This is a genomic window from Acidovorax sp. M2(2025) (assembly GCF_049330835.1).
In the GTDB taxonomy this organism is placed as follows: domain Bacteria; phylum Pseudomonadota; class Gammaproteobacteria; order Burkholderiales; family Burkholderiaceae_C; genus Acidovorax.
This window is the reverse complement of record NZ_CP186262.1, coordinates 782,798-835,185: the sequence shown is the minus strand read 5'-3', so window position 1 is coordinate 835,185 and position 52,388 is coordinate 782,798. Positions and strand designations below refer to the sequence as shown.

Below are 52,388 nucleotides of genomic sequence, written 5' to 3'. Positions count from 1 at the left end.
GTCGAAATGCGGAATGGGGGGCGTGTTGAAAGCACGCTCCATCAAGCAGCCATGATTGAGAAACGCCGAGGCATCCAGCCACTGCGGGCTGCGCGGCAGGGGGGCGCTGCAGGCCGCGGGGTCGAACGCGAAGATACCGGTTGCCGTGCCTGCCTCCAGCGCTGCAGCGCGCTCGCGCAGGGCGGGCTCTGCAGCCTCCCAGTTCTGCAAGGCTGCCAGCAAGCTGGTGGCTATCGGGGCGGCATCGACGGCACGCTGGCCATCGGACGCAACGAGAACCAGACGCCCATCGAGCGTGCCATTCTCATTCTTTAAGGTCGCAAATCGCATCAGAGAGTCCGTTCAGAAATTCAAGGCTGTGTCGAAGCCGCGGTAGGCAGGGCAGCATCGAACCGCCCGTCCACCAGCACAAACAACATGCGGCACGGCGCGCCTGAGCGGTTGGCCCAGGCGTGGTTGGTACCGCGTTGCACCACCACACTGCCGGGTCGCAGCTGCACATCACCCTCGTCCAGCACCAGCGTCAGCTCGCCCTCGATCACCACGCCGTAATCCACCGATTCGGTGCGGTGCATGAGCGGGTGCGGCGAGTTGGCCTTTACGGTGGAGGCCGCAGCGTCACCGATCTGGCTGAACGCGTCGTGCATGCGCTCCGCACCCCGTGCGAGGAACTCGGGCGTATCCGGCGGAATGTCCACGAACCGAATGCGCGTGCCCCCCTGCGGGGGCGGCAGCACCAGCGGGCCAAGCGTCGGGTCCGGGCCGTTGTCCACGACAGCGGGCGACTGTGCGGTGCTCCAGACCTCGTGGAACACCGTACCGGGGATGGCGGCGATCTCGACCACGGTGGGCAACGGCCCCTGGCTGGTGACCACGGCCCGGCCTTGGGCGTTGTGGCCGGTGACCACACGGTGGATGGATGAAAAACCCATGAACGAACTCCTCAGTCTTCAAAAATGGCGACCGCCCGCGTCCAGCCCGCCGAGGCGCCGCGGATCTTGTGGGGAAAGCAGCTGATGGTGAAACCCGTGGGCGGCAGCGCCTCCAGGTTGTGCAGCTTTTCCAGGTGGCAGTAGCCGATGTCGCGGCCCGCCTTGTGGCCCTCCCAGATCAGGGCCTTGTTGCCCGTTTCGGCCACGCGCTGGGCGGTGTACGAGAACGGTGCATCCCAGCTCCAGGCGTCGGTGCCGGTCAGCCGCACACCGCGCTCCAGCAGGTACATGGTGGCCTCGTGGCCCATGCCGCACCCTGCGCCCAGGTAGTCCTTGTGCCCGTAGCGCGAACCTGCGCGGGTGTTGACCACCACGATGTCGAGCGGCTGCAGCGTGTGGCCGATGCGGGCCAGTTCGGCCTCGACGTCGGCAGCGGTGGCGACGTAGCCATCGGCGAAATGCCGAAAGTCCAGCTTCACGCCCGGCTGAAAGCACCAGTCCAGCGGCACCTCGTCAATGGTGATGGAGGGACGGGCGCCGCCGTTCTTCGCATCCTGCGTGGAGTGAAAGTGCCAGGGCGCGTCCAGGTGCGTGCCGTTGTGCGTGGTCAGCGTGACCCACTCGGCGGCGGCGGCTTCGCCGTCGGGGTAGTCCTCGGCACGGGTGCCGGGGATCATGGCCATGAACTCCGGCAGCGTGTCGGCGTGCTTCTGGTAGGTGATCTTGGGCGCCAGCGGCGGTGGGTCGGAGAGCACATCGTTCTCCAGGTAGATCGACAGGTCTACAAAGCGGCGTTGGGGTTTGGTCATACAGGCATAAAGGGGTGGTTCGGCGCCCAGCCGCAGCAGGGCGCGCCGAAGAATGCAAGGCAGATAAAAAGGCGGGGCCAGACCCGTTCAGGCCACGCCCGCCAACGGCCCGGCCCTGCCGGGCGCGCGGTGGACGCGTGCAAACGCATACATCGCCAGCCCGTCGATCACCAGGGCTGCCACGCCCAGGCTGCCGTAGCCCCAGGCCTTCACCAGCGTGCCACCCAGGATGGGACCAATGGCCGCGCCAAACATCAGCATGGCCGGGGTGGCGGCCAGCGCGCGGCCGCTGGGGTCCAGGCGGGCCAGCACGCCGAAGGCAAAGGTGTGCGTGAAGATCATCACGGCCGCAAACACGGCGGCGGCTGCGGCGTAGGGCGCGAACACGGGCGAGTTCATGATCACCACCACCAGCAAGGCCTGCAGCGCAGGCCCCGCCAGCAGCACTTTGCGGGCCTGCCAGCGCCGCTCCAGCACCGCAGCCAGGGCTGCGGGGAAGAGATTGACCACCCCCAGGGCAATGAGCACGCCCGTAACCGCCTGCAGCCCGTAGCCCCGGTCGCTGCCCACGCGCTCCAGAAAGCTGAAGGTCATGGATTGCACCAGCCCGAGGGCCGCGATGCCCGCCACGCCCCACCAGACGGCGGCGGGCAGCGGCGCTGCATGCGCCCGCGAGAGCTCCGCGCCCGCGCTGTCAGGCACGGGAAACGCCACTGCCGCCGCCAAAGCCCCCACCGCCATGACACCGGCAAATACCTGGAACAGCACCGGCCCGCCCTGCTGCGCCACCAGCACCGGCGTGCCGCCGAGGAACACGATGGCAAACACCCCCAGCGCCATGCCCACCAGCGCGAACATGCGGTGAGGGTTCTGGCTGCGGGCGATGGTGCCGTGCGTCACGCTCAGGGCCGCACCCGCTGCCACCCCGGCAACGCCGTGCAACAGGGCCAGCAAGGCGAACTGGTGCGTGGTGGATGCCACCGCAAACGCCAAGGCGGCGCCTGAAAAGCCCCATGCAGCCACGGTGCGCCCCCGCAGCACCTGAAAGAACGGCGCCAACACCAGGCTGGCCGCGACCGCCCCGGCCAGAAACAATGTGGCCAGCAGGCCCGCCTGCTGCGGATCGAAGCGGTACACCGAGATCAGCGTGCCCACCCACACCGGCAACGCAACCAGGTCGACCATGCCCGCGCAATGGCCCACCATCAGGGCCACGCGGCCCCGCAGCGAATTGGTTGTGATCATGGCGGCCTCGCTTCAGATGGGCTGGGCCAACGCCATGAGGGACTCCCGCATGATGCGCGAGTGCTCGTCCTTGTCGCCGCCGTCGATCTCGATTTCGCCCAGGCGTGCCGAGTTCTCCACCACCATGCGGCAGCGCTCCCAGCGGCGACTTTCAAAGGCCGCCAACGCGGCCGGCACGTTGCCCGCAGCCTGCGCCAGCTCGTCGGCCAGCACCAGCGCGTCCTCGATGCCGATGCAGGCGCCCGATGCCAGGTGGGGCGTGGTGGCGTGCACCGTGTCGCCAATCAGCACCACGCGGCCGCGTGACCAGGGGCGGGGCATGAGCAAGCCTTCCAGGGGCCGGTACACGATCTGCGAGTCTGGGCCGATCTGGCTGCGGATGGCCTGCAGCGCGGGCGCGGTGAATCCATCGAGCAGACCTCGCAAGGTGTCGACAAAGGTGGCCGGATCGACATGGTCGTTGGTGGGGCGCGGCTCGGTGACGAAGAGGTACATCTCGGTCTTGGAGACTGGGTTCACGCCGGGCTTGATCTTCGGACCGAGCCACATCGTGGCCGTCTCGATCTCTGGCGGCCGGGGCAGCACGGCGCGCCACACCGCCTGGCCGCTGTAGCGCGGCCGGGGGGCGTTTTCAAACACGGTGTCGCGCACCTTGGAGTACAGCCCGTCCGCGCCGATCACCAGGTCATAGCGCTGACGCTGGCCGTCGGTGAGGGTCACCTGCACCCCATCGGCCTCTTGGTCGATGGCAGAGAAGGTGCAGCCCAGGCGCACGTTGGCACCCGCCGCGCGGGTGGCCTCGGCCAGGATGCGGGCCAGTACGGGGCGCAGGATGGCGCCGCCGCCCGGCACGTCGTCCCCCGCGATGCGGGGCGTGGGCAGCGTGGCCACCAGGGGGCCATGGGGCAGGTGCAGGTTGACGCCGTCCGAGGCGTTGCCCTGGGCCAGAAAGGCCTCCAGAACGCCCAGGCGCCGCAGCGCCCGCAACGTGGCGCCGCCCAGGCTGATGCCGGCGCCATAGCTGCGCCAGCCGGGGTCGATCTCGACCACGTCCACCTGCGCGCCCTGCTTGCGCAGCTCAATGGCCGCAGCCATGCCGGAAAAGCCGCCGCCGATGACCAGGATGCGTTGGGAAGAAAGGCTCATGGGTTTGTCTCCTTATTCATTTTTTGGGTTCGCCAGATGGACGTCGCCATTGGCTTGCAGGACCAGGGGTACAGGGGTGAGCGCTTCGCCCAGGCACGGCCCCAAGGTGCACTCCCCGGTGGCGATGTCAAACAGTGCGCCATGGGCCGCGCAGACGATGCGGTCACCGGCTGCGTTCAGATACCGGTCCTTGCGCCATGCCATCGGGACGCCATCGTGGGGGCAGACGTTGGCATAGGCATGCAAAAACGCCCCCCGCCGCACGACGATGACCGTGTCCTGGCCGTGGCCTGCGGGGTCAAAGCCCCGCGATGCGCCGTCGGGCAGGTCGCTCCAGTGGCACAGCTTCATGGTGCCGGCTCAATGGTGCGCCTGCGCTGGCGGCGGGCCCGAAGGCGCCCACTTCTCGCGGTGCTGGAACAGGAACAGCTGCGAGGCATCGGCGCTCATCGGCACCTCGCGCGGCGCCCAGGTGTCGTCATGCTTGTCCATGTCGGCGTCGTATTCCACATGGCAGCCCAGGGGCGAGTTGAAGTACCAGAACCAGTTGCTTCCGAACCGGTGGCGCCCGGGGCCCCAGAAGCTCTGGTAGCCCTTCTCCACAAAGCGTGTGCCGGCCAGCAACAACTCGGTGGGGCCGCCCATGTGGAAGGTGAAGTGCTCGCAGCCCTTCATGAACGGAGGCGTCTGGATCATGAACAGCGTGTGGTGGTCTTGCGTGCCCGCAGGGCGCAGGAAGGGGCCGACGCCCGTGAACCGGTCTGTGCAGACAAAACCCAGGCGGGCATAAAACGCCTCGGCCTTTGCCGCGTCCGGCACGAAGTACACGACATGCGACAGCGAGCGGGGGCGCGGCACCAGGTCTGGCGGCAGCCCCAATGCGTTGGGGGCCCGCTGCGGCGCGGCCCCGGGGGCGTTGACGGACTCGGCGGGCAACGACAGCGGCTTGCGCACGGTGACCTGGAACGCAAGGGCAAAGCCCAGGTCGTCCGTGGTGCGCAGCACGCCGCCCTGGCGCACCACCACGCGGTCGCGGGCAAGTTCGACCTCGATGGCGTCGAGCGTGGCCGTGTCGGCCACGCCGTAGACGGTTTCGCGCAGCAGGCTGGCTGTACCCAGCGAAGGCGGCAACGCCGGGTCGTCCTGAGCGCGTATCTCCACGGCCGTCCCGTCCAGGGCCTCGAAGCGCCCGCCCTGTGCCGTCACCCCGACCGGGGTGAGGCCGTAGTCCGTCAGGTACTGCGCGCAGGCGGCGATGTCGTCCACGCCAAATACCAGCGCGTCGGGTCCAATGATCTTCATCTCTTGATCCTTTGTGGTGTCGGTGGTGCGGTCCTTCAGGCGGTGTGTCCGCCCAGGACTTCTGCCACCCAGTCCGCGATGTAGTGGCCCGCATTGATGCTGTTGTCGAAGCTCGCGTGCTGCGAGCCGCCTTCGCGGTCGGTGAAGACCTTGAGTTCTCTCCGGGGGCTGTTGACCAGCTGCTCGTAGGTGCGGTGCGCCCACTTCAGCGGAATCTGCGAATCACGCTCGCCGTGCGTGACCAGGAAGGGCACACGGATCTTCTCGACCACGCCATCCAGGTGCACGTTCTGCGCGATCCGCATGAAGTCGTCGATGTCCTTGGCACCCCACACCCAGCACACGTGGGCCCAGTAGTGCGGCACCGGGAAGTCGCCTTCTTTCTGCAAGCGGCGTTCTTGCACGTCGCGCCAGTCGTGGTTCGCGCCCCAGGCCACGCCGCAGGCAAAGCGCGGCTCCATCGCCACGCTGCGCGGGCAGTAGTAGCCGCCCAGGGATACGCCCTCGCAGCCGATGCGTTTTGGGTCCACGGCGGGGTGTTGCTCCAGCCAGTCCACCACGCGGCTGGCCCAGTGCTCGGTGTCGTACCGCGCCGTGAGCCCGTGCAGGCGCAACGCCTCGCCGGTCCCTGGCTGGTCCACCACCAGGGAGGACACGCCACGCTGGGCCAGCCATGCGGGCAAGCCGACCAGGTGCTTCATTTCCTTGGTCGAGTCCAGCCCGTTGAGCTGCACCAGAATCGGCGCCCGCTGGCCCGGCTGAAGCCCCTTGGCCGGGTAATAGAGGGCAGAGAGGTGGGTTCCCTCGTACGGGATTTCCACGCGCTCCACCGGATCGCCCAGCAGGGCAGAACCCTTGAGGAACAGTTCCAGTTCGCGGCGGTAGATGGCCAGACGTCCCGGCGCGTTGTGCACCTGCAGCCGCTCGGCGGTGATCAGGTAGCCCGAGGCGCGCCGGTATTTCTCACCGGCCGAGAGCATGCGACCCCGGGCTTCGTCTTCTTCGGCCAGCCCGCAGAGCTTGTCGGCCATGCGCACCCAGGTCTCGCGAAAGGCCTGCGTGCCCGCAGCATCCGGGGCCTTGGCGGCCTCTTGCAGCGGGGCGCACATCTCCTCGATTTCGCCGATGCGAGCGCCCATTTCAATGGCGAGATCGACGGACAGGTTCCAGACGTAGTTGGTGGGGAAATACTTGAACATCTATTTCAAACTCAGGGTTGGGAACTGCGGGGGCGCGGCGTGATGCCGATGCTGGCGAAGAAGCGGGCCGTGGCGGGGTCTGCGAAGTCCGGCACAAAGCGGAAGGCCCGGATCTGGCCGCCCTCGCTGCGCAGCACATCGCTGCCGACGATGCGCTCCACGCCCGCCTTCTCGTACAGCGGGCTGCGCACCTCCAGCCGCGCGGTCAACTCGCTGGCATGCACCTCGACCGCAAGCACCGTGAGCCGGGCGCGCGGCTGCACCACGGTCTGGTCGATGTAGAACGCCAGGCAGGTCGCGTTGTCCATTGGCGCAGTGCAAGCCGGGTAGTCCGATCGCTCGACATCCGGGGCGATCAACGCACGCACTGCATCCATGTCGGCCGCGTGCACGGCCTGCACGTAGCGGTCGAAAACCGCCTGCGGCTCAGCGGGCGCGGCGGCATGGGCCAGCGCGCAGGCAGCAAGCAGGGGCAACGCCATCAGAGATTTCTTGGTCATGGTGTGCAATGGGAATGCGCGAGGTCAGTGCTTGATCCACAGCGGAATGGTGATCCCGATGCCCAAGATGTTGTTCTTGGTGGTATTGGCGGCGTAGAGGCCCCGCTGGTAGCTCACGCTCACGCTGAAGGGGCCGGCGTTGTAGTTGAGCGAGGGCCCCAGCGCAAAGCTGCGTGCGCGGTTGTCCTGGATGGTGGTGCCGCCTTGCTTGTCGTCCGTGAACTGGTGAAGGTACGAACCCACCATGCCGAACTTCCAGGGGCCGGTATTCCAGCCGGCGGTGAACTCGCCCACATAGCCGCTGCCCGAGCGGTAATGGGTGGTGCTGTTTTCACGGTTCACCATCAGGCGGTTGATGAGGCCAATATCCAGGCCGCTCGGATCGGTGTGGCGAATCCCGAGCACCGGCTGGACCGAGGTGTAGCCGGTGGACACGCTGGGCCGGTGCGGGTCGTAGGAGCCATTGGGCAGCGCGATGTCCAGCCCCGCCACGGCATAGGTCTTGTCTGTCAGGCTCCAGCGCAGCACGGCAGGCGAGACGGTGATGTTGGCCACCCCGCTGTGCCGCTCGCTGTGGCCCGCAACTTCGGTGCGCAGCGACACCACCGGAAGCACCAACTGCGAGTACAGCCGAGCGCCCAGCACCGTCGTGTCGTAAGCCGCCAGCAGCCGGGTAGTGGCCGAGGTCGCGCTCATCTTGAAAGGGATGGGGCGCTTGTCGCCGTGGTTGTCATAGAGGCCGCTGGAGGTGGTGTAGTGCACCTGCTCCAGCAAGAACAACCCGGGAATGGGCGGCAAACCGGCCACGTATTCCCCGGTGGAACCGACCGGAAAGGGCGACACGCCCCCTTCAAAAGCCTGGGCGCCGGGGGCGCCCAGCAGGCTCAGCAACATGCAGCCCGCTGCCTGCCCGGCGCGGGAACGTACCGTCTTCATCGTTGTCTCCTTTTTCCACGCATCCAGTCCAAGCTGGGCGTTTTTTCGTGTTGCTCGACAGGGCCTCGGGCATCTCCGTCGGGGCCCCATCGGGTCTGCCAAGTGGCAGGACGGGATCAAGATTAAGATCGGCCTTAACTTAGATCAAATGGATTGATTCCATTTGCAATATTGATTTCATGAATGGATGAACAGGCTTCGCTGCTGTCCACTTGCGCTTGGCAAGGGTTCGCCGAACGAGCTACAAGCCTCCAATACGCCGACCGCCCATGCGCTTTAACAAACTGGACCTGAACCTCCTGGTGGCCCTGGACGCCCTGCTCACCGAGCGCAGCATCAGCCGCGCAGGGGAGCGCCTGCATTTGAGCCAGCCGGCCACCAGCAACGCGCTAGCGCGTTTGCGTGCCTATTTCGGCGATGAACTGCTGGTGCAGCAAGGCCGCAGCATGGTGATGACGCCGCGCGCCGAAGGGCTGCTGGACCCCGTGCGCGAGGTCCTGATGCGCATCGACAGCACCATCGCCGAGAAGCCCAGGTTCGACCCCTCCACGTCCACCCGCAGCTTCACCCTGCTGGTGTCCGATTTCACGACCACGGTGCTCATGCAACCGCTGATCGAGCAGCTGTTCCAGGAAGCGCCCGGCGTGCAGCTGCACCTGCGCGCGCAGAACAATCGCCCGGTGGAGCAACTGGAGGAATACGGAGCCGACATCCTCATCATTCCGGAGCAGTACGCCTCGCCCAAGCACCCGAGCGTCACGCTGTTCGAGGAAACCTACCTGTGCGTCACCTGGGAGGGGAACCCCCATGTCACCGAAGCCCTGAGCTTTGACGACTACCTGGCCGCCGGCCATGTGGTGGCCGACTATTCGGGCGCACGGCACATCCCGGCGTTCGACGGCTGGTTTCTGGAACGCTTTGGCGTGAAGCGCCGCATCGAGATCTCGGCGCCCACCATGGCCGCGCTGCCCAGCCTGGTCATTGGCACCCACCGCGTGGCCACAGTGCACAAACGCATTGCCTTGCGCGCCGTTCAACTGGGCTTGCCTGTGCGCATCTGGGAGCCTCCCCTGGAGATTCCGTCCATGCGCCAGAAGCTGCAATGGCACCGGCACCGCGACAAGGACCCTGGGCTGGAGTGGCTGCGCGAACGGGCGATGCTCGTGGCAGCGCGCATCTAGCCCGCGCATGCCGCGCAGCCGCAGTGCGCAAAATGTCCCTTTTTGATCGGAAACCTGGCCCAAAGCCACCGGTACGGCCGGGATGCGCAAGCCACAATCGGAACCCGTCCACGGCCCCTTCTGCAACACCATGCCCTCTGCCTTGCGCCCCCGCGACCTCGCCCTGGCCCTGCTCGTCATCCTCGTCTGGGGCGTGAATTTCGCCGTCATCAAGGTGGGCGTGGCCGACGTCCCGCCCATGCTGCTGGGGGCCCTGCGCTACCTGCTGGCGGCCTTTCCGGCGCTGCTGTTCGTGCGGCCCCCCAAGGTGCCGCTGCGCCTGTACCTGCTCTACGGCATGACCATGGCCGTGGGCCAGTTCGCGCTGCTGTTCACCGCCATCCACATTGGCATGCCCTCGGGCCTGGCCTCGCTGGTGCTGCAGGCGCAATCGTTCTTCACGCTGCTGCTGGCGGCCTGGTGGCTGCGCGAGCCCTGGCACGGCAACCAGGTGGCCGGCCTGGTGCTGGCAGCCGCTGGACTGGTGCTGATCGGCAGCGCACACGGGGCCTCCATGCCGCTGGCGGGCTTTGCGCTCACGGTGGCAGCGGCGGCGATGTGGGGCTGCGGCAATATCGTGACGCGCGCCGTGGGCCGGCACGGGCCCATGAACCAGTTTGCGTTCATCGTGTGGTCGAGCCTCGTCGCACCCCTGCCCTTCGTGGCACTTTCGCTGTGGATCGACGGGCCGGGTGCCGTGCTCTCCGCCGTGCAGCACCTGTCGCTGAAGTCCATGGCCGCGGTGGCGTACATCGCATGGATCTCCACGCTGCTGGGCTTTGGCCTGTGGACCTATCTCATGTCGCGCTACCCCGTAAACCGCGTGGCGCCCTTCACGCTGCTGGTGCCGGTGGTCGGGCTGACGACGGGGTGGCTGGTGTTTGGCGAAGCGCTGCAGCCAGTGCACTTTGCCGGCGCCGGGCTGCTGATGGCAGGGCTGGGGGTGAATGTATTCGGCGGGCCGGTGTGGTCGCGGCTCAAGGGGCGGGTGCGCCCTGCCGCTTGAAGGTCACACTGCCAGCGGCAGCTCCGTCGTGGACAGCACGTTGCGCAGCACCATGAACGAGCGCACCTGGCGCACGCCGGGCAGGTACAGCAGTTGCTCGGCGTGCAGGCGGTTGAAGCTGTCGTTGTCGCGCGTGCGCACCAGCATGAAGTAGTCGAACTCGCCGGTGACCACGTGGCATTCCATGCAGCCGGACACCTTGGCCGCGGCCTTCTCGAAGGCCGCGAAGGACTCCGGCGTGGACCGGTCCAGCACCACGCCAATCATCACCAGCATGCCGGCGCCCACCGCGCGCGGGTTCAGCAGGGCCACCACCTTGTCGATGAGCCCCAGGCGGTTCAGGCGTTCCACACGCCGCAGGCAGGCGGGCGGGCTCAGGTGCACCTTGGCGGCCAGTGCCACATTGGACAGCGAGGCGTCGCGCTGCAGCAGGCGCAGGATGGCCTTGTCGGTGCGGTCCAGCGCCCTGAGCAGTTCATCGGCAGCTTCCACATTCTTTGCACGAACTTTTGTTGCGAACATTTTTGAATCTTCAAAATTTATTCTTCACATTATTCCTCTCTGAGCACCATATCTTCATATACCACGCGCAGTTCACAACCACGTTAACCGCGCGTTTTCCTACGATGCATGCACGGCAGACGCACCGTTTGCGCTGCACCACCGCTTGAGGAAAACCGCCATGAACCTGCAGAAATTTGCCCGCCACCCGCTCACCTTCGGCCCGTCGCCGATCACGCCCCTCAACCGCCTGTCGGCCCACCTGGGCGGCAAGGTGCACCTGTACGCCAAGCGCGAGGACTGCAACAGCGGCCTGGCCTTCGGCGGCAACAAGACGCGCAAGCTCGAATACCTGATCCCCGAAGCCATCGCCGGCGGCTACGACACGCTAGTCTCCATCGGCGGCATCCAGTCCAACCAGACACGCCAGGTCGCCGCCGTGGCAGCGCACCTGGGCATGAAGTGTGTGCTGGTGCAGGAGAACTGGGTGAACTACTCCGACGCGGTGTACGACCGCGTGGGCAACATCGAGATGAGCCGCATCATGGGCGCCGACGTGCGCCTGGACTCGGCAGGCTTCGACATCGGCATCCGCCCCAGCTGGGAGCAGGCCATGGAAGACGTGAAGAAGGCGGGCGGCAAGCCCTTCCCCATTCCCGCCGGTTGCTCCGAGCACCCCTACGGAGGCCTGGGCTTCGTGGGCTTTGCCGAGGAAGTGCGCCAGCAGGAGAAAGAACTGGGCTTCCAGTTTGACTACATCGTCGTGTGCTCGGTCACGGGCAGCACGCAAGCGGGCATGGTGGTGGGCTTTGCGGCCGACGGCCGGGCGCGCAAGGTGATCGGCATCGACGCCTCGGCCAAGCCCGAGAAGACGCACGCGCAGATCCTGCGCATCGCGCAAAACACCGCACAGCTGGTGGAACTGGGCCAGGAGATCACGGCCGAGGACGTGGTGCTGGACACGCGCTACGGCGGCCCCGAGTACGGCCTGCCCAACGAGGGAACGCTGGAAGCCATCCGCCTGTGTGCGCGCCAGGAAGGCATGCTCACCGACCCGGTGTATGAAGGCAAGTCCATGCACGGGATGATCGACATGGTGCGCAACGGCGAATTCCCCGAAGGCTCCCGCGTGCTGTATGCCCACCTGGGAGGGGTGCCGGCGCTCAACGCCTACAGCTTTCTTTTTCGCAACGGCTGAAGCACCTGGCGAGCTGCAGCAACGGCTGGCCCGGCTGGCCGGGCTGTCGGTGATCTGAAAACTCGCCGTTGCCGGTGCTCGCCATCACCCCTGCAACGACCCAGTCAGTCCCGCAGCCAGGCCAGCATGTGCGGATAGGCTGGCGGCCCGCCGGCCACCACCTGCGCCGGCAACAGGGCGAGTCCCGCAGCAGCCAAGCCGGAGGCACCCAGGTACACCCCGAGCTCGAACGTGGTGCGCAGCCCAGCGGACCGCCCGTGGTAGCCGCCGTCGTGGAAGAGCACGGCCGAATCCAGCCCCAGGTGGCGCAGCGCGGCCCAGGCCCAGGCCGTGGCTTCGATCTCGCCGCCGTGCGGCACCGGCGGCAGCTCGGCAAGGTCATCGTCCATGCCCGAACGCAGGGCCGTGGGCACGACCGCCAGGTGGCCAGCCTCGTGCAGCAGATCGCCGGGCCAGCGCAGCCGCGCGCGGTCCACGCGCAGGCCGCCGCGCTCGATGCGGATGCCGGGCAGGAAGCTGCCCTCGGGCACCTCGGCCTCGCAAACGGCCATGCCGATGCCGCGCAGGAATTCGAGGATGCGGTCCGTCAATGCCGCGTGGGCTGCTCCCGCCGCGGCGGCAGATGGGTCGTCGCGGTCCATCATGCTTGCAGCAAGTCGGCCACGTGGCTGCGCAGCAGCGCGGGCTGCACCTGGGCGGGCGCCACCGGGCGGCCCACATTCAGGCCCACGCGGTTGAAGAAGCCACGCCGGAAGGGCCGGACCATGGCACCGCCCTGCTCGATGCGGCTGAAGTACGAGCCCCACAGGTTGGTCAGCGCCATGGGGATCACCGGGGCCTCGACGCCCTCGGCCTTTGCGCGCTCGATGATCTTCATGATGCCGCCCTTGAACTCCTGCAGCTGCCCGTCACGGGTGATGCCGCCTTCGGGGAAGATGGCCAGCAGGTCGCCCTCGCGCAGCACCTGGGCCGCGCGGTCGAACGCCGCCTCGTAGGTGGCGGGGTCTTCCTTGTAGGGCGCGATCGGAATGGCCTTGGCCAGGCGGAACAGCCAGCCCAGCACCGGCACGCGGAAGATGCGGTGGTCCATCACGAAGTAGATGGGCCGGGGGCTGGCGGCCATGAGCAGCACGGCGTCCACAAAGCTCACGTGGTTGCATGCCAGGATGGCCGCGCCCGCCGTGGGCAGGTGCTCATCGCCCTGCACCTTGAATCGGTACACAAAGCGCGACGACACCCAGGCCACGAAGCGCAGCAGGTACTCGGGCACCAGCAGGAAGATGTAGGCCGCCACCACCGCATTGGCGATGCCGGTGAACAGGAAGATCTGCGGCACGGTGAAGCCCGCGCCCAGCAGCGCGCCGGCGATGAGCGAGCTGGCGATCATGAACAGCGCGTTCAGGATGTTGTTGGCCGCGATGATGCGCGCGCGGTGCGTGGGCTGGCTGCGCATCTGGATGAGGGCGTACATGGGCACGCTGTACAGGCCCGCAAACAGGCTGAGCAGCGCCAGGTCCAGCATCACGCGCCAGTGCGCGCCCTGGGCCAGGAAGGCGCCCAGGGCCATCACCTCGGCCGCCGGCAGGCTGCGCGAGGCGAAATACAGGTCGATGGAAAAAACGCTCATCCCGATGGCGCCCAGCGGCACCAGGCCGATCTCCACATGCCGGCGCGAGAGCACCTCGCACAGCAGCGAGCCGATGCCGATGCCGATGGAGAACACCACCAGCAGCAGCGACGCCACCTGCTCGTTGCCATGCAGCACGTTCTTGGCCAGGCTGGGGAACTGGCTCAGGAACACGGCGCCGAAGAACCACATCCAGCTGATGCCCAGCAGCGAGCGGAAGACCACCACGTTGCCGTGGGCCAGCTTCAGGTTGCGCCAGGTTTCAGAGAACGGGTTCCAGTTGATGGTGAGGCCGGGGTCGGTGGCTGGCACGGAGGGAATGAACTGCGCCACGGCGCGCCCCACGAGCGCCGCCGCCACGCAGGCGACGGCCACGGTGTTGTGGCCGATGCCCGGCAGGGCCACCAGCAGCCCGCCTGCCACGTTGCCCAGCAGGATGGCGACGAACGTCCCCATCTCGACCATGCCATTGCCGCCCGTCAGCTCGCGCTCGTTGAGCACCTGGGGCATGTAGGCGAACTTCACCGGCCCGAACAGCGTGGAATGCACGCCCATGAGAAAGGTGCACAGCAGCAGCACCGGCACATTGCCCCGCACGAAGCCGAACGCCGCCACCAGCATGATGGCGATCTCCAGGTTCTTCACGAAGCGGATCATCTTCGTCTTGTCGTACTTGTCGGTGAGCTGGCCCGACGTGGCCGAGAACAGCAGGAACGGCAGGATGAACAGCGCCCCGATCACCAGCCCCGCCATCGAGGGCGGCATCCAGTCCACGCTGAGCTGGTAGGTCACCATCACCGTGAAGGCGAACTTGAACAGGTTGTCATTGGCCGCGCCCGAGAACTGCGTCCAGAAAAACGGCGCAAACCGGCGCTGCCGCAGCAACGCGAACTGGTTGGGCTCACCGTGCGCCGATGGCTCGGTGGCGGGGCGCCCTGGCTGGGGTTTCATGGAGTGCTTCTCCTCATGTCTTGTTGTGCGGTGGGGGTGCTGCATTACCGGCGCGCCCCACGGTGCCCGCCATTCTGCATGCGGCCATGCGCCTGTGGCGTGGCAACGTAGCGGCTGTGGTGCAGACGCGCCATGGCCCGCAGCAGGGGCCAGGCCGCACCGGCGGCTACCAGGTGCTTGAGCGTGTGGCCCGACACCCAGTGGCCTGTGGCCTCGAACACGACGTGGTCCGCTCCCTCCAGCACCTTGGCGGCCGCGTACCAGGCGATCACGGCACCCAGCGGCAAGGCCAGCGCGCCATGGCGGTGGGGCCGCCACGCCAGCGCCAATACCACGGCCATGCCACCCATCTGCACCACGGCCCAGGGCAGCAGATTGCCGGTGTGGGCCCACACCCCCACGGCCGCGGGACCTGCCACCAGCAGGCCCAGCGCCATCGGCACGCCAGCGCGAGGGCTGATGCGCCCCACCGCCGCCCAGCCCAGCAGCCCCGCAAAGGCAACCGCCATGCCCACGCGATCCCACAGCAAGCCGGCGTCCGAAGGCTTCCAGTGGTACACCGTGGAGCCCAGGGCCGCAAGCAGCAGCCCACCAAAGAACAGGCCCGCCGTGGCCCGCGTGGCTCCGCACAGGCGCAGCGTTCCCAGGCGGTGCAGCCACACCAGCCCCGCCACGCCCGCCGCGGCAAACGGCAGGTTGCTGAGCACGTCCAGCGCGCACGGCAGGCCCCACCACGTGCGCTGGTCCGCAAAGTCATGCTGGTGCGGGCTGGGCGCCAGCGCGGGGCCCCACACGGCCAGTGCGAGCAACACCGCCAGAGCGGCCACCAGACCCCATTCGGCGCGCTGGAGCGCCGCGCCATGGCGCGCAGCGGGGGACAAAGGACGGACAACAGTGGGCATGGCGAGCCTCCGAGGGCAACGAAAAGAAGATGCCGCGCAGTGTGCAAACGGGCCGCCCTGCCGGGGCCAAAAAGTCGCATACAGAGCTACCACAGACACCAGAGGTATCCATAATCGATACCCATGAGCACCACCGCCGACCTTGTTGCCGCCCTGAAAAAAGAACTGAAAACAGCCCAGATGACCTACGCCGATCTGGCTCAGGCGCTGGGCATGGCCGAATCCAGCGTCAAGCGCATGCTGGCCAAGGGTGACATGCCGCTGTCGCGCATCGACGCCATCTGCCGCGCGCTGGCGCTGGACTTTGCCGACCTGGCCCGCCGCGTGGCCGACAGCCAGCCGCTGCTCAAGGAACTGACGCACGAGCAGGAAAAAGCCGTGGTGGCGGACAAGAAACTGCTGCTCATGGCCATCTGCGTGCTCAGCCAATGGACGCTGGAGCAGGTGACCGGCTACTACCGGCTGACCGAGGCGGAAGGCATCAAGTACCTGGCCCAGCTGGACCGCATTGGCATCATCGAGCTGCGCCCGCTCAACCGCTACCGGCTCAAGCTGGCCAAAACCTTCCGCTGGCGCCCGCACGGGCCGGTGATGAACTACTTCCGCGACCACGCCCTGCTGGACTACTTCGCGGGCGGCTTCGACGGCCCTGGCGAGGGCGTGCTGCTGGTGCACGGCAACATCAGCCGCGGCCTGGCGCCCGCCTTCATGGAGCGTATGCAGCGCGTGGCGCAGGACTTTGCGCAGCAGCACCTGGCCGACCAGAAGCTGCCCGACCGCGAGCGCGAGGGCTACACGCTGCTACTGGCCATGCGCAGCTGGGAGTTTGAAGCGTTTGCGCAGATGCGCCGGTAGCACTGCCCGCGAGCCCCCAAACCTGCGGGTTGCGGCGGAGGCTACAGTTGTGGCGGCGAAGGGGCGATACCGCGCGCCTGAAACCGGCGCAGGCGCCGCTCAGGTCACTTCGCTGTCGACATGCACCACGCGGCCGATCAGCAGCGCATCGGGCGCCACCAGGCGCTTGCGCGGAAAGCGCAGGTGGTTGTCCGCCACCAGCCACCAGGCACCGTGGTCGCGCACCACGCGGCGGACCAGGCACACGCCTTCGTAATTGACGGCAAAGACCATCCCGTCCACAGGCTCCACCTGGCGGGCGTTCACCGTCAGCACGTCCGTCTCGTGCAGCGACGGCTCCATGCTGTCGTCGGGCATCTTCAGGCCCAGAAGGCTTTCGGCAGCGTAGTTCCGCTGGCGCAGCCAGTCGGCGGAGAACAAGGCGCGCGGCACCTCGTCCGCCCCTTCGGGCTCCCGGATGGCATACCCCGGCACCCCCGCACGCAAGGACACCGCCACCAACGGCACCGTCACCGCCGCGCCGGCCCGGCCGGTGGCGGGCACCTCGTAGCGCGCCACCGGCTCCGCCACCTCGGCGGGCACCGGCGCGGCAGAGGCCGGACCGGCGAACCAGCCCTGCATGCCGCGCAACGCCTCGATAGCACGCACCGTCTTGTCGGACACCGCGCGGTTGCCGGACAGCATCTGCCGCACGAAAGCTCCGTCGCGATAACCCAGCAAGCGGCCCAGCGCCGTCACGTTGCCCCCGGTGAGGTGCGTGGCGGCCAACTCAAGCCTGTGGCGTCGGTGGAGCTGAAGCACGGTTTCGTCCATACCCAAACAGTAGCACACGCTACAGTTGCATTTGCTACTGTTTAAACGTACATTGAGTAGCTATTGCTACCAATTTCGGAATGACCCTCGACGAGTACCTACAACTGGACGGCGCGCTCAGCGTCGGCGAGCTGCGCAGGCGCATGGCGGATTTCGGCTCGCCCATCAAGAGCGATGCGCAGATCCGCCAATGGCAGCACCACTATGCGGACCGCATTCCCTCGCCGGTGAACTGCGTTGCGATCGAGCACGCCACGGAAGGAAAGGTCACGCGCAAGGACCTGCGCCCGCACGACTGGGCCTCGATCTGGCCGGAACTGGCGGCCCCCCAGCAAGGGCCCAGCACAGTGCCCTCCCTGCCGGCCTTCGCCCCCACGGGGCGAACGGACGCGCCATGAGTCTGCCCCCTTCGTACTCACCGGCCCGCGCGCTCACCCGGCCCTGGCGGTCGCGGTTCCGGTCCAGAAAGTCCGCTGCGCAGGGCCCCGGCCCCCTCGTTCCCACGCATTCATGAATCTGCCCATAAAAACTCTTGCACGGGGTCTCCCCAAACCCTTCTGGTGGCTGGTGGTCGCACCAGTGCTCGCCAGCGTGGTCTATTTCGGGGCCGTGGCCCGGGACGTCTTCCTGTCCGAGTCGCGTTTTGTCGTGCGCTCGTCCGAGCAGCCTTCCACGCCCGGCCTGGGCGGCTTGCTCCGAGGCATCGCACCTTCGGTCGGGTCGGAAAACGCGATGGTGGTCCGCGACTACCTTCTGGCACGCGAAAGCATCTCGGAACTCGACCGCCGGCTCGGGCTGCGGGAGCACTACCGCCGAGGCGATGCCCTGCAGGCTTTTCCGGCCTGGTTTGAAGACGCCACGCTGGAACAGTTCTACGAATACCTGCCCAAAATGGCCACCGTCAGCGTCGATGCGCAATCGGGGGTGGCGTCGTTGCGGGTCAAGGCCTTCTCGCCCGAGGTGGCCCAGAAAATGAACGAAGCCATGCTGGTGATGGCGCGTGAACGGATCAAGACCCTCAACGAGCAGATCCGCAAAGACACCCTGGGGATTGCAGGCGCTGAACTCACCCTGGCGCGGCAGCGCCAGGCCAAGGCGGAAGAAGCCATCTACAAGTTCCGCAAGAACGAAGGCGTGATGGACCCGGAGCGCCAGGCCACCCTGGAGCTGCAAGCCGGGCAGGAAATGCGGGCGAAGGTGGCCGCGGCCGAGGCCAGGCTCCAGCAAGCCCAGTCCGTGGCGCCGCTCAGCCCCATGGTCCGGGCGCTCCAGGCCGAGATCACCAGCCTGCGAGCATCGGTGGCCAGCAGTTCGGGCCAGGTCGTGGGCGCCAAAACGTCCCGCGCCGCCGGAGCCGAGCGTTACACCGCGCTGGCGATGGAGCGCGAAGTGTCTGCGCGGGCCGTTGCCGCTGCCGAGGACGCCGTGATCCGCGCGCGCATCGAAAACGAGCGCCGGCATCTGTACCTCGAAGAAATCTCCAGCCCCCTGCAGGCGGACGGCCCGTTTGAGCCCCGCCGTGCGCGCGGCATCCTGGCGGTGGTCTTGATCTCTTTGCTGCTCTGGGGCGTGGCATCGCTTCTGGGCCTGGGTTCGCAGGAGCACCGCCGTGGAAACGCTTGAGGCCTTTCACCGCCGCGCGCGCGTCTTCTGGGCGATAGTCGGCCGCGAAATGATCACCCGCTACGGACGGCACAACATCGGCTTTCTCTGGGTGCTGCTGGAGCCGCTGCTGTTCTCGCTGGCCATCGTTGCACTGTGGAGCGTCATCAAAGCGCCCACCAACCCGGGCATGTCCGTGGCAGGCTTTGCCCTCACAGGCTACGCGACGGTGCTGCTGTGGCGGTACCCCACCCAGCGGTGCACCAATGCCCTGCAAACCAATTGGGCCCTGCTGTACCACCGGGTTGTCAGGCCCCTGGATATTTACGCGGCGCGTATTTTCATGGAGGTGATCGCCGCGACGGGCGGCTGTCTGGCGCTGGCCATCGTGCTCGTCTGCCTGGGCCAGATGCGGGCCCCGAGCGATCCGTTGGGCGTGGTGGTGGCGTGGTACCTGCTCATCCTCTTCGCGGTCGGGTTCGCGCTCACCGTGGGCGCCCTCAGCGTTCGCAGCGAGAGCCTTGAGCGGATGTGGCACATGCTGGCCTATCTGCTGTTTCCGGTGTCGGGCCCCGCGTTCATGGTCGACTGGTTGCCCGATATGGCACGCGACGCGGTGCTCACCCTTCCCATGGTCCACGGTGTGGAGATGCTCAGGGGCGCCTGGTTTGGCGATGCCGTGGTGACCCATGGCAACCCGATGTACCTGCTGGTCACGTCGCTGCTTCTGGTGGCGACCGGGCTGGCCCTGGTGCGCAAGAACGGGCGCATGGTGGAGGCACCGGCATGATTGCGCTGTCGAACCTGGGCAAGGGCTACCCCACGCGCCACGGATGGAAATGGGTGGTCAGGGACGCCAACCTTCAACTGGAAGCCGGCCAACGCTGGGCCATCCTGGGCCGCAACGGGTCGGGCAAGTCCACGCTCGTGCGGCTGATTGGCGGGGCTGAAGACCCTACGGAAGGCTTTGTGCGTGCACGCTGCTCCATTTCCTGGCCCCTGGCTTTCGGCGGGGGTTTCCAGGGGGGCCTGACCGGTGCGGACAACATCGCTTTCGTCGCCCGCATCTATGGCGTTGACGAAGACGATGCCCTGGCACGCGTACAGGACTTCGCGGAGCTGGGCCGCGAGATCCACGAGCCGGTGATGAACTATTCCAACGGCATGCGCGCGCGCCTGGCGTTTGGGCTTTCCCTTGCGGTGGACTTCGATTACCTGCTGATCGACGAGATCGTGTCCGTGGGAGACCAACGGTTTCGCGACAAATGCCATGTAGAACTGCACGACAAGCGCAAGGACCGCGGGTTCGTGCTGGTGTCGCACGATGTGGATTACATCCGCCAGCATTGCACGCATGCGGCCCTTCTCCAGAACGGCCGGTTGATCGTCATGCCCAGCGTCCAGGCAGCCGTCGACGCCTACTGCGCCCCATGATGACGAAAAAGGCCATCCACGCCCGGCAACTGTCCATCGTTGTCCAGGGAGAACTCAGCGACCTCTCGGCCCAGGCGCTGCGCACCTATCGTTCGCTGGCGCCCCAGGCCCAGCTGATCGTGTCCACCTACGAGCACGGCGCCCCTTTCGCACACCGGCTGCAACGGCAGGGGCTGGCGGACGATGTGGTGCTCAGCCCCGACCCGGGCCCATTACCCCCCACCGTAAAAAGCCCCACGGCCGGCGAGAACAACCTCAACCGCATGCTGGTGACGACCCAGGCCGGCCTGGCGGTGGCAAGCCGCGCCCTGGCTCTGAAGGTTCGCAGCGACGCCCGAGTCGACCCCTGCCGCGTGATGGCCCGATGGGCCGCAGAAGGCGATAACCACCGGCTCCTGTTTGCGAGCCGGTACACGCGCCACCCCTTCGGCATCAACGGCTACCTGTTCCACGTCTCGGACTGGATCTCCTTCGGTAGAACCGAGAGGACGCGCCGGTACTGGCAGGCGCCGATGATGGACCTGCGCAGCGCCACCCACTTTGAGCACGCCCCGATGCCCGCCGAGGGCACCGCCGTGGCGCGGCGCTTTCGAGCGCGCCTGAGCCAGGAGCAGTGGGTTTGTGTCCATTACGCGAAGTCGCTGGGCTATTCCGTGCCCAGCCGGCTGGCCCAACGCGACCCCCAGCTGGTGCAGCAGTACATCCGGTTCCTGGCCACCGAGTGCATCGTCTGCGACCCGGAAACCCTGGGGCTTGAACTGGTCAAGCACCGGCACAGCTTCACCTCGCTGTTTCAGCGCATCGATTGCCTGAGCGAAGGGGATTGGCGCCGCCTGCGGGCCGGCTGGGCCGCCGCCCAAACCCCGGCGGCCGGCTGGCGCAGGCCCCTCTTTGAACTGCGGGGGCCGATCTCCCGCCTGGTGCTTGCGCGCAAGCACCTGCTGCCCCAAAAAACAGCGCCGACCGCACCCCCGTTGGCCGCCCGCCGATGACCGGCAGGCACCCCACCACGGGCGGTCGGCAATTTCGCGCCTGAAAGCCGCTGACCGAACGCCTCCAGTAGTTCTTGAATGACCAGAAAGGATTCTCTTCCGTGCTGAATATCGTTGTCCCCATGGCGGGAGCAGGTAGCCGTTTTGCGAAGGCCGGCTTCCAGACGCCCAAACCGCTGATCCCCGTGCGCGGCGTTCCCATGATCCGGCTGGTCATCGAAAACGTCCGACCCCAGCGCGAGCACCGGTTCATCTTCGTCGTGCAGGAAGCGCATGACCTGGAATACGGGCTGGCGCAGCAGCTGGCGGCCTGGGCAGGCAGCAACACCGCCATCGTGCGCGTCAATGGGCTCACGGAGGGCGCGGCCTGCACCGTGCTGGCGGGCGCGCAGTGGTTCGACTCCAGTGATCCGCTGATGATCGTCAACAGTGACCAGTGGGTGGACGCCTCCATCGACGACTACCTCCGCCGCGCCGATGGCTTCCAGGATGGCCTGATCATGACCATGCAGGCCGACGACCCCAAATGGTCGTTTGTAGGGCTCACCCCGGACGGCCGCGTGACCCGCGTGGTGGAGAAAGAGGTCATATCGGACATGGCCACGGTAGGGATCTACAACTTCGCCCGCGGCGCTGACTTCGTTGCCGGCGCCAGGGACATGATCGCCGCAAACGAGCGTGTGAACGGAGAGTTCTACGTCGCCCCCGTCTACAACCGCCTGATCCGCAAGGGCGCAGAGATCGGCAGCTTCTCCATCGGCCGCGAAGCGGACGGCATGTACGGCCTTGGCATCCCCGCGGACCTTGAACTGTTCCTGAGCCTCCCCGTCTCCGACAAGGCGCTGGCGCCATTTCTTGAACAGGAGGCCGCCTGATGGAGATCCTTTCGCACCGCGGCTATTGGAAAACGGCTGGCGAAAAGAACACGCAGACGGCATTCGCACGCAGCTTTGCACTGGGTTTTGGCACGGAAACGGACGTGCGCGACCTCCAGGGCCGGCTGGTCATCAGCCATGACATGCCGGCGGAGCCGGCGATGGGCCTCGATAGCTATCTGGCCGATCTTGCGCAGCACACGGGGGGCCGGCTCACCCAGGCCCTCAACATCAAATCCGATGGCCTCGCCGTTCCGCTGGCGCGCCACATGCGAGAGTGCGACCACCCCTGGTTCGTGTTCGACATGTCCGTACCGGACATGGTCCAGCACCTTCGCGCCGGAAACCCCTGCTTCGCGCGCATGAGTGAATACGAGGCCTTCCCACAAGCCTTTGCCGGCCAGATCCAGGGCATCTGGCTCGATGCGTTCCAGTCCACCTGGTATTCGGCCAGCTTGATCGAGTCGCTTCTCGGGCAGGGTTTGCGCGTGTGCGTCGTCTCACCCGAACTGCACGGCCGATCCGACGCCGAGGATCTCTGGCGCGCGTTGCGCCCCCTGCGCGAACACCCCGACCTGCTTCTTTGCACCGACCTGCCAGAAGCCGCCCGTGCGCTCCTGAGGCACGCATGAGCATGAATCACCCACTTGCAAGGCCACCGCAATGATCAAGGCTGTTTTGTTCGACATGGATGGCGTACTCATCGAGGCCAAGGATTGGCACTATGAATCGCTGAACCGGGCACTCGCCCACTTTGGCATGGAGATCTCTCGCCACGAGCACGAGACGACCTTCGATGGCCTGCCCACGAAAAAGAAGCTGGAGATGCTGAGCGTGGAAAAAGGCCTGCCGCGCGCGTTGCACCCATTCCTGAACGACCTGAAGCAGCAGTACACGGTGGAGATCGTCCATACGCTCTGCCGTCCGCGGTTCCTGCAGGAGCAAGCGCTGTCGCAGCTGCAGCGCAATGGGTTCAAGCTCGCCGTCTGCTCCAACTCCATCCGGGCAACGGTCGAACTGATGATGGAGAAGGCCGCCCTCGCCCCCTATCTGCACCTGATGCTGTCCAACCAGGATGTTGCCAAGTCCAAGCCGGCGCCGGACATCTACCTCAAGGCCATGGAGCGCTTCGCGCTGCAGCCCGAAGAATGCCTGGTGGTGGAGGACAACGAAAACGGCATCAAGGCGGCCATGGCCTCCGGCGCCCACGTGCTCGTTGTCGAGGACGTGGCGGACACGAACATCACCAACATCATGGCCCGCATCAACGAGATCAACGTCCTGAGCACGGCGCAGATCGCCGCGTGACGGCACAGGAGGAGTTCCCATGCACACCACCCATGTTCTCATCCTGGCCGCCAGCAACAAGGGCCGAGACCAGCGCGAATACCCCGGCTTTCTGAGTGAAATGGACGGCGAATGCCTGCTGGAAAAGCTCTGCCAGAAGGTCCACGAGATCCCGGACCGGAAGGTCTGTTTCGCGTTTCTCGCGCAGGACGTCAAGAAGTACCGGCTCGCAAGCATTGCCGACCTGATCAGCCCGGGAGCCGCGTTGGTCAAGGTGCCCAGCAACACCAAGGGCGCAGCCTGCACGGCCCTCTTGGCTGCAGCCGAGCTGGACGCCAATGACGAGCTGGTTATCGTAAGCGCCAACGAGTTCATCGACGAGCCCCTGGGGGCCCTGGTCGCCGGCTTCCGCGCAAAGCAGTACGACGCAGCAACCCTGGTTTTCCCCTCCGTCCATCCCCGCTACTCCTACGTCAAGGTGCAGGACGGTCTGGTCAGCGAGGCTGCGCAGTGCATGCCCATCAGCCGCAACGCCACCACCGGCTTCTTCTGGTTTCGCAGGGTTGGCGACTTCATTGACGCCATCGAGTCGGCCATCCGCAAGGACGCGCACCACGAAGGCCGGTACTACGTGGCCCCGCTGCTCAACGAGCTGCTGCTCAAGGGTCGCAAGGTGGGGGCGCTGCCCATCGAGTCGCGCCACTACCTGCCCCTCAAGTCCGAGCGGCAGATCGCGGCTTTCGAAGACGCACACATGCAGCAGGTCGCGGCGTGAAAGTCCATCACCTCTCCCAGATGGTCAAAGGCTGGTTCGTGGGCAGCTTCACCCCCAGCGTGGTCCAGACCCACGCGGTCGAAGTGGCGGTGAAAACGTACAAGGCGGGCGACAGGGAGGCCCAGCATTTCCACAAGCTGGCCACTGAAGTCACCGTGGTCGTCAGCGGCCGCATCCGCATGTCAGGAAGGGAGTTCGGCGCCGGCGACATCGTGACCCTGAAGCCGCTGGAGCCGACCGACTTTGAAGCGCTGACCGACGCGGTCAATGTCGTGGTGAAGCTGCCCGGCGCGGCGGATGACAAGTACCCCGGCACGCCCTGAACGCCCACTCCATTTCCATGAAATCCATTGCCTTCGCCCTGTGTGTCGGCGCCGCCGTAGCAGGCTGCGCCTCCGATGCCTCCTTTCTGCCCCGCTCGGGCCCGGCGGCTGATCAGCTGCAGTCGTCCGTGCCGGGCGTGAATCTGGTTCGTCTCGATCTGCCGGAGTCGCAGCGGCTTGCGTCCCTGGCCGACCAGCGCAAGACCAGCTTCACCCAGCTCGGCGCTGCGGCCGCCTACCGCGACACCATCGCCGTGGGCGAGGTGGTGCAGGTGACGCTCCTGGAGGCGGCGCCGGCCATGCTGCTGGCCGGGGCCGCCGACAACCTCGGCGGCGCCCGGTCCCTGCAACTGCCGGATCAGATCGTGCAAACGGACGGGTCCATCAACGTCCCGTTTGCGGGGCGCCTCCAGGTCGTGGGCAAGACGCCCCAGCGGGTCGAAGCACAGATTGGCGAAGCGCTCAAGGGCCGGGCCAACCTGCCGCAGGCCCTTGTGCGGGTCAACGGCGTGGCCCAGGAGGTCACGATCGTGGGCGAAGTGCGCGCGGCCCGACGCCATCCGCTGTCGCAAAAGCACGAACGGCTCCTGGACGTGATTGCCGCTGCCGGCGGGGCTTCAGCGCCTGTTGAAAAGGTCAGTGTCTCGCTGTCGCGGGCCGGCACCACGGTGGAGCTGCCTCTGCAGCGTGTGATTCGCGAGCACCGGGAAAACGTCGTGATGGCCGCCGGCGACGTCGTGACCCTCTACCACCAGCCCCAGCATTTCGTGGCCTTGGGCGCCGTCAACAAGCAGGGCGAGGTGCCCTACGAGGCCACCGGCATCACGCTGGCCCAAGCGGTGGCGCGCGCGGGAGGTCTGGTCGACAGCCGGGCCGCGCCCACCGAGGTGTTCCTGGCACGCCAGAGCAACGGCGAGGCCACCGTCTACCGCCTGGACCTGAGCCGCCCGGAGGCCCTGTTCGTGATGCGCAACACGCCGGTGAGCAGCGGCGACATCGTGTACGTGGCCAATGCACAGGCGGCCGAACTGCAGAAGTTCCTGCTGCTGGTGGGCTCGCTGGTGTCGCCGGCGGCGGCAGTGAACACGATGAACAACTGAGCCGCGGCCATGGACTTCTGCTTCGGCTTCAGCCCCCTCAAGCGCAAGCGTCTGGAAGCGTTTACCCGCGCGCGCGTGACCCCCATCCGGGCCTGGTCGAGGCAGTTGCCGGACGGCGCACGCGTTTTCGTGTGGGGCGCTGGGGTTCTGCCGGCGCGGTTCCATGCCCGCAGCCCGACCGTTGTGCGCGTGGAAGACGGCTTTCTGCGGTCAGTGGGCCTGGGTGCTGCATTTGCACCCCCCATTTCCTGGACCTTTGACACGCAGGGCCTGCACCACTGGGGCCACAGCCCGACCGACCTGGAAGCGCTGCTGGAAACGCGGCCCTTCAGCGACGCACAGCGGGCCATGGGCCTGCGTCTCATCCGCGCGCTGCGCCTGCACAAGCTCAGCAAGTACAACCTGCCCGCAGGCAAGGCGTGGAGCAGCCTGGACCGCTGCCAAGCCCACCCCGGCCGCAAGGTCCTGGTGATCGGGCAAGTTGCCGACGACGCGGCGCTGCTGGGGATTCGCACGCCCGTACGGACCAACCGGGACCTTCTGGCGCAGGTGCGCGCCAGGCACCCTGCGGCGTTCATCGCCTACAAGCGCCATCCCGATGTCATTGCAGGGCTGCGCCAGGGCGCCGACGACGACGCCGGTCAGTGGGCCGACGCCGTGATGGAAGGCGTCAGCCTGCAGGACGCACTCCCATGGTTTGACGAAGTGCACGTGCTGAACTCCCTGTCCGGCTTTGAAGCCTTGGTCGCCGGGAAGCCGGTGGTCTGCCATGCCCAGCCGTTTTACGCGGGATGGGGCCTGACCGAAGACTTGCAGCCCTGCCCCCGGCGCTCGCGCCAGCTCGAGCTGAGCGAGCTGGTCTACGGCGCATTGGGTCTCTACCCCACCTACGTGCATCCCGACACCGGCCTGGCCATGGATGTGTTCACGGCCATGGACTACCTCGCACGGCTGCAGATGCGGCCTGCGGCTGCGATGGGCCGCGCCGGCCTGCAGGTGGGTCGCCTGCGGGGCTGGCTTCTCCGGCGGAGGTCCGCGGCATGAAGCACCCGCTGTTCCAGGAAAACTGGCACGGGCGCCGGGTCGTGCTTCTCCAGGGTCCGGTGGGACCCTTCTTCTGGAGGGCCGCAAAGTGGCTGCGTGCGCAAGGCGCCACGGTTCGCAAGCTCAATTTCAATGGCGGGGATGTCGCGTTCTTTCCCACGGGGCGCCTGTTCACCCGCCGTGCGGACAAGCTGCAAGGCGCGCTGCGCTCGCTGCTGGAGGCCCACGGGATCACCGATGTATGGCTTTTCGGGGACTGCCGCCCGATCCACCGCGTGGCCATCGAACTGGCGAAGGCGCTGGGGGTGGCGGTCTGGGTGTTTGAAGAGGGCTACTTCCGGCCGGCCTTCATCACCTGCGAACGCGGCGGCGTGAACGGCCACAGCGCGCTGCCCACCGTGGCCACCGCGTACGCGGACTGGCCCCTCGGGGACGGGGAGCCGGGCCTTCTGCCCGCCCGCCCGGGGACGTTCCGGGCCATGGCCGTGCAGGCCTGCACCTACTGGCTGATGGCAGCGCTGCTATGGCCTTTGACCCCCTTCTACCGGCACCACCGCAGCCTCAACGTGCCCGCAGAGGCCGGCCGCTGGCTGCGCGGATACGCACGCAAGCTGTACTTCCTGTCCCGGGAACGAGGGCTGCAAGAACTGCTGGTCGGCCCATTCAGCGGCAAGTTTGTCCTGGTGCCGCTGCAGGTCCACAACGACGCCCAGGTAACGGTCCATAGCGGCTATGCTGACGTGCGCGAATTCATAGTGCAGACCCTGGAGGCGTTCGCCCAGCATGCCCCTCAGGACCACGTGCTGGCCTTCAAGCACCACCCGCTAGACCGGGCGTACCGTGAGTATGGCCGCTGGATCCGCAAGCAGGCCGCCGGCCTGGGGCTGGCGGACCGGGTCTACGTGCTGCACGACCAGCACCTGCCCACCTTGCTGGACCACGCCGCCGGCGCCGTGGTCATCAACTCGACCGTGGGGCTGTCCGCCATCCACCAGGGCGTGGCAACCCATGTGATGGGCAAGGCCTTTTACGGATTCGCAGGCTTGACGCACCAGGGCTCCTTGTCGGACTTCCTGGCCAGCCCCGCAGCCCACAAGCCGGACGCAGAGCTGTACCGCCGGTTTCGCGCGGCCGTGATATCGACCACCCAGATCAACGACAACTTCTACAAACCCATCCGGGGCTTTGCCGTGGCCCGCGCCCCGCAGGGCGGCCCGGCGCCCAGCCGGTTGTCCGTCTAGCCACCAACCATGCTTGCGGCAATTGCCGGGAAAGGCCCGCGCCATCACGCACGCGCTCCCGGCGAGCGCCGCAGTTGCGCGGGCCGTCCCGGCCCCATCCAGCACCTTCACCCCATGCCCATCATTCAATTGCGCCACATGTCCAAGGTGGCTTCTTTCAGGCCCGCCCACAGCGCGGCGGTGCCCCGCGCCGTATGCAAGGCACTCGCCCAGACGGCGGCACTCGTCACTTTCCGCAACCTGGAGTCGGGCAAGCCCGACCTGCGGATCCGGCACGTGAATGCCACTTCGCGGTTCTTGCAGTTCCAGGCAGACTGTCTGCTCTTCTACGGCGTCGAGGGCGACTCGCCGCTGGCACCGCTCATCCTCTGGGACGCTGCGCACGCCCTGCCGGTGGGTGGGCGCATCGGCATGGCGGCGGATTTCGTGGACACCCCGTTTCTTGCACGGGACTACTTCGCGGGGGCACTGCAGAGCGAGGCAGCGACCGACGACGGCATCCGCTGGTTCACCAAGACGGCCCTGCTGCCCGCCGAGCAGGATGCGGGCCTGGATGCCTGGACCTTCGGCATTCCCGTGGGGCCCGAGGACGCCACGCCGCTGAACAAGACGGTGGAGCGGATCCTGGAACTGGACGTGCCCACGGCCGAGATCCTGCTGTGCGGGCGCCCCGGCGCCAATTTCAAATACTTCGACAAGGTCCGCATCGTGGGAGAAGACATTCCCGCGCCGCCGCTGCGCATTGGTGAAAAGAAGAACCGCCTGGCCCAGGAGGCGCGGCATCCAAATCTTTGCATCATTCACGACCGGGTATTTCTCCCCAGGAACTTCCACGAGGCCGTGAAGCGGTTTGGGGACTTCTTTCCCCTCACCACCATGCAGAGCTTGTGGTTCGACGACTATCACAACTGCGTGCCGTCGCGCTACTCCGACACAGGCGTGACGTTCAGCCTGAAGACCATGCCCGTGGCCGGGCTGATGCGCGACAACAATGTCGAAGCCCCCTCGGTCCTCTCCCCCTCGGTGTTTCCGCTGTCCGATCAAAGCGGCTTCTATACCGCCAATTCGCTCAAGTACAGCGAAGCTGCGTACCCCACCGGCAGCATGTACCTGTGCAAGCGCTCCGTGTGGAACCTTGTCCCGCAGACGCATCTGCTCCATTGGAACGAGTTCGAGGACCTCGAGCAGGCGTACCGTGCCGTCGCGGCCGGAGTGCCCCGCAAGGTCAATCCCTTTGCCCTGACCCAGACCCTCATGACCCGGGCCCTGCTCAACAGCGCCAAAAGCGGTGTGCTTGTCGAGCAGTTGAAGGGAGCACCGACCTTGCGCAGGGCCTGGACGGCCGTGCTCCCCCTCCGGCGCAAACCCGCGCTCAAGGTGAGCCAGGAGTCCGCGCTGCGCGCCATGCAGCGCTTCGTTTCCAAGTACTCCGCTGACCGCGAGCAGTTCCAGCTGCCGTCCCAGGCGGTGGTTGATTCGGCCTCGCGGTTCGAAGCCATCATCCGGATCCTCCAGCGCGCCAAGGTACCCGTCCAGCAGGGCCCCCTGCGCCAGTTCGTCGCGGACTTCGAAAAGCTCGTGATGTTTGACCAGGTGCCGTATTCGATGGTGGACGACATTTGCCGGGACATCGTGTTCCACAAGATGTCGGCGGTGGACGCTCTGCTCATCAAGAACCCGTTGCTGCGCCGGCACCTCACGCTGCGCCCGTCCAAAGGCATGTTCTACCAGTCGCTGGAAGACTATTTCACCAAGCCCTCCCTGGCGCTGCGGCTGGGCACCCTGCTCTCGGCCCTCTACCTGTACCGCTCGCGCAAGGACCTCGTTTTCCTGGAAGGCGGGGTGCTCGCCTACTACCGGGCGATCCTGCAGACAACGCCCTTCCATTCGCGGGGCAGCGCTCAGAAGGAAGGCGCATGATGCATGTGTTCATTGCTTCCACGTCGGCGTGGACGAATCATGGCCCTGCATGCACGGCCATCGCCCACCGGATGCTGGCCTCCACGGTCGCATCGCCGCAGACCCTGGTCATTGACCTGCCCACCGCGCAGCGGGAGCCCCAGACGGCCGATGGGACGGCACTGGCTGCAGCGCCCACGCCGGTGTCCATGCGCTCCTGGATCGATCACTTCTTTCGCGACCAGCCCATGCTGGACGTGGAACGCGTGCATCGCGCCGCGCGCGAGCTGTGCACGGAAGGGACCCTGATCGCAGCCATTGATGCGTCCGCCCTGGATGCGGGCCTCATCGACCGCACCATGAACCAGCTGCGCATCGCCTTCTATGGCTGCGCGCATTGGCCTGGCGTGCTGGTGCTGGTCGTGGACGACGCCATCCTGCACGACGTGGCCGGCTTCGCGGGCCATGTGTTCTATGTCCAGCCCCAGGTGACGGGCCAATCCAAGATCAACGCCCAGCTGCGCCACCTGGTCCGCTTTGCGCGCATGGAAGGCCTCTTCGGCCTGCGCCACAGCGTGGTGAACAGGTTGAACAATTGGCTCGACCGCCTCCGCCGCGGCCTGAGCGTCACCGAAGAACACTGACCGCGAGGCCGCCCCGGGGCGCTGCAACAGCGCGCCGGGGCAGCGGCCCCTTTCCCTTGCCGGCCCCGCGGCGGCTTCCCCCTTGCACCAACCTCTGACGCCGGCCCTCGGCAGGGACGGCCGTGCGCGTCCCTGCCGGCCGCAGAACAACGCGCTTGACGCTTTAAACAAAAATAACTATTCTTTAATCAACTTAAAACTTCATTTTTATGAAATGAAAACCACCCGCCAGCAGCAAGAGGCCACGCGCCGCCAGATCCTGGCCAGCGCGGTGGACCTGATGACCCGCCAGGGCTTTGACGGCACGACGATGAAGGACATCGCACGCGCCGCCGGCATTGGCGACGCCACGATCTACAAGTACTTTCCCACCAAGGACCGCATCGTGGTGGGCTACCTGGACGACGCGGTGCAGCAGGCGCTGGACGCCGCGTTGCAGACCCCGGGCTTCGCTGGCTACCAGCTGCAGGAAAAGCTGCAGCGCCTGACGGACGCGGTGCTCGAGCACCTGCTGGCCGACCGGGAATTCGTGGCGCAGGTGCGCACGCTGGCCCAGCGCTCGCCCCTGTCCATGCTGGCCGAGCCGCTGGCCGCGCGCCAGCGCTTGCGCGAAGCGGTGGCCAGCTTTCTGGAGGCCGCCGAGGCCAGCGGCGAGATCGAGCCCTGCGACTTCAAGGGCGTGGCGGGCAGCCTGTACACCGACTACCTCGCCGGTGTGGTCACGTACTGGCTGGGCGACACCTCCGACGAGTTTGCCGACACCGCGCAGCTGGTGGACCTCTCGCTGGGCGTGCTGGTGCAGACGCTGCGCAGCGGCCTGGTCAACCGGGTGCTGCAGCTGGGCGGCTTTGTGTTGCGCAGCCAGATGGCCCGCATGGCCCAGCACCGCAGCGGGCTGCTAGGGCTGCTGCAGCTGGCCCGGCAGACGGTGGGCAGCGCACCGCGGCGGGAGCAGGCCGGGGAGGACGCGCCGCCCGCGCCCGCCCGCAAACCCCGTGCAGCACGGCCTTCAGCAGCCTCCGCCAGCAAAAAGAGGAAGGGCACCCCATGACCGCCACCTCGCCCCCCCAGGCTGTACCCACCGTGCGCGCCACGCAGGTGCCGCCCGGCACCGCCATCCACGCCACGCTGCCCGGCGCCCACTTTTTCGATGCCTATGAGGTGGCCGACCGGCACCCGGAGCGCCCGTCGCTGCAGGCGTGGCTGGACGTGGCCGCGCGCACCCCGGCGTGGACACGCGCGCTCATGGCCGTGCGCAACCAGGCCGTGCGGCTCGTCGGTCTGAAGGACCTGGGCCAGCTGCACGACGGCCACCCGCCCGCCAGCGGCCGCGCGCTGAACGACGCGCGCAGCTACCGGGTGGGCGACCGCGTGGGCATCTTCCGCATCCGGCACCTGAGCGACACGGAAGTGGTGATGGGCCAGGACGACCGGCACCTGGACGTGCAGGTCTCCATCTGCAAGCGCGCCGCAGCCCCGGGCGCCGCGCCCACCGTGGTGCTGAGCACCGTGGTGCACATCCACAACCTGCTGGGCCACGCCTACATGGCGGTGGTCACGCCCTTCCACCGCGTCATCGCCCGCGACACGGCGCAGCGCCTGGCACAGCATGGTTAGCGACCGCGCCCCGCGCACCAGCAAACTGGCCCGCAGCGCCATCACCGGGCTGGCCGCCGCACGCATCGGCATGGCCGAGGTGGGGCACCGCACCCGCCGCCGCACACCCGCGGCCCAGGCCGAGCATGAAGCCGCCGTGGGCCGCATCCTGTTTGGCGCGCTGGGGCAGTTGCGCGGCTCGGCGCTGAAGGTGTCGCAGCTGCTCAGCATGCACCCGCAGCTGCTGCCCGAGGGCGTGCGGCGCGAGCTGGCCCGCGCGCACTGCCAGGCCCTGCCGCTGAACCGCGCGCTGGTGGGCCGCGTGTTCCGCCAGGCGTTCGGCCAGGAGCCGGAGGCGCTGTTCGATCACTTCGAGCCCACCGCGTTTGCCGCCGCCAGCCTGGGCCAGGTGCACCGCGCCCAGCTGGCGGGCCACGGCACGGTGGCCGTGAAGGTGCAGTACCCCGGCATCGCCAGCACCATCGCCAGCGACATGCAGCTGGTGCGCGGCGTGCTGCGCACCCTGGCCCACACCGACCTGCCCCTGCCGGAAGCACCCGTTGTGCAGGCGGTGATGGACGAGATCGAGGCCACCTTGCTGCGCGAGGTGGACTACCTGCAGGAGGCGGCGCAGCTGCAGTGGTTTGCGCAGCACGCGGCACAGCCCGGTGTGGTGATCGCGCGGCCCGTGCTGTCGCACACCCGGGCGCAGGTGCTCACGCAGCAGTTCCTGCCCGGCCAGCCGCTGCAGGCCTGGCTGGCCACGCGGCCCCGCCAGGCGCTGCGCGACCAGGCGGGGCAGCGCCTGTGGGACTGGTTCCTGCACTGCACCTTCGTGCTCGGCAGGGTGCATGCCGATCCGCACCCCGGCAACTTCGTGTTCACGCCGGACGGCGCGGTGGGGGTACTGGACTTCGGCTGTACCCGCGAGCTGTCCGCGCCGTTCCGGCACCACGTGGCCAGCGCCTGGTCGGCCCTGCTGCGGCCGGCGGGCGATCCGCAGCGCGATGCGCAGGTGCTGCAGGCTTACCAGGCCCTGGGGCTGGCCCGCCCGGACCTGGCCGTGCCCACCTATGCGCGCGACATTGCCCCCGTGCTGGCAGAGATGCAGGCCTGGCAGGTGGAGCCGTTCACCCGGCCGGTGTTCGACTTCGGCACCAAGGCCCCCGTGCCCCTCACCCCGCCAGCGCACCAGCGCGTGCTGGGGGAACATCTGGTGCAGGTGCCGCGCGAGATGCCCGTTTTCGAACGCATGTGGATGGGCCTCATGCACCTGCTCACCCTGCTGGGCGCGCGCGTGCACACGCACCACCCCCAGATCCACGGCAGCGGGCCGCATTCGCCGGCATGAACACCGCACTGGTCCTGGCGGCGGTGGGCCTCGCGGTGGTGGGTGCGGCCCACTCGGTGGTCGGGGAACTGCGGGTCTTCCGCCCGCTGCGCACGCGCGGCGTGGTGCCCACCGCGGGGCAGCCGGTGCTGCGCGAACGGCAGGTGCGCATCCTGTGGGGCACCTGGCACTTGGCCACCGTGCTGGGCTGGGCCTTGAGCGCGCTGCTGTGGCGCCTGGGCACCGTGCCTGCGGACCCCGACCTGGACGCCTGGGTGGCCGATGTGGCGGGCGCCGCCACGCTCGCCAGCGGGCTGCTGGTGTTCTTTGCAACGGACGGCCGGCACCCCGCCTGGGTGGCGCTGCTCACGGTGGCCGCCCTCGTCTGGTGGCGCTGACCCGGCGGGCGGCGGCAGCGTGAAAAACATCACGGAATTGCGGCCTTTCGCACGGTCGGGAAACACTACGTCACAAGTCTTCGCCAAACGCCTACACCGGCTTGACAACCCGCACGCACCATGAAGGCTCCGGTTCCGCAAGGAATCACTTGTCAGACGCCTCGGACATGTCCTCCAGAACCCGCGTGAGAACGTTGAACAGGCGCCAAGGAGACCACCATGCACCGCAATGCACTCGCCGCTGTTTCCGTCGCCCTGCTGTCCGCCCTGGGCACCGCCACCGTGGCGCAGGCACAGACCAGCGCCACTGTCGTGATCCAGTCGGGTCCGCCCCCGCAATACCGCCCGGCCGCGCCCGTCGTTGTCCAGTACGGCCCGCCGCCGCCGCCCCGCCACGAAGTCATGCCCCATGCCCGCCGTGGCATGGTGTGGGTGCCCGGCCACTGGGAATGGCGCGGACACCGCTATGTGTGGCTGCAGGGCTACTGGGTGAAGGCCCGCCCGGGCTACTACTACCGCGAGCCTCGCTGGGTGGAGCACGGCGGCCGCTGGGAGATGCGCCCCGGCGGGTGGGACCGCGATGGCGACGGCATTCCCAACCGGTATGACCGGGACCGCGACGGTGACGGCATCCCGAATCGCTACGAGCGGCCCCGCGACCACGACCGCGACGGCGTGCCCAACCGCTACGACCGCCGCCCCGACAACCCGTACCGCCACTGACGCACGGCGGGTGGCCGGCGCGTGAACGCCTCAGTCCACGCGCAGCACGGCGGACCCGAGCCCCGGAAAGTCTGCGACCACCTCGGTGCCGGGTGCGACCAGCACCGTCCCCGTGCAGGAGCCGGTAGTCACCCACTGGCCTGCGCGCAATCCACCCAGGCTGGCGGCGCCGCCGCTGGCCAGCCATGCCAGCAGGCGCAAGGGGTCGCCCGCAGGGTTGCCGCCTGCAGCGTGCCGCACCGCCGCTTCGCCATTCACCCACAGGCAGACCGGCTGCTGCAGGGGCCGCACCGCCGCCACGTCGGCGGAGCCGGAGCCCACCACCAGGGCGCCATGGCAGGCCTGGTCGGCCAGCCGGCTCCACTCGCCTTGTCGCGCCCAGGCGGCAAAGCGGGTGTCGCACACCTCGATAGCGGCGCGCACCGAAACCACGGCAGCCAGCACCTCTTCGGGGCCGTACGGTGTGCTTCGGGGAGGCAGGTCGGCGCCCAGCTCATAGACCAGTTCGGCCTCCACGCCAACCACCGCAAAATCCGCGGCCGCGAGCCGGACGGTCGGCGGCTCTCCGGCAGCCACCCACACGGAATCGCGGGTGAGGGCCGCACGCGCGGGCTGGGCCTGCGGGCTTGCGGCCCCAACCTTCCAGCCGGCCACCTCCGCGCGCTCGCGCACCACCGCGTCCTGCACCGCATAGGCCTGCGCGGCGTCCCGCGGCCGCAGCCCCGCGGGCAAGTCCAGCGGCCGGGGCATGCGCCCCTGGCGCGCCATGGTCAGGACGGCAGCGGCGGCAAAGGCATCAAAAGCGGTGTCGGGCATGGAAGGCATCCTGGCGTGCGGGGCGCAGGCCGTTGGTTGGGTGGAGGGAAACAGCAGTGCGACGGATTATGGCCACCCGGCCCTGCTCGCATCAGCAACGATTGCCGGCCATTAGCACGGCAAGATGCCGGTGGGCGCCGCAGTGCTTCCTAGAATCAGCCCCGCAGGAGAGCACGCGGCACCGCCCGCGTCACCGAAGGCGCAAACTCCCATGCACGCTCAGGTTCCGTACTGCATCTTTTTTCAAAAGCCGTCTGGAGAGACGCCACCGCCCCGGACACCACGGGGCTGCGTAGCGCACCGAAGGAGCAAGCCGCAGCCCGGGTGGGTGCGCGGTGAATCTCTCAGGTACCAAGGACAGGGGGAGCGGCAGCTTGGCGGAAGCGCGCCAGCTGCATGCTATTAAATTTATAGCTGTCTGCGCACATCCATCAAGCGCCAGAGCCCAGAAAGGCTTTGAAAATCATGCGCGTGATCGTTTTGGGTGCCGGCTTGCTCGGCGTGACTTCGGCGTATTTCCTTGCACAGCGCGGCCACGAGGTGACCGTCATCGACCGCCAGGCCACACCCGGCGCCGAGACCAGCTTTGCCAACGGGGGACAGATCTCGGTGAGTCATGCCGAGCCCTGGGCCAACCCCAGCGCGCCGCTGAAGGTGCTGCAGTGGCTGGGCAAGGAAGATGCACCGCTGCTGTTCCGCCTGCGCGCGGACATGCGGCAGTGGCTGTGGGGCCTGTCCTTCCTGCGCAACTGCACGCCCGCGCGCACGCGCCACAACATCGAGCAGATCGTCAACCTGGGCACCTACAGCCGCAGCGTGCTGCAGCAGCTGCGCGCGGCCACGGGCCTCCAATACGACCAGCGCACGCAGGGCATCCTGCACTTCTATACCAACGCCCAGGAATTCGAGGGCGCGCTCGCCCCCGCGGAGCAGATGCGTGCGCTGGGCTGCGAGCGCCAGGTCATCAGCGCCGACGAGGCCGTGCGCATTGAGCCGGCCCTCGCCCACATCCGCCCGCAGCTGGCCGGCGCCACCTACACGGCCGAGGACGAATCCGGCGACGCCAACCAGTTCACCCGCGAACTGGCCAGGTTGTGCGAGGCGGCAGGCGTGCAATTCCGCCTGGGCCACCACATCACCGCGCTGCGCGAGGTGGCCGGCCGCATCGACCATGTGGAAGTGACCAATGCCGAAGGCCGCTTCGAGCGCGTGCGCGGCGATGCCTTCGTGCTGGCGCTGGGCTCGTTCAGCCCGCTGCTGGCCCAGCCACTGGGCATTGAATTGCCCATCTACCCGGCCAAGGGCTATTCGGTGACCATGCCCGTCAAGGACGCGCGCTTGGCGCACCAGGTGAGCCTGACGGACGATGAGTTCAAGCTCGTGTTCTCGCGCTACACAAGCGAACGCGGCGGTGACCGCCTGCGCATTGCCGGCACGGCGGAGCTGAACGGCTACGACCGCCACCTGAACCCCGTGCGCTGCGAGGCCATCGTGCGCCGCGTGGAGCAGCTCTTCCCCGGCGCGGGCGACACCGCGCAGGCCCAGTTCTGGACGGGCCTGCGCCCCGCCACGCCCAGCAACGTGCCGCTGATCGGCGCCACGCGCCTGGGCAACCTGTTCCTCAACACCGGCCACGGCACGCTGGGCTGGACGCACGCTTGCGGCTCGGGCCAGGCCCTGGCCGACATCGTGAGCGGCCGGGTGCCGGAGGTGGACTTTGCCTTCCAGGGCGTGCAGGGGCGTCGCCCCGGCGCGGCCCTGGTGCCGTCGCGCACGGCGGCTTGAGCGGCTTGAGCCGCCTGCCCGCCGGCGGCGCCCACCTCGCGCGCAATGCCCAGGCACCGCGCGGGGCGCCGGGCGGCGCTACTCGGCCGCGCCCGTGGCCTGCGCTATGAAGCGCTCCACGGCCTGCATGTCCGCCCCGGCATACAAAGGCATCACGCCACCGCTGCCGACCCCGCGGAGCTGGCGCGCGGCAAAGCGCTGTTCACCACCCTCCAGCCCGCCTGTGCCGCATGAGCGCCAAGGAAGCGGACGGCCTGCTGGCGCGCGGCGCGGTGCTGGTGGATACCCGCACCGAAATGGAATACAAGGCAAACGCATCCGCGAGGATGACTTCCAGTCGCTGGACAAGCCTGGCCCGCTCGACAAGGCCAGGCCCGTGATCTTTGCCTGCAACGGGGCCAAGTGCTGGAAGTGCTGGACGTCCTGCATACAAGGCCGCCAAGGTTGCGGCATCGCGCGGCTTCACGTCGGTGTACTGGCTGCGCGGCGGCTTGCCGGGGTGCGATGCGCAGGGGCTGCCCACCGAAGGCGGCTGACCGGGCCACCACCCCATTGGTCCCGGCGCGCCGGGCTCCCGCCCCCAGTTCCCTACAATCAGCGGCTTCTCAACACGCAAGGGCACGTTCGGTGCCCTTTGTATGGAAATCGCAATACTGTTCGCCCTCATCCTGCTCAACGGCCTGTTCGCCATGTCCGAGATTGCCCTGGTCACGGCACGCAAGGCGCGGCTGCAAAAGCTGATTGATGAGGGCGACAGCAGCGCCGCCGCGGCCGTCAAGCTCGGCGAAGACCCCACCCGCTTCCTGTCCACGATCCAGATCGGCATCACCTCGATCGGCGTGCTCAACGGTATCGTCGGCGAAGCCGCGCTGGCCGCGCCGCTGGCCGGCCTGCTGGAGCGCCTGGGCGTGCCGCAGCCGTATGGCGGCTACGCGGCCACGGCACTGGTGGTGGTGCTGATCACCTATTTCTCCATCGTGGTGGGAGAGCTGGTGCCCAAGCGCATCGGCCAGTCCTACCCGGAAACCTTTGCACGCCTGGTGGCGCGGCCCATCAACTTTCTGGCGGTGGCCACCAAGCCGTTTGTGCTGCTGCTGTCCACTTCCACGCGCACGCTGCTGCGTCTGCTGGGGGTCAAGGAAACCAGCGGCAGCCCCGTGACAGAGGAAGAGATCCACGCCATGCTGGTGGAAGGCACCACCGCCGGCGTGATCGAGTCGCACGAGCACACCATGGTGCGCAACGTGTTCCGCCTGGACGACCGGCAGATCGGCTCGCTGATGGTGCCGCGCGGCGACGTGGTGTGCCTGGACGTGGACGCCCCGTTTGAAGAAAACCTGCGCTGCATTGAAGAATCCGACCATGCGCGCTTTCCCGTGGTGCGCGGCGGCATGGACAACATCCTGGGGGTGGTCAACGCGCGCCAATGGCTTTCGCGCGCCCTCCTCGACGAGTCCCGCAAGCTGGCGGACCAGCCGCTGCAGGCGGCGCTGTACGTGCCCGAGACCATCACCGGCATGGAACTGCTGGACAACTTCCGCCTGTCGGATGTGCACATGGCCTTTGTCATCGACGAGTACGGCGAGGTGCAGGGCATCGTGACGCTGCAGGACCTGATCGAGGCGATCACCGGGGAATTCCAGCCCCGCGACCCCGAGACCTCCTGGGCCTTGCAGCGCGAGGACGGCAGCTGGCTGCTGGACGGCCACATCCCCGTGCCCGAACTGAAAGACCGGCTGGAACTGGACTCCGTGCCCGAAGAGGAGCGCGGCCGCTACCACACCCTGAGCGGCATGATCATGCTGCTGACGGGCCGATTGCCCAAGGTGACCGACACCGTGCAGTGGGAAGGCTGGAAGCTGGAGGTGGTGGACATGGACGGCAAGACCATCGACAAGATCCTGGCCACCCGGCTGACTGAAGCGGAAAAGGCGCAGGCAGAGGGCGACACGCCGGTCCCTTGACCGGCTACTGCGGAGGCCCTGCCAGCGCGCCCGGTTTCAGGGGGCTACCGGGCTTCAGGACCTCCAGGCCTCAGCGGCCTGCAGGGTCTGGCGCAGCATCCACGAACACGGTGAGCACGCCGGTGTAGCCGTACAGGTGGTGGTGCGCAATCTCGCCGCCGGCGAAGAACCCCACCAGAGGCACGTCGCCCAGCGCGTGGCGCACGATCTGCAGCTCGGCGCTGGGGCCGCCAAAGTGCGGGCCGCCGCGGCCTGAACAGCTCACGTACACCGCTCCACAGATCTGCCGCGCCGCAGGGCGCTCGCCGGGCGTGCGCTGAGGCATACGGGCCAGCGCAGCCCGCGACGCGGCTGCGCCGCCGAGCGCTGCGGACGCCAGGGGCGCGGACTCCGGCTCCTCCGGCGCAAGCTCTTCCCGGATCTCGGCGCAGATGCGCATCAGGTCGGCCCGCGCCGCCGACACGTTGCGCTGGCAGAACGCGAGGTGCATGCCGGCCTCCACCGGTTCGGCAAGCGCCACGCCGTGCCGGGCACCGTCCAGCCCGATGATGTGGCGCACGCGCGTGTCGGCGCCAAAATGGCCCGTGCGGCGCTGGCCCTGGGGCTGCGGGCCCGCGTCCACCAGGCCGGCCAGCGTGGCGCGGACCTTGCGCAGGGCCGGCTGGGGGTCGCCCTCCAGCGTCACCTGCAGCGTGTCCAGCAGCACGTCCAGAGCCGGCTCGCCGTCCAGCTCCAGCACCAGGTTGTCCTGCGCCTGGGTGATGGTGTGCAGCGGCCCCACCGGCTGGCAGCCCTGCGTGACCCGGGACAGCAGCGACACACCGGCCCCGAACGCCACGCCCGACAAGCCGCCGCCGAACACGCCACTGGCCGCGCCCTGCCCGGCGATGTTGCCGTTTCCCCCCACCGCAAACTGCACGCTGGCGCCCCGGCTGGCGCTGACGCCGCCAAACAGGTACCCCGTTTCGGTGCGCGCCGCCATTTCCGTGAGCAGGCCGGCCAGATCCGGCGTCGTCCCGTCGGCATGCACCAGTGCCGTGTGGGCGGTGAATGCGCCGGGGTCCCGGTGCGGCGGGTGCGCGGGCAGCGGGGCCACCCCCGAGAACACGCGGTACTGGTCGGCCGGCACGTCCAGCAGCATCACCGACAGGGCGGGCTCGTCGAAGTACTCGGCGTTGCAGGCCGAGACGCCCACGCCTACGGTCCCGCTCCAGTCGGTCACCTCGGGCAGCTCGCTGCTGAGGTAGTCGAGCAGCTCGCGGGCTTCGCCGGCGTAGTGGTCGGTGATGTACACCAGGCCCAGCGTGGGCGCTGCGGCGTAGCCAGGCAAGGCCATCTGGGCACGCAACTGCGCCAGCACCAGCGCCGCGGCCATGCGCCATTGCGGGTGCGTGGCGTGGCCCGTAGGAAAGAGTTTCATCCGGGTCTCCCGAAATCAGGCAGGCTGGCGGGCAGCACCCGGGGGTGCTTGCCGCAGGCCGCTTCAGCCGGTGCGCTTGCGCGCCGTGCCGCGCGCGGCGGTGGATTTCTTGGCCGCGGCGCTGCGGGCCGGCTTGGCGCCGGCAGCCTTGCGCGGCGCTGCAGCGCGCTTGGGCGCAGCGGTCCGGCCGGCGGGCGGAGCCTTCTTGCCCGCGCCGGGCTGCAGGGTCTGCAGGCCCTTGGCCGCGAACTGGCTGGCCATGCCGGAGGCGGTCTTCAGCGCCTCCTTGGCGAGGCCGGTGGCCATGTTCTTGGTGGTGTCGATGGCCGTCTGCTTTGCCGCGTCCGTCATGGCGTTGGCGGCAATCTGCTGGAACTGGCTGGTGAGGGCGCCCCACCATTGCATCGGGTCCACCACGGGGGCGGCGGCCGTCTCGGCGGCCTTGCCCGTGCGGGATTTGCCCTTGGCCTTGGGAGCTGCGGCCGGCGCCTCGGCTTCGGCCTCCGCGGGCTCGTCGCTGGCTTCTTGCGCTGCCGCGCTGGTGCGCGCAGCGGCGCGGGCGGCGGCGCCGGCCACGGCGTCGGCGGCGCCGCTCACCGTGTCGGCGGCCTTCTGCACACCGCTCATCACGGTATCGGCCGTCTTGAGCTTGAAGGCGTTGGCCACGTCGCCCATGCTGAAGTTCATGCCCTTGAGCGTGGCCAACGTCATCTTCTGCACTTCCAGCGCCTGGATGGTGGCGGCCAGCGCCCGCGAGTTCTGCTCCAGCCAGAACTGCACGGCCTTGAGTTCCTCGATGCGTTTTTCCAGCTCTTCGACGTTGATCGTCGGCGCCACCCAGTTGGAGAGATTGGGCAACTGCGGGATGCTGCTGGTCGCCCCCTTGGCCAGGTTTTGCAGAAAGTCGAACCCGGGGACGAACTTGCCGAAACCGAAGGCGCTGGATGTGTTGTCACTCATGGCCGCTCCAGGAGGTGGTCTGTGGTGGGGGCACAGCTTACTCCAACCCGCGCGGCCACGGCAGGTGGCGTCAGCCTTTGCACGGGCGGTTGGCGCCCCTGCGCGAGACTTTTTTCAGTGCTTGTGGCCGTTCATCATCATGCCGCCGGGCGCGGGGGAACCTGCCGGCGGCGTGGCCGCCACGGGCACCGCCAGGCTCAGGCTGCTTTCGCTGCCCTTGGCGTCCTGGAACACCAGCGTCAGCGGCACGGTGGTGCCGCCGGCCAGCGGGGCCTTGAGGTCCATCAGCATGACGTGATAGCCGCCGGGCTTGAGCTCCACCGCCTTCCCGGCGGGCAGCTCCAGCGACGGCACGGCGCGCATCTTCATCACGTCGCCTTCCATTTTCATTTCATGCACTTCGGTCACGCCGGCCGCAGGCGATTCGGCACGCACCAGGCGCGCCCCGTCCTTGGCGGTCAGGCGCATGAACGCGCCGGTGGCCTTCTGGCCCTGCACGCTGGCGCGGGCCCAGGCGCCGTCGACGGTGACCGGGGCGGCGGTCTGGGCCTGCACGGGCAGGGCCGCCAGGGCCGTCACAAAGGCGCAGGCAAGGGTGGCGGAGTGGATCAGTTTTTTCATGGTGAAGGGTCCTTTGGGTCGAGGAGGTATGTCGCAAGAATGGGAGCGAAGCGCCATATCGGTAATATTCGGCGCTAGCGCTTATGTAGAAAGCGCAAACAGCTATAAATTTTATAGCATTTTACAAAGCCGGCGAGGCGGTCTTTTCCGTTTTGGGTGCTCAAGGCTCCTGGGGGCACGGGCCGCGCAGAGCTCCAGAAGCCCCGCCGGGCAGCCTGCAGCGCCGCCAGGAAGGGCGCCTCAGACGGCCCGCGGCGGCCCGCGGGGCGGCAGTGGCGCAGCGGCACGGACCGCAAAGGGGGCCGCGGGAAACGGGCGCACAGCGTGCGCAGCAGGGCGCACGCCGGACTCCAGCGCCCGCGCCGCCGGCGGCGGCGCGCCGACCGAGGCACACAGCGGACAGTCCAGCGTATGGCCCGGCACCTGCTGGGCGCCCTCTTCCGCCTTCACCACCAGCTTGAACGCCCCTGCGCCGGAGCAGATCAGCTCCAGGGCCTGCGGACGGACCATCGGCGACGCCACGGCCGCCCCCAGGGTCAGCACAAACCACGCTAGCACCAGCCGGGTGAACCAGCGGCAGCTGCGAAGGGTTTGCGCAAGAGGGGCGGCCATGGGCTGTTGATTGTAGGCGGCGGCCTTCGCCAGGGCGCCCCCGCCCGCCCACTCCATGACGCAGGTCATGTGCGCGACGCCCGGTGCGGTGCCCGCCGCCTACGATGGCGCCCTTCCCCCACCTTCCAACCAAGAGCCTTCAGGAGACACCATGCTGACGCTTTGCGGATTTTCAGCCAGCAACTACTACAACAAGGTCAAGCTCGCCCTGCTCGAAAAGGGCGTGCCTTTTACCGAAGAGCTTGCCTGGGTCGGCGAGACCGATCGCTCGGCCAGCCCCTTGGGCAAGGTGCCTTACCTGCGCACGCCGCAGGGGCCGCTGTGCGAATCGGCCGTGATGGCCGACTACCTGGAGGCCGCCTACCCCGCGCAGCCGCTGGTGCCCGCCGACCCCTTTGCCGCCGCCAAGGTCCGCGAGCTGGTCACGTTCCTGGAACTGCACCTGGAGCTGGTCGCCCGCAATCTCTATCCCCAGGCCTTCTTTGGCGGCAGCGTGAGCGAATCCGCCCGCGAGAAGGTCGGCCGGCAGCTTGAGAAGAACATCGCGGCATTTGCCCAGCTGGCCCGGTTCAGCCCCTTTGTGGCCGGCAACAGCTTCACCCTGGCCGACTGCGCCGCCATCGTGCACCTGCCGCTGGTCAGCTCGGCTACCAAGATCGTCTACGGACGCGACTTCCTGGCCGACCTGCCCGTGCGCGACTACCTGGCCCGGATGGGCGAGCGCCCCCACGTGCAGCGCGTGAACGCCGACCGCAAGACCAACACCGCCGAAATGCTGTCCCGCCCGCCCAAGCACTGAACGGCCTGCCCCGGCCGCGACGGGCGTGCGGCGGCAAGAAGGCTTGACTTCCGTCAACGCCCGGCAGCACCCACGGGCGCACCATAGGCCTATTGCACCTTTGGAGACACCCATGGATTCCACCCAAGCCGCCCCGTTCCGCCAACAACTCCTCGCGCAGCGCGCTGCGCTGCTTGCCCAGTTGGCCGAACAGCGTGGAGGCGCCATCGGGCGCGCCGAGGCGGCCGCCAACCATTTCGCGCCCTCCGGGGATCCCCGGGCGCAGCAGGCCACCGAACGGGAACTGGAGTTCGCCATCGACGAGCATGAAACGGCGCACCTGACCGCCGTCGTGGCTGCGCTGGAGCGCATCGAAGCCGGCACCTACGGCGAGTGCGTCGACTGCGGCGCAGACATCCCGGCCGCCCGGCTGCAGGCCACGCCGGAAGCCGCACGCTGCGTGCCGTGCCAGCAGCAGACGGAACAGCACCACCGCGCCGCCTGAGCCCGCGCCGCGCACACCCAGCCCTTGCGCCGCCGCGGCGCTGGGCGCCGGGCACCGGCAGCGGGCGCGGGCCGCGGGCCCTGGCGCCGCAACGGGGCTGCTATCCTCGGCAGCCTATGCGCAGCCTTTTTCACTTGGCCTTTCATGTGACCGACCTGGACGCCGCCCGGCGCTTCTATGGCGGCGTGCTCGGGTGCCGCGAAGGCCGCAGCACCGACACCTGGGTGGATTTCGATTTTTTCGGCCACCAGATCTCGCTGCACCTGGGCCGGCCGTTTGAAACCACCCTGACCGGCCGCGTGGGCGACCACCTGGTCCCGATGCCGCACCTGGGCGCCATCCTGGAACTGCCGGACTGGCAAGCCCTGGCGGCGCGTCTGCAGGCTGCGGGCACGGCCTTCGTGATGGAACCGCAGGTGCGCTTCGCCGGGCAACCCGGGGAGCAGTGGACGATGTTCTTCCGCGACCCGAGCGGCAACCCGCTGGAAATCAAGGGCTTCCGCTCGCTGGACACGGTCTACGCCCGATGAGCTACACCTTCGCGTCGGCGACGATCCTGCTGCTGCTCATCACCGATCCGCTGGGCAACATTCCCATCTTTGCCAACGCCTTGCGCGGCGTGGCGCCGGAGCGGCGGGCCCGCGTCATCGTGCGCGAGGTGCTCATCGCCTTCGCGCTGCTCCTGGCGTTCCTGTTCTTTGGCGCCCAGTTCCTGCAGGTCATGAACCTGAGCGACCTCTCGCTGCAGATTGCGGGCGCCGTGGTACTGTTCCTGATCGCGCTGCGGATGATCTTTCCGGCCGCCGCCGGCCCCGAGACGGAGCCGCCCGGCGAACCGCTCATCGTGCCGCTGGCCATCCCGGCCCTGGCCGGTCCTTCCGCCCTGGCCACCGTGATGCTGCTCGTGGCGCAGGCGCCCGAACGGCGCCTGGAATGGGTGGGGGCGCTGTGCGTCACCATGGCCGTGTGCGCCGTGGTCCTGCTGCTGGCCGAGCGCATCCAGCGGCTCGTCGGCGAGCGCGTGGTCATGGCGTTTGAGCGCCTGATGGGACTGATCCTGGTGGCCATCGCGGTGGAGATGCTGATCCGCGGCATCAAGCAACTGGCCCACCAGCTGTAGCGAACGCCTGGCCGCTTCCGGCCACAGGCGCGCGCTCAGCGCCGCTGCAGCAGCGGCACCGCTCCCAGGGCAAAGACGGAGTTTGGCACTCCCACCCGCGCCATCAGCGGCCGGGGCTTCGCCGGGAGCTTCTTGGAGGCGGCGGCCGGTGCAGCGGGAATCTCCTCCACCGCTACCCCTTTGGACAGCTGCTGCTCCACCAGGCTCTGGAGCGTGACCGACTGCAGGTACTCCATCACGCGCGCGTTGAAGCTGGTCCACAGCTCTCCGGTCATCGAGCGCACACGCGCCGCCTGGCCGGATTCCAGGCTCTGCAAGTCATCGGCCTTGAGGCTCTCGACGGCCAGGATGATGTCCGCCACCGAAATCTGCTCCGGGCTGCGGGCCAGCGTGTAGCCGCCGCCGGGGCCGCGCGTGCTGTCCACCAGCCCGGCGCGGCGCAGGCCGCTGAACAGCTGCTCCAGGTAGGACAGCGAGGTGCCCTGGCGCGTGCTGATGGTCGACAAGGCCACGGGCCGCGCCTTCTGGCGCAGCGCCAGATCGGTCATGGCCGACACGGCCAGTTGTCCTCGGGTCGTAATCCGCATGGTGCTACTCCTTATGGCAATGGCGGCCCGTTCCCGGTGCAGGCCGCATCGGCGGGCCGCCATGGACCAATGTAGAGCGTTTGACACTTCGCGTATATTCGCTTTATCGTTCTCAATACCCCTATTTTTCTCGAAGTATTACTGTGTGAACTTCAAGCACCTGCGCTACTTCTGGACCGTGGCCAAGGCCGGTGGCGTCATGCGCGCCAGCGAGCAGCTGCACACCACACCCCAGACGCTGTCCGGCCAGATCCGCCAGCTGGAGGAGTGGCTGGGCCACGATCTTTTTCGCAAGCGCGGGCGGGGGCTGGAGCTCACCAGCGAGGGCCGCATCGCGCTGGGCTATGCCGACCAGATCTTCGCCCTGGGGGATGAGCTGGAGGGCGCCATCCGCCTGGCCCGCAGCCAGGAGCGGCCGCTGGAGTTCCGGGTCGGTGTCGCGGACTCCCTTGCGAAGTCCGTCGTGTACCACTTGCTGGAGCCGGCGCTCGGCATGCCGCAGCAGGTGCACATGACCTGCCAGGAAGGCAAGTTTCCGGAGCTGATCGCCCAGCTGAGCCTGCACCGGCTGGACCTGGTGCTGGCCGACGAGCCCGTCTCCCGGAAGATCGGCGTCAAGGCCTTCAACCACCCCCTGGGCACCAGCAGCCTGAGCTTCCTGTGCGCCCCGGCCTTGAAAGCCCAGCTCCAGGGCACGTTCCCGGAATGCCTGCACGCGGCCCCCATGCTCATCCAGGGCCCCATGTCGTCCGTGCGGCAGCAGCTCGACCATTGGCTCAACCGGTACCGCCTGCAGCCGCGCATCGTGGGAGAGTTTGACGACAGCGCGCTGATGAACGCCTTCGGCCGGGAAGGCCGGGGCGTCTTCACGGCCCCTACCGTGCTGGAAGCCGAAACCACCGCCCAGTTCGGCGTTGAAGTCATTGGCCGCACGGCGGAACTGGTGGAAGAGTTCTTCGCCATATCCGTGGAACGCAGGATCACCCACCCCTGCGTGGCCGCCATCACCCGGGCCGCCCGCGGAGCGCTGTTTGCCGCGGAGTAGCAGGCACAGCACGCCCCCAGCACAGCGCACCGGCCCGCTGCGCGCAAAAACAAAAAAGCCCACTGAAAAGTGGGCTCCTTGCGCAGCGCTTGCTGCGGGTATTTGGTTGCGCGAGAAGGATTTGAACCTCCGACCTTTGGGTTATGAGCCCAACGAGCTACCAGACTGCTCCATCGCGCGGCAAGAAATAAATTATACCCTATTATTCTGCGGCTGCCGAATTATTTTCACCTTCGGCACGGTCCACCAGTTCCACCAGGGCCATGGGCGCATTGTCACCCACGCGGAAGCCCATCTTCAGGATGCGGGTGTAGCCGCCGGGACGGGTCTTGAAACGGGGGCCCAGGTCGCTGAACAGCTTGGTCACGCTGTCACGGTCGCGCAGGCGGTTGAAGGCCAGGCGGCGGTTTGCCAGGGAGTCTTCCTTGGCCAGGGTGATCATGGGCTCGATCACGCGGCGCAGTTCCTTGGCCTTGGGAACAGTGGTCTTGATGACTTCGTGCTCGATGAGCGAGTTCATCATGTTCTGCAGCATCGCGAGGCGGTGCGAGCTGGTGCGGTTGAGTTTGCGGAGGCCGTGTCCGTGGCGCATGGTGCTTTCCTTCTACTGTCTATGTAATTAAATCGGGCAGCCGTATCAGGTACTTCCCGACGCACGGTTCCCTTGGGCATCGCGCCCCGGGGAACAAAAAGTCCCCCTTGCGGGGGACTTGGAAACCGGACTCCCCATTTCTGGGAAGCCCGCGATTATAGAGCGCGCGCTTAGCGCTTGTCCAGGCCGGCGGGCGGCCAGTTCTCGAGCTTCATGCCCAGCGTGAGGCCACGCGAAGCGAGCACTTCCTTGATTTCGTTGAGCGACTTGCGGCCCAGGTTGGGGGTCTTGAGCAGCTCGTTCTCGGTGCGCTGGATCAGGTCGCCGATATAGTAGATGTTCTCGGCCTTCAGGCAGTTGGCGGAACGCACGGTCAGTTCCAGCTCGTCCACAGGACGCAGCAGGATCGGATCGAACGTGGGGCTGCCGCGCGGGCCGGCCGGCGCGTCGAAGGCGGCCAGCTCGCCGCCTTCCAGCTGGGCGAACACCGCCAGCTGCTCCACCAGGATCTTGGCGGAAGCACGCACGGCGTCTTCTGCCGTGATGGCACCGTTGGTCTCGATTTCAACTACGAGCTTGTCCAGGTCGGTGCGCTGCTCCACGCGGGCACTTTCCACCGTGTAGCTCACGCGCTTGACGGGCGAGAACGAGGCGTCCAGAACGATGCGGCCAATCGACTTGGTCGATTCGTCCGCGTAGCGGCGCATGCTGCCCGGCACATAGCCACGGCCCTTCTCCACCTTGATCTGCATGTCCAGCTTGCCACCAGCGGACAGGTTGGCAATCACATGGTCCGGGTTGACGATTTCCACGTCGTGGGGAGTCTGGATGTCCCGGGCGGTGACCACGCCCTCGCCGTCCTTTCGCAGGCTCAGGGTGACTTCGTCGCGGTTGTGCAGCTTGAACACCACACCCTTGAGATTCAGCAGGATGTTGACCACATCTTCCTGAACGCCGTCGATGGACGAGTACTCGTGGAGGACCCCTGCGATGGTGACTTCCGTCGCTGCGTAACCCACCATGGACGAGAGCAGGACGCGCCGAATGGCATTGCCCAGCGTGTGGCCGTAACCACGCTCGAACGGCTCCAGTGCGACCTTGGCCCGGTTGTGGCCAAGCTGTTCGACATTGATCGCCTTGGGTTTCAGCAAATTGGTTTGCATTCAGACTTCCTCTCAATACCCCCAGCTCGTTACACCGGTAAGGCTGGTGAAGCGCCTAAACCGCGATGCCTCGCGGTTCAGGGACGGTTTGCTTGAAATACTTGCGTACTCTACGGATTAGCGCGAGTACAACTCAACGATCAGCGATTCGTTGATGTCGGCACCGAACTCATCACGGTCCGGAACCTTCTTGAACACGCCTTCGGCCTTGTCTGCGTTCACTTCCACCCATGCAGGCATGCCAACCTGGGCTGCCAGTTGCAGGGCTTCCACCACGCGGGCTTGCTTCTTGGACTTTTCGCGCACAGCCACCACGTCGCCGGCCTTGACCAGGTACGAAGCGATGTTCACCGACTTGCCGTTCACCGTGATCGCCTTGTGCGACACCAGCTGACGGGCTTCCGCGCGGGTAGAACCAAAACCCATGCGGTACACCACGTTGTCCAGACGGGACTCGAGCAGGAACAGCAGGTTGGCGCCGGTGTTGCCCTTCTTGCTGTCGGCCGCTTCGAAGTAACGGCGGAATTGCTTTTCCAGCACGCCGTACATGCGCTTGACCTTTTGCTTTTCGCGCAGTTGCAGACCGTAGTCGGAGGTGCGTGCGCCCGAGGTGCGGCCATGCTGGCCGGGCTTGGAGTCGAACTTCGACTTGTCGGCGATCGAGCGGCGGGCGCTCTTCAGGAACAGGTCGGTGCCTTCACGGCGGGAGAGTTTGGCCTTGGGGCCGAGGTAACGTGCCACTTGAGCTTCCTTTGTGTCATCTGCCGCAAACCATTGCGGGAGCCGCCTGGAGCGCTTGCGCGTACCCAGGCGGCGGTGGGCTTAGAGAAAAATTAGATACGGCGGCGCTTTTGGGGGCGGCAACCGTTGTGGGGCACGGGCGTCACGTCCGAGATGGAAGTGATGCGGATGCCCAGAGCTCCCAGGGCGCGAACCGAGGATTCACGGCCGGGACCGGGACCCTTGATTTCGACGTCGAGGTTCTTGATGCCTTGTTCAATGGCAGCGCGGCCGGCCACTTCCGAAGCTACCTGCGCGGCGAACGGAGTGGACTTGCGCGAGCCCTTGAAACCCTGGCCACCCGACGAGGCCCACGACAGTGCATTGCCCTGGCGGTCCGTGATCGTGATGATGGTGTTATTGAACGAAGCGTGCACGTGGGCGATGCCGTCCGAAACGTTCTTGCGAACCTTCTTGCGGACGCGCTGGGCTGCGTTGTTGGCAGGAGACTTGGCCATGTTGATCTTTCAATCTCTTTATTTCTTCAGTGCAGCAGCACCCTTGCGCGGACCCTTGCGGGTGCGGGCATTGGTACGGGTGCGCTGACCACGCATGGGCAGACCGCGGCGATGGCGGAAGCCACGATAGCAGCCGATGTCCATCAAACGCTTGATGTTCATCGTGGTTTCGCGGCGCAGGTCACCCTCGATGGTGAACTGCTCGATTTGCTCGCGAATTTTTTCCAGGTCGCCGTCCGTCAGATCCTTGATCTTCTTGGAATAAGCGATGCCCGTTGCTTCGCAGATCTTGCGAGCGCGGGTGCGACCGATGCCATAAATGGCGGTCAAACCGATTTCCGCGTGCTTGTGCGGCGGAATGTTAATGCCAGCGATACGTGCCATATGCGTCCTCTAATACTTTCCAATCAACCTTGGCGCTGCTTGTGACGCAGATCCGTGCAGATCACGCGCACCACACCCTTGCGGCGGATGATCTTGCAGTTGCGGCAGATTTTTTTGACCGAAGCCGAAACTCTCATTGCATTCTCCTAAAACTTTTCCATCGTCCCGGCTGCTTCGCACGGAACACACACTGTGCCCGCGAAACGTGGGGCCTTCACTTAACCGATATCTAGCCTGCAGGCAGTGCCGCCACCGCGACGCCTGCCTTGTCCTATGCATCAACCGCCCGCGCCGCCTTTGAAGTTGGCTTTCTTGAGCAGCGATTCATACTGCTGCGACATCATGTAGTTCTGCACCTGGGCCATGAAGTCCATGGTCACCACCACGATGATCAGCAGCGATGTTCCACCAAAGTAGAACGGTACGTTGTACTTCAAGATCAGGAACTCCGGCAGCAGGCACACGAAGGTGATGTACACCGCGCCTGCCAGCGTCAAACGAACCAAGATCTTGTCGATATAGCGAGCAGTCTGCTCACCGGGACGAATCCCGGGAATGAACGCGCCGCTCTTCTTCAGGTTGTCCGCCGTCTCACGGCTGTTGAACACCAGCGCCGTGTAGAAGAAGCAGAAGAAGACAATGGCCGCCGCGTAGAACATCACATAGATGGGCTGACCAGGCGTCAGCGCACCGGAAATGTCCTTCAGCCAGCGCATCGACTCGCCCGCACTGAACCAGTTCACCACCGTGGCCGGCAGCAGGATGATCGACGAAGCAAAGATCGGCGGAATCACCCCGGCCATGTTCAGCTTGAGCGGCAGGTGCGACGACTGGCCGCCGTACACCTTGTTGCCCACCTGACGCCGCGCATAGTTCACCAGGATCTTGCGCTGTCCCCGCTCCACGAACACCACGAAGTAGGTCACCAGGGCCACGACGAGGACGATGAAGATGGCGGCCAGGATGCTCATCGCACCCGTGCGGACCAGCTCAAGAAGGCCCCCGATGGAACTGGGCAGGCCTGCCGCGATCCCCGCGAAGATCAGGATCGAGATCCCGTTGCCCAGGCCCCGTTCGGTGATCTGCTCGCCGAGCCACATCAGGAACATGGTGCCTGCCGTGAGGCTGACCACCGCCGTCAGGCGAAAGCCAAAGCCCGGGCTCAGCACCAGACCTGCGGAGCTTTCCAGCGCCACCGCAATCCCCAGCGACTGGAACAAGGCCAGGGCCAGCGTTCCATAGCGGGTGTACTGCGTGATCTTGCGACGGCCGGCTTCGCCCTCCTTCTTCAACTGCTCAAAGGTCGGCACCACGTAGGTCATCAGCTGCATGATGATCGATGCCGAGATGTACGGCATGATCCCCAGCGCAAACACCGTGAAGCGCGAAAGCGCCCCGCCCGAGAACATGTTGAACAGGTTCAGGATCCCGCCTTGCTGGCCACTGAACAGCTGCTGAAGTTGGGCTGGATCGATGCCGGGCACGGGGATATGCGCCCCGATGCGGTATACGACCAGCGCCAGCAACAGAAAAACCAGTCGGCGACGCAGATCGCCGAATTTGCCGGTCTTTGCGATTTGAGCCGCGCTAGTAGCCACAGATGCCTTCCTTCGGAGTCACACTCAGGCGACGCTGCCGCCAGCGGCTTCGATCGCAGCCTTGGCACCCGCTGTGGCGCCCACGCCGCTCAGCTTGACAGCCTTGGTGAGGGAACCACTCTTGATGACCTTGACGACCTTGGCCAGCTCGCCCACCAGGCCGGCTTGCTTCAGCGCCAGCACGTCCACTTCGGCCAGGCCGAGCTGTTCCAGCGCGGACAAGGTGATTTCGGCGTTGAACTTGAGCAGGTGCGACTTGAAGCCGCGCTTGGGCAGACGGCGCTGCAGAGGCATTTGACCGCCTTCGAAGCCCACCTTGTGGTAGCCGCCTGCGCGAGACTTCTGACCCTTGTGACCACGGCCAGCGGTCTTGCCCAGGCCGGAGCCGATACCACGGCCTACGCGGCGCTTGGCATGCTTGGCGCCGTCGGCGGGCTTGATGCTATTGAGTTCCATGATCGATCTCTCAGACGATTTTGACCAGATAGCTGATCTTGTTAATCATGCCGCGCACTTCGGGCGTGTCCTTCAGCTCGCTCACGCTATTGAGCTTGCGCAGGCCCAGGCCACGGACGGTGGCGCGGTGCGATTCCTTGGTGCCAATCGGGCTGCGCACCAGTTGAATCTTGACGGTTTGTTGCGTAGTCATACCAGCTCCGATCAGGCGAAGATGTCTTCGACCGTTTTGCCGCGCTTGGCTGCCACCTGGGCAGGCGTGGTGGAATTCACCAGCGCGTCGAACGTGGCGCGGACCATGTTGTAGGGATTGGAAGAACCGTGGCTCTTGGCCACGAT

At 67.1% G+C, this 52,388-nt stretch carries 63 protein-coding genes, 1 tRNA gene and 2 riboswitches (2 of these 66 running past the window's edge); of the genes, 32 read left to right on the top strand and 32 right to left on the bottom strand.

Annotated features, from left to right (window positions below; all coding sequences use genetic code 11):
* The 10 genes from ACOYR3_RS03920 to ACOYR3_RS03875 all read right to left on the bottom strand — a co-directional run.
* Nucleotides 1–330 carry the start of a fumarylacetoacetate hydrolase family protein gene (locus ACOYR3_RS03920; RefSeq protein ID WP_422845186.1) on the bottom strand. Its footprint begins 672 nt before the window's first position, so the window shows 330 of its 1,002 coding nt (coding positions 1–330); the start codon lies at nt 328–330; its stop codon lies off the left edge, out of view.
* Nucleotides 331–350: 20 nt separating this feature from the next.
* Nucleotides 351–932: a cupin domain-containing protein gene (locus ACOYR3_RS03915; protein WP_422845185.1), complete on the bottom strand. Its 582-nt coding sequence runs from the start codon at nt 930–932 to the stop codon at nt 351–353.
* A gap of 11 nt (nt 933–943) precedes the next feature.
* Entirely contained in the window at nt 944–1,741 is a 798-nt protein-coding gene (locus ACOYR3_RS03910; protein WP_422845184.1) for a cyclase family protein, read from the bottom strand.
* A gap of 87 nt (nt 1,742–1,828) precedes the next feature.
* Nucleotides 1,829–2,986, bottom strand: a complete 1,158-nt coding sequence (locus ACOYR3_RS03905) for an MFS transporter (protein WP_422845183.1) — start codon at nt 2,984–2,986, stop codon at nt 1,829–1,831.
* A 12-nt stretch (nt 2,987–2,998) separates the two neighbouring features.
* Nucleotides 2,999–4,132 carry an FAD-dependent oxidoreductase gene (locus tag ACOYR3_RS03900; RefSeq protein ID WP_422845182.1) on the bottom strand — a complete coding sequence of 378 codons (1,134 nt, stop codon included), beginning with the start codon at nt 4,130–4,132 and terminating at the stop codon, nt 2,999–3,001.
* 12 nt (nt 4,133–4,144) lie between these two features.
* Nucleotides 4,145–4,483: a Rieske (2Fe-2S) protein gene (locus tag ACOYR3_RS03895; RefSeq protein WP_422845181.1), complete on the bottom strand. Its 339-nt coding sequence runs from the start codon at nt 4,481–4,483 to the stop codon at nt 4,145–4,147.
* A 9-nt stretch (nt 4,484–4,492) separates the two neighbouring features.
* Nucleotides 4,493–5,434 (bottom strand): VOC family protein, encoded by a 942-nt coding sequence (locus ACOYR3_RS03890; protein WP_422845180.1) that lies wholly within the window; start codon nt 5,432–5,434, stop codon nt 4,493–4,495.
* Nucleotides 5,435–5,469: 35 nt separating this feature from the next.
* Nucleotides 5,470–6,633 (bottom strand): alpha/beta hydrolase family protein, encoded by a 1,164-nt coding sequence (locus tag ACOYR3_RS03885; RefSeq protein WP_422845179.1) that lies wholly within the window; start codon nt 6,631–6,633, stop codon nt 5,470–5,472.
* Between the two features lie 11 nt (nt 6,634–6,644).
* Complete coding sequence (locus ACOYR3_RS03880; RefSeq protein WP_422845178.1) at nt 6,645–7,133, bottom strand: hypothetical protein; 489 nt, start codon at nt 7,131–7,133, stop codon at nt 6,645–6,647.
* Between the two features lie 24 nt (nt 7,134–7,157).
* Nucleotides 7,158–8,069, bottom strand: a complete 912-nt coding sequence (locus ACOYR3_RS03875; RefSeq protein WP_422845177.1) for a SphA family protein — start codon at nt 8,067–8,069, stop codon at nt 7,158–7,160.
* A gap of 269 nt (nt 8,070–8,338) precedes the next feature.
* On the opposite strand from ACOYR3_RS03875, the gene ACOYR3_RS03870 reads away from it, so the two are divergent.
* Both ACOYR3_RS03870 and ACOYR3_RS03865 read left to right on the top strand, forming a co-directional pair.
* Nucleotides 8,339–9,250 (top strand): LysR family transcriptional regulator, encoded by a 912-nt coding sequence (locus ACOYR3_RS03870; protein WP_422845176.1) that lies wholly within the window; start codon nt 8,339–8,341, stop codon nt 9,248–9,250.
* A gap of 142 nt (nt 9,251–9,392) precedes the next feature.
* Nucleotides 9,393–10,295 carry an EamA family transporter gene (locus ACOYR3_RS03865; protein WP_422846518.1) on the top strand — a complete coding sequence of 301 codons (903 nt, stop codon included), beginning with the start codon at nt 9,393–9,395 and terminating at the stop codon, nt 10,293–10,295.
* 3 nt (nt 10,296–10,298) lie between these two features.
* On the opposite strand, the gene ACOYR3_RS03860 is transcribed toward ACOYR3_RS03865, so the two are convergent.
* Nucleotides 10,299–10,817, bottom strand: coding sequence for an Lrp/AsnC family transcriptional regulator (locus ACOYR3_RS03860; protein ID WP_422845175.1), 519 nt, complete (start codon nt 10,815–10,817; stop codon nt 10,299–10,301).
* 160 nt (nt 10,818–10,977) lie between these two features.
* Between ACOYR3_RS03860 and ACOYR3_RS03855 the strand changes: the two genes are divergently transcribed.
* Entirely contained in the window at nt 10,978–11,994 is a 1,017-nt protein-coding gene (locus tag ACOYR3_RS03855) for a 1-aminocyclopropane-1-carboxylate deaminase (RefSeq protein ID WP_422845174.1), read from the top strand.
* A 104-nt stretch (nt 11,995–12,098) separates the two neighbouring features.
* Here ACOYR3_RS03855 and ACOYR3_RS03850 read toward each other — a convergent pair whose 3' ends face one another.
* From ACOYR3_RS03850 to ACOYR3_RS03840, 3 genes are read right to left on the bottom strand one after another with little or no spacing between them, the layout of a single operon-like run.
* Nucleotides 12,099–12,638 (bottom strand): hypothetical protein, encoded by a 540-nt coding sequence (locus tag ACOYR3_RS03850; RefSeq protein ID WP_422845173.1) that lies wholly within the window; start codon nt 12,636–12,638, stop codon nt 12,099–12,101.
* Complete coding sequence (locus ACOYR3_RS03845; RefSeq protein WP_422845172.1) at nt 12,635–14,572, bottom strand: MFS transporter; 1,938 nt, start codon at nt 14,570–14,572, stop codon at nt 12,635–12,637. The genes ACOYR3_RS03850 and ACOYR3_RS03845 overlap by 4 nt, the downstream gene beginning before the upstream one ends.
* A gap of 44 nt (nt 14,573–14,616) precedes the next feature.
* Entirely contained in the window at nt 14,617–15,474 is an 858-nt protein-coding gene (locus ACOYR3_RS03840) for a hypothetical protein (protein ID WP_422845171.1), read from the bottom strand.
* 123 nt (nt 15,475–15,597) lie between these two features.
* On the opposite strand from ACOYR3_RS03840, the gene ACOYR3_RS03835 reads away from it, so the two are divergent.
* Nucleotides 15,598–16,329 (top strand): helix-turn-helix domain-containing protein, encoded by a 732-nt coding sequence (locus ACOYR3_RS03835; RefSeq protein ID WP_422845170.1) that lies wholly within the window; start codon nt 15,598–15,600, stop codon nt 16,327–16,329.
* A gap of 99 nt (nt 16,330–16,428) precedes the next feature.
* Here the strand turns inward: ACOYR3_RS03835 and ACOYR3_RS03830 are convergent, their stop codons facing one another.
* Nucleotides 16,429–17,097 (bottom strand): S24 family peptidase, encoded by a 669-nt coding sequence (locus ACOYR3_RS03830; protein WP_422845169.1) that lies wholly within the window; start codon nt 17,095–17,097, stop codon nt 16,429–16,431.
* Between the two features lie 125 nt (nt 17,098–17,222).
* Between ACOYR3_RS03830 and ACOYR3_RS03825 the strand changes: the two genes are divergently transcribed.
* From ACOYR3_RS03825 to ACOYR3_RS03730, 20 genes are all read left to right on the top strand, one after another.
* Nucleotides 17,223–17,540: a transcriptional regulator gene (locus tag ACOYR3_RS03825; protein ID WP_422845168.1), complete on the top strand. Its 318-nt coding sequence runs from the start codon at nt 17,223–17,225 to the stop codon at nt 17,538–17,540.
* A gap of 112 nt (nt 17,541–17,652) precedes the next feature.
* Entirely contained in the window at nt 17,653–18,765 is a 1,113-nt protein-coding gene (locus ACOYR3_RS03820; protein ID WP_422845167.1) for a hypothetical protein, read from the top strand.
* Nucleotides 18,752–19,534: an ABC transporter permease gene (locus tag ACOYR3_RS03815; protein WP_422845166.1), complete on the top strand. Its 783-nt coding sequence runs from the start codon at nt 18,752–18,754 to the stop codon at nt 19,532–19,534. The genes ACOYR3_RS03820 and ACOYR3_RS03815 overlap by 14 nt, the downstream gene beginning before the upstream one ends.
* Complete coding sequence (locus ACOYR3_RS03810) at nt 19,531–20,178, top strand: ABC transporter ATP-binding protein (RefSeq protein ID WP_422845165.1); 648 nt, start codon at nt 19,531–19,533, stop codon at nt 20,176–20,178. The genes ACOYR3_RS03815 and ACOYR3_RS03810 overlap by 4 nt, the downstream gene beginning before the upstream one ends.
* Nucleotides 20,175–21,170, top strand: a complete 996-nt coding sequence (locus ACOYR3_RS03805; RefSeq protein WP_422845164.1) for a WavE lipopolysaccharide synthesis family protein — start codon at nt 20,175–20,177, stop codon at nt 21,168–21,170. The genes ACOYR3_RS03810 and ACOYR3_RS03805 overlap by 4 nt, the downstream gene beginning before the upstream one ends.
* A gap of 101 nt (nt 21,171–21,271) precedes the next feature.
* Nucleotides 21,272–22,045: a glycosyltransferase family 2 protein gene (locus ACOYR3_RS03800; RefSeq protein ID WP_422845163.1), complete on the top strand. Its 774-nt coding sequence runs from the start codon at nt 21,272–21,274 to the stop codon at nt 22,043–22,045.
* Nucleotides 22,045–22,677, top strand: a complete 633-nt coding sequence (locus tag ACOYR3_RS03795) for a hypothetical protein (RefSeq protein WP_422845162.1) — start codon at nt 22,045–22,047, stop codon at nt 22,675–22,677. Before ACOYR3_RS03800 ends, ACOYR3_RS03795 begins: the two co-directional genes overlap by 1 nt.
* Before the next feature lie 31 nt (nt 22,678–22,708).
* Nucleotides 22,709–23,353 (top strand): HAD family hydrolase, encoded by a 645-nt coding sequence (locus ACOYR3_RS03790; RefSeq protein ID WP_422845161.1) that lies wholly within the window; start codon nt 22,709–22,711, stop codon nt 23,351–23,353.
* Between the two features lie 19 nt (nt 23,354–23,372).
* Nucleotides 23,373–24,107, top strand: coding sequence for a hypothetical protein (locus ACOYR3_RS03785; RefSeq protein ID WP_422845160.1), 735 nt, complete (start codon nt 23,373–23,375; stop codon nt 24,105–24,107).
* A complete protein-coding gene (locus ACOYR3_RS03780; protein WP_422845159.1) occupies nt 24,104–24,430 on the top strand; it encodes a hypothetical protein in 327 nt (108 codons plus the stop codon). The genes ACOYR3_RS03785 and ACOYR3_RS03780 overlap by 4 nt, the downstream gene beginning before the upstream one ends.
* Nucleotides 24,431–24,447: 17 nt before the next feature.
* Nucleotides 24,448–25,530 (top strand): polysaccharide biosynthesis/export family protein, encoded by a 1,083-nt coding sequence (locus ACOYR3_RS03775; protein WP_422845158.1) that lies wholly within the window; start codon nt 24,448–24,450, stop codon nt 25,528–25,530.
* A 9-nt stretch (nt 25,531–25,539) separates the two neighbouring features.
* Nucleotides 25,540–26,574 (top strand): beta-3-deoxy-D-manno-oct-2-ulosonic acid transferase, encoded by a 1,035-nt coding sequence (locus ACOYR3_RS03770; protein WP_422845157.1) that lies wholly within the window; start codon nt 25,540–25,542, stop codon nt 26,572–26,574.
* Nucleotides 26,571–27,815, top strand: a complete 1,245-nt coding sequence (locus tag ACOYR3_RS03765; RefSeq protein ID WP_422845156.1) for a capsule biosynthesis protein — start codon at nt 26,571–26,573, stop codon at nt 27,813–27,815. The genes ACOYR3_RS03770 and ACOYR3_RS03765 overlap by 4 nt, the downstream gene beginning before the upstream one ends.
* A 114-nt stretch (nt 27,816–27,929) precedes the next feature.
* Nucleotides 27,930–29,735, top strand: coding sequence for a hypothetical protein (locus ACOYR3_RS03760; RefSeq protein ID WP_422845155.1), 1,806 nt, complete (start codon nt 27,930–27,932; stop codon nt 29,733–29,735).
* A complete protein-coding gene (locus ACOYR3_RS03755) occupies nt 29,732–30,358 on the top strand; it encodes a hypothetical protein (RefSeq protein WP_422845154.1) in 627 nt (208 codons plus the stop codon). The genes ACOYR3_RS03760 and ACOYR3_RS03755 overlap by 4 nt, the downstream gene beginning before the upstream one ends.
* A gap of 214 nt (nt 30,359–30,572) precedes the next feature.
* Nucleotides 30,573–31,409 carry a TetR/AcrR family transcriptional regulator gene (locus ACOYR3_RS03750; RefSeq protein WP_422845153.1) on the top strand — a complete coding sequence of 279 codons (837 nt, stop codon included), beginning with the start codon at nt 30,573–30,575 and terminating at the stop codon, nt 31,407–31,409.
* Nucleotides 31,406–31,975, top strand: a complete 570-nt coding sequence (locus tag ACOYR3_RS03745) for a DUF2867 domain-containing protein (protein ID WP_422845152.1) — start codon at nt 31,406–31,408, stop codon at nt 31,973–31,975. The genes ACOYR3_RS03750 and ACOYR3_RS03745 overlap by 4 nt, the downstream gene beginning before the upstream one ends.
* The gene (locus ACOYR3_RS03740; protein WP_422845151.1) at nt 31,968–33,305 is read left to right on the top strand and encodes an ABC1 kinase family protein; all 1,338 of its coding nucleotides are present in this window, start codon (nt 31,968–31,970) and stop codon (nt 33,303–33,305) included. Before ACOYR3_RS03745 ends, ACOYR3_RS03740 begins: the two co-directional genes overlap by 8 nt.
* Nucleotides 33,302–33,682: a hypothetical protein gene (locus tag ACOYR3_RS03735; protein WP_422845150.1), complete on the top strand. Its 381-nt coding sequence runs from the start codon at nt 33,302–33,304 to the stop codon at nt 33,680–33,682. Before ACOYR3_RS03740 ends, ACOYR3_RS03735 begins: the two co-directional genes overlap by 4 nt.
* A 219-nt stretch (nt 33,683–33,901) precedes the next feature.
* The gene (locus ACOYR3_RS03730) at nt 33,902–34,405 is read left to right on the top strand and encodes a hypothetical protein (protein WP_422845149.1); all 504 of its coding nucleotides are present in this window, start codon (nt 33,902–33,904) and stop codon (nt 34,403–34,405) included.
* 30 nt (nt 34,406–34,435) lie between these two features.
* On the opposite strand, the gene ACOYR3_RS03725 is transcribed toward ACOYR3_RS03730, so the two are convergent.
* Nucleotides 34,436–35,221 carry a 2-keto-4-pentenoate hydratase gene (locus ACOYR3_RS03725; protein ID WP_422845148.1) on the bottom strand — a complete coding sequence of 262 codons (786 nt, stop codon included), beginning with the start codon at nt 35,219–35,221 and terminating at the stop codon, nt 34,436–34,438.
* A 154-nt stretch (nt 35,222–35,375) separates the two neighbouring features.
* Nucleotides 35,376–35,465: riboswitch (glycine riboswitch) on the top strand.
* A riboswitch (glycine riboswitch) is annotated at nt 35,466–35,592 on the top strand.
* A gap of 94 nt (nt 35,593–35,686) precedes the next feature.
* Between ACOYR3_RS03725 and ACOYR3_RS03720 the strand changes: the two genes are divergently transcribed.
* The 3 genes from ACOYR3_RS03720 to ACOYR3_RS03710 all read left to right on the top strand — a co-directional run bounded on the left by ACOYR3_RS03720 (nt 35,687) and on the right by ACOYR3_RS03710 (nt 38,970).
* Nucleotides 35,687–37,006 (top strand): D-amino acid dehydrogenase, encoded by a 1,320-nt coding sequence (locus ACOYR3_RS03720; protein WP_422845147.1) that lies wholly within the window; start codon nt 35,687–35,689, stop codon nt 37,004–37,006.
* Nucleotides 37,007–37,236: 230 nt separating this feature from the next.
* Nucleotides 37,237–37,386, top strand: coding sequence for a hypothetical protein (locus tag ACOYR3_RS03715; protein ID WP_422845146.1), 150 nt, complete (start codon nt 37,237–37,239; stop codon nt 37,384–37,386).
* A 258-nt stretch (nt 37,387–37,644) separates the two neighbouring features.
* Entirely contained in the window at nt 37,645–38,970 is a 1,326-nt protein-coding gene (locus ACOYR3_RS03710; protein WP_422845145.1) for a hemolysin family protein, read from the top strand.
* Nucleotides 38,971–39,040: 70 nt separating this feature from the next.
* Here ACOYR3_RS03710 and ACOYR3_RS03705 read toward each other — a convergent pair whose 3' ends face one another.
* The 4 genes from ACOYR3_RS03705 to ACOYR3_RS03690 all read right to left on the bottom strand — a co-directional run bounded on the left by ACOYR3_RS03705 (nt 39,041) and on the right by ACOYR3_RS03690 (nt 42,583).
* Nucleotides 39,041–40,390, bottom strand: coding sequence for an FIST signal transduction protein (locus ACOYR3_RS03705; RefSeq protein WP_422845144.1), 1,350 nt, complete (start codon nt 40,388–40,390; stop codon nt 39,041–39,043).
* A gap of 63 nt (nt 40,391–40,453) precedes the next feature.
* Nucleotides 40,454–41,350 carry a PhaM family polyhydroxyalkanoate granule multifunctional regulatory protein gene (locus tag ACOYR3_RS03700; protein ID WP_422845143.1) on the bottom strand — a complete coding sequence of 299 codons (897 nt, stop codon included), beginning with the start codon at nt 41,348–41,350 and terminating at the stop codon, nt 40,454–40,456.
* A gap of 114 nt (nt 41,351–41,464) precedes the next feature.
* The gene (locus tag ACOYR3_RS03695; protein WP_422845142.1) at nt 41,465–41,971 is read right to left on the bottom strand and encodes a copper chaperone PCu(A)C; all 507 of its coding nucleotides are present in this window, start codon (nt 41,969–41,971) and stop codon (nt 41,465–41,467) included.
* Between the two features lie 240 nt (nt 41,972–42,211).
* Complete coding sequence (locus ACOYR3_RS03690; RefSeq protein WP_422845141.1) at nt 42,212–42,583, bottom strand: DUF2946 family protein; 372 nt, start codon at nt 42,581–42,583, stop codon at nt 42,212–42,214.
* 151 nt (nt 42,584–42,734) lie between these two features.
* Here ACOYR3_RS03690 and ACOYR3_RS03685 point away from each other — a divergent pair, with 151 nt between their 5' ends.
* From ACOYR3_RS03685 to ACOYR3_RS03670, 4 genes are all read left to right on the top strand, one after another.
* Nucleotides 42,735–43,382 (top strand): glutathione S-transferase, encoded by a 648-nt coding sequence (locus ACOYR3_RS03685; RefSeq protein ID WP_422845140.1) that lies wholly within the window; start codon nt 42,735–42,737, stop codon nt 43,380–43,382.
* A 112-nt stretch (nt 43,383–43,494) separates the two neighbouring features.
* A complete protein-coding gene (locus ACOYR3_RS03680; protein WP_422845139.1) occupies nt 43,495–43,866 on the top strand; it encodes a TraR/DksA family transcriptional regulator in 372 nt (123 codons plus the stop codon).
* Nucleotides 43,867–43,982: 116 nt separating this feature from the next.
* Complete coding sequence (locus ACOYR3_RS03675) at nt 43,983–44,396, top strand: VOC family protein (protein ID WP_422845138.1); 414 nt, start codon at nt 43,983–43,985, stop codon at nt 44,394–44,396.
* The gene (locus ACOYR3_RS03670) at nt 44,393–44,986 is read left to right on the top strand and encodes a MarC family protein (RefSeq protein ID WP_422845137.1); all 594 of its coding nucleotides are present in this window, start codon (nt 44,393–44,395) and stop codon (nt 44,984–44,986) included. The genes ACOYR3_RS03675 and ACOYR3_RS03670 overlap by 4 nt, the downstream gene beginning before the upstream one ends.
* A gap of 35 nt (nt 44,987–45,021) precedes the next feature.
* On the opposite strand, the gene ACOYR3_RS03665 is transcribed toward ACOYR3_RS03670, so the two are convergent.
* A complete protein-coding gene (locus ACOYR3_RS03665) occupies nt 45,022–45,573 on the bottom strand; it encodes an Rrf2 family transcriptional regulator (RefSeq protein WP_422845136.1) in 552 nt (183 codons plus the stop codon).
* A gap of 145 nt (nt 45,574–45,718) precedes the next feature.
* Between ACOYR3_RS03665 and nhaR the strand changes: the two genes are divergently transcribed.
* A complete protein-coding gene (gene nhaR, locus ACOYR3_RS03660; protein WP_422845135.1) occupies nt 45,719–46,618 on the top strand; it encodes a transcriptional activator NhaR in 900 nt (299 codons plus the stop codon).
* Between the two features lie 103 nt (nt 46,619–46,721).
* Here nhaR and ACOYR3_RS03655 read toward each other — a convergent pair.
* From ACOYR3_RS03655 to rpsE, 11 genes are all read right to left on the bottom strand, one after another.
* A tRNA-Met gene (locus ACOYR3_RS03655) sits at nt 46,722–46,798 on the bottom strand.
* Between the two features lie 22 nt (nt 46,799–46,820).
* Entirely contained in the window at nt 46,821–47,210 is a 390-nt protein-coding gene (rplQ, locus tag ACOYR3_RS03650; RefSeq protein WP_422845134.1) for a 50S ribosomal protein L17, read from the bottom strand.
* 170 nt (nt 47,211–47,380) lie between these two features.
* Nucleotides 47,381–48,373, bottom strand: a complete 993-nt coding sequence (locus tag ACOYR3_RS03645) for a DNA-directed RNA polymerase subunit alpha (RefSeq protein ID WP_422845133.1) — start codon at nt 48,371–48,373, stop codon at nt 47,381–47,383.
* Between the two features lie 117 nt (nt 48,374–48,490).
* Nucleotides 48,491–49,114: a 30S ribosomal protein S4 gene (rpsD, locus tag ACOYR3_RS03640; protein WP_296018432.1), complete on the bottom strand. Its 624-nt coding sequence runs from the start codon at nt 49,112–49,114 to the stop codon at nt 48,491–48,493.
* 92 nt (nt 49,115–49,206) lie between these two features.
* Nucleotides 49,207–49,611 carry a 30S ribosomal protein S11 gene (gene rpsK, locus ACOYR3_RS03635; protein ID WP_011793799.1) on the bottom strand — a complete coding sequence of 135 codons (405 nt, stop codon included), beginning with the start codon at nt 49,609–49,611 and terminating at the stop codon, nt 49,207–49,209.
* An 18-nt stretch (nt 49,612–49,629) separates the two neighbouring features.
* Nucleotides 49,630–49,995 carry a 30S ribosomal protein S13 gene (rpsM, locus tag ACOYR3_RS03630; RefSeq protein WP_291489366.1) on the bottom strand — a complete coding sequence of 122 codons (366 nt, stop codon included), beginning with the start codon at nt 49,993–49,995 and terminating at the stop codon, nt 49,630–49,632.
* Between the two features lie 23 nt (nt 49,996–50,018).
* A complete protein-coding gene (gene rpmJ / locus ACOYR3_RS03625; protein WP_005793651.1) occupies nt 50,019–50,132 on the bottom strand; it encodes a 50S ribosomal protein L36 in 114 nt (37 codons plus the stop codon).
* A 141-nt stretch (nt 50,133–50,273) separates the two neighbouring features.
* Nucleotides 50,274–51,593 carry a preprotein translocase subunit SecY gene (gene secY, locus ACOYR3_RS03620; protein WP_422845132.1) on the bottom strand — a complete coding sequence of 440 codons (1,320 nt, stop codon included), beginning with the start codon at nt 51,591–51,593 and terminating at the stop codon, nt 50,274–50,276.
* Between the two features lie 24 nt (nt 51,594–51,617).
* The gene (rplO, locus tag ACOYR3_RS03615; RefSeq protein WP_291489368.1) at nt 51,618–52,049 is read right to left on the bottom strand and encodes a 50S ribosomal protein L15; all 432 of its coding nucleotides are present in this window, start codon (nt 52,047–52,049) and stop codon (nt 51,618–51,620) included.
* Nucleotides 52,050–52,059: 10 nt separating this feature from the next.
* Nucleotides 52,060–52,242 (bottom strand): 50S ribosomal protein L30, encoded by a 183-nt coding sequence (rpmD, locus tag ACOYR3_RS03610; RefSeq protein ID WP_291489369.1) that lies wholly within the window; start codon nt 52,240–52,242, stop codon nt 52,060–52,062.
* Nucleotides 52,243–52,253: 11 nt separating this feature from the next.
* Nucleotides 52,254–52,388: the final stretch of a 30S ribosomal protein S5 gene (rpsE, locus tag ACOYR3_RS03605; RefSeq protein ID WP_184860263.1), read on the bottom strand. The gene runs 384 nt beyond the window's last position; the window shows 135 of its 519 coding nt (coding positions 385–519); the start codon falls outside the window, past its right edge; its stop codon occupies nt 52,254–52,256.

What these genes read in the sequence shown, in the direction of transcription:
- rpmJ (WP_005793651.1), bottom strand. Translation starts at nt 50,132, where the DNA reads ATGAGAGTTTCGGCTTCGGTCAAAAAAATCTGCCGCAACTGCAAGATC.
- ACOYR3_RS03885 (WP_422845179.1), bottom strand. Translation starts at nt 6,633, where the DNA reads ATGTTCAAGTATTTCCCCACCAACTACGTCTGGAACCTGTCCGTCGAT.
- ACOYR3_RS03855 (WP_422845174.1), top strand. Translation starts at nt 10,978, where the DNA reads ATGAACCTGCAGAAATTTGCCCGCCACCCGCTCACCTTCGGCCCGTCG.
- ACOYR3_RS03675 (WP_422845138.1), top strand. Translation starts at nt 43,983, where the DNA reads ATGCGCAGCCTTTTTCACTTGGCCTTTCATGTGACCGACCTGGACGCC.
- ACOYR3_RS03840 (WP_422845171.1), bottom strand. Translation starts at nt 15,474, where the DNA reads ATGCCCACTGTTGTCCGTCCTTTGTCCCCCGCTGCGCGCCATGGCGCG.
- ACOYR3_RS03850 (WP_422845173.1), bottom strand. Translation starts at nt 12,638, where the DNA reads ATGATGGACCGCGACGACCCATCTGCCGCCGCGGCGGGAGCAGCCCAC.
- ACOYR3_RS03820 (WP_422845167.1), top strand. Translation starts at nt 17,653, where the DNA reads ATGAATCTGCCCATAAAAACTCTTGCACGGGGTCTCCCCAAACCCTTC.
- ACOYR3_RS03775 (WP_422845158.1), top strand. Translation starts at nt 24,448, where the DNA reads ATGAAATCCATTGCCTTCGCCCTGTGTGTCGGCGCCGCCGTAGCAGGC.
- ACOYR3_RS03730 (WP_422845149.1), top strand. Translation starts at nt 33,902, where the DNA reads ATGCACCGCAATGCACTCGCCGCTGTTTCCGTCGCCCTGCTGTCCGCC.
- ACOYR3_RS03695 (WP_422845142.1), bottom strand. Translation starts at nt 41,971, where the DNA reads ATGAAAAAACTGATCCACTCCGCCACCCTTGCCTGCGCCTTTGTGACG.
- ACOYR3_RS03745 (WP_422845152.1), top strand. Translation starts at nt 31,406, where the DNA reads ATGACCGCCACCTCGCCCCCCCAGGCTGTACCCACCGTGCGCGCCACG.
- ACOYR3_RS03685 (WP_422845140.1), top strand. Translation starts at nt 42,735, where the DNA reads ATGCTGACGCTTTGCGGATTTTCAGCCAGCAACTACTACAACAAGGTC.
- ACOYR3_RS03895 (WP_422845181.1), bottom strand. Translation starts at nt 4,483, where the DNA reads ATGAAGCTGTGCCACTGGAGCGACCTGCCCGACGGCGCATCGCGGGGC.
- ACOYR3_RS03750 (WP_422845153.1), top strand. Translation starts at nt 30,573, where the DNA reads ATGAAAACCACCCGCCAGCAGCAAGAGGCCACGCGCCGCCAGATCCTG.
- ACOYR3_RS03810 (WP_422845165.1), top strand. Translation starts at nt 19,531, where the DNA reads ATGATTGCGCTGTCGAACCTGGGCAAGGGCTACCCCACGCGCCACGGA.
- ACOYR3_RS03875 (WP_422845177.1), bottom strand. Translation starts at nt 8,069, where the DNA reads ATGAAGACGGTACGTTCCCGCGCCGGGCAGGCAGCGGGCTGCATGTTG.
- ACOYR3_RS03915 (WP_422845185.1), bottom strand. Translation starts at nt 932, where the DNA reads ATGGGTTTTTCATCCATCCACCGTGTGGTCACCGGCCACAACGCCCAA.
- ACOYR3_RS03860 (WP_422845175.1), bottom strand. Translation starts at nt 10,817, where the DNA reads ATGTTCGCAACAAAAGTTCGTGCAAAGAATGTGGAAGCTGCCGATGAA.
- rpmD (WP_291489369.1), bottom strand. Translation starts at nt 52,242, where the DNA reads ATGACTACGCAACAAACCGTCAAGATTCAACTGGTGCGCAGCCCGATT.
- ACOYR3_RS03765 (WP_422845156.1), top strand. Translation starts at nt 26,571, where the DNA reads ATGAAGCACCCGCTGTTCCAGGAAAACTGGCACGGGCGCCGGGTCGTG.
- ACOYR3_RS03805 (WP_422845164.1), top strand. Translation starts at nt 20,175, where the DNA reads ATGATGACGAAAAAGGCCATCCACGCCCGGCAACTGTCCATCGTTGTC.
- ACOYR3_RS03690 (WP_422845141.1), bottom strand. Translation starts at nt 42,583, where the DNA reads ATGGCCGCCCCTCTTGCGCAAACCCTTCGCAGCTGCCGCTGGTTCACC.
- ACOYR3_RS03700 (WP_422845143.1), bottom strand. Translation starts at nt 41,350, where the DNA reads ATGAGTGACAACACATCCAGCGCCTTCGGTTTCGGCAAGTTCGTCCCC.
- rpsK (WP_011793799.1), bottom strand. Translation starts at nt 49,611, where the DNA reads ATGGCCAAGTCTCCTGCCAACAACGCAGCCCAGCGCGTCCGCAAGAAG.
- ACOYR3_RS03715 (WP_422845146.1), top strand. Translation starts at nt 37,237, where the DNA reads ATGAGCGCCAAGGAAGCGGACGGCCTGCTGGCGCGCGGCGCGGTGCTG.
- ACOYR3_RS03725 (WP_422845148.1), bottom strand. Translation starts at nt 35,221, where the DNA reads ATGCCCGACACCGCTTTTGATGCCTTTGCCGCCGCTGCCGTCCTGACC.
- ACOYR3_RS03910 (WP_422845184.1), bottom strand. Translation starts at nt 1,741, where the DNA reads ATGACCAAACCCCAACGCCGCTTTGTAGACCTGTCGATCTACCTGGAG.
- ACOYR3_RS03760 (WP_422845155.1), top strand. Translation starts at nt 27,930, where the DNA reads ATGCCCATCATTCAATTGCGCCACATGTCCAAGGTGGCTTCTTTCAGG.
- ACOYR3_RS03740 (WP_422845151.1), top strand. Translation starts at nt 31,968, where the DNA reads ATGGTTAGCGACCGCGCCCCGCGCACCAGCAAACTGGCCCGCAGCGCC.
- rpsM (WP_291489366.1), bottom strand. Translation starts at nt 49,995, where the DNA reads ATGGCACGTATCGCTGGCATTAACATTCCGCCGCACAAGCACGCGGAA.
- ACOYR3_RS03770 (WP_422845157.1), top strand. Translation starts at nt 25,540, where the DNA reads ATGGACTTCTGCTTCGGCTTCAGCCCCCTCAAGCGCAAGCGTCTGGAA.
- ACOYR3_RS03825 (WP_422845168.1), top strand. Translation starts at nt 17,223, where the DNA reads ATGACCCTCGACGAGTACCTACAACTGGACGGCGCGCTCAGCGTCGGC.
- ACOYR3_RS03645 (WP_422845133.1), bottom strand. Translation starts at nt 48,373, where the DNA reads ATGCAAACCAATTTGCTGAAACCCAAGGCGATCAATGTCGAACAGCTT.
- ACOYR3_RS03665 (WP_422845136.1), bottom strand. Translation starts at nt 45,573, where the DNA reads ATGCGGATTACGACCCGAGGACAACTGGCCGTGTCGGCCATGACCGAT.
- ACOYR3_RS03835 (WP_422845170.1), top strand. Translation starts at nt 15,598, where the DNA reads ATGAGCACCACCGCCGACCTTGTTGCCGCCCTGAAAAAAGAACTGAAA.
- ACOYR3_RS03720 (WP_422845147.1), top strand. Translation starts at nt 35,687, where the DNA reads ATGCGCGTGATCGTTTTGGGTGCCGGCTTGCTCGGCGTGACTTCGGCG.
- ACOYR3_RS03900 (WP_422845182.1), bottom strand. Translation starts at nt 4,132, where the DNA reads ATGAGCCTTTCTTCCCAACGCATCCTGGTCATCGGCGGCGGCTTTTCC.
- ACOYR3_RS03845 (WP_422845172.1), bottom strand. Translation starts at nt 14,572, where the DNA reads ATGAAACCCCAGCCAGGGCGCCCCGCCACCGAGCCATCGGCGCACGGT.
- ACOYR3_RS03710 (WP_422845145.1), top strand. Translation starts at nt 37,645, where the DNA reads ATGGAAATCGCAATACTGTTCGCCCTCATCCTGCTCAACGGCCTGTTC.
- ACOYR3_RS03705 (WP_422845144.1), bottom strand. Translation starts at nt 40,390, where the DNA reads ATGAAACTCTTTCCTACGGGCCACGCCACGCACCCGCAATGGCGCATG.
- rplQ (WP_422845134.1), bottom strand. Translation starts at nt 47,210, where the DNA reads ATGCGCCACGGACACGGCCTCCGCAAACTCAACCGCACCAGCTCGCAC.
- ACOYR3_RS03905 (WP_422845183.1), bottom strand. Translation starts at nt 2,986, where the DNA reads ATGATCACAACCAATTCGCTGCGGGGCCGCGTGGCCCTGATGGTGGGC.
- ACOYR3_RS03755 (WP_422845154.1), top strand. Translation starts at nt 29,732, where the DNA reads ATGATGCATGTGTTCATTGCTTCCACGTCGGCGTGGACGAATCATGGC.
- ACOYR3_RS03880 (WP_422845178.1), bottom strand. Translation starts at nt 7,133, where the DNA reads ATGACCAAGAAATCTCTGATGGCGTTGCCCCTGCTTGCTGCCTGCGCG.
- ACOYR3_RS03785 (WP_422845160.1), top strand. Translation starts at nt 23,373, where the DNA reads ATGCACACCACCCATGTTCTCATCCTGGCCGCCAGCAACAAGGGCCGA.
- ACOYR3_RS03735 (WP_422845150.1), top strand. Translation starts at nt 33,302, where the DNA reads ATGAACACCGCACTGGTCCTGGCGGCGGTGGGCCTCGCGGTGGTGGGT.
- ACOYR3_RS03870 (WP_422845176.1), top strand. Translation starts at nt 8,339, where the DNA reads ATGCGCTTTAACAAACTGGACCTGAACCTCCTGGTGGCCCTGGACGCC.
- ACOYR3_RS03790 (WP_422845161.1), top strand. Translation starts at nt 22,709, where the DNA reads ATGATCAAGGCTGTTTTGTTCGACATGGATGGCGTACTCATCGAGGCC.
- ACOYR3_RS03670 (WP_422845137.1), top strand. Translation starts at nt 44,393, where the DNA reads ATGAGCTACACCTTCGCGTCGGCGACGATCCTGCTGCTGCTCATCACC.
- ACOYR3_RS03680 (WP_422845139.1), top strand. Translation starts at nt 43,495, where the DNA reads ATGGATTCCACCCAAGCCGCCCCGTTCCGCCAACAACTCCTCGCGCAG.
- ACOYR3_RS03890 (WP_422845180.1), bottom strand. Translation starts at nt 5,434, where the DNA reads ATGAAGATCATTGGACCCGACGCGCTGGTATTTGGCGTGGACGACATC.
- rplO (WP_291489368.1), bottom strand. Translation starts at nt 52,049, where the DNA reads ATGGAACTCAATAGCATCAAGCCCGCCGACGGCGCCAAGCATGCCAAG.
- ACOYR3_RS03795 (WP_422845162.1), top strand. Translation starts at nt 22,045, where the DNA reads ATGGAGATCCTTTCGCACCGCGGCTATTGGAAAACGGCTGGCGAAAAG.